Genomic DNA, 57,671 nt, shown 5'->3' with positions numbered 1-57,671 from the left:
CAAGTACAAATCAGCAGTGCTGGATTAGGCTTAAACTGGAGCAGTTTATGGAATATCCAAGCCAATGCCGAAGTTGCATTTCCAATAGGGAGCACACCTGAACAACTCAAGAATCGAGATAATCAACAATATTGGTTGAGTTTAAGAAAGACCTTTTAATTTGATTGGATAAATAAGGAGGCAAAAGCCTCCTTTGCCGATAAAGCTTGAATATCACACGATACATATAAAGTTTAAATCGCTTTTCATAGACGATGTCTCACTCTGGCATTGCAAACAAAGCAATGCTTTGTTTCTTGCTCATGTACCTCTGTAGCCCCTCATTGGACGGCATCCATGTTGCCACGCGATAGCAATGACATGTAAAAATCAGAATCTTCATTTAGACATAGATATTTTTATCATAATTATTTGTATAGGCTTGTATATACAAACAAGGTTGTGACCATATACAATGATTTAATATATTTTGTATGAGTTTTAGTCAATGTCAAGAGTGTCAAAGCACAAGGATTTAGACTTATCACTAGAAGAAGATAGTCCTGTTCCATTGTATTTGCGTGTGAAACAAATGATTTCACAAAAAATTTATGAAGGAACATGGACAGTCAATAAAAAAATTCCTTCTGAAAGTGAATTGGTTAATTTACTCGGTTGTAGCCGTATGACTGTGAACCGTGCCTTGCGTGAACTCACCAGCGAAGGTTTATTGGTACGTATACAAGGTGTTGGATCTTTTGTTGCTGAAGGTCAGGGACGTACTGCTTTATTTCATGTCAATAATATCGCCGAAGAAATTATTGCAAGAAATCATAAACACCATGCGGAGGTCTTGGTGCTCGAACAGATACAAGCCAATACAGAGCAAAGTCGTTTGATGCAAATTCGTGAGGGGCAAAAGTTATTCCACTCTATCATCGTACATTATGAAAATGACATCCCTGTGCAAATTGAAGATCGTTTGGTTGATCCTATTCTGATTCCTGATTATCTTGCACAAGACTTCAAAGCGATTACCCCGAATGCGTATTTAATGTCAAAAGCACCTGTTACAGAAGGTGAGCATGTGGTAACTGCGATTTTGGCATCTGCACAAGAATGTAAGTGGTTGAAAATTAATAAAACAGAACCATGTTTACTGATTCGTCGTAGAACATGGTCAAATAAACAGTTGATTTCAAGTGCCCGTTTAATCTATCCGGGAAGCCGTTATTATCTTGAGGGTAAATTTACTCAATGATCGAGCTGTTAGAAATACCGCACTATAAAAAAATGCGTTGGAAAAACGGTGAAGGTTATACGCTTGAAATTGCCCGTAGTTTAGGAGAAAGCTTGGATGAGTTTGAGTGGCGCATTTCGATGGCAGATATCAAAAGCGCTGGAAGCTTCTCTAAATTCAATGGAATGCAGCGGTTTTTAACAGTATTGGAAGGTCAAGGAATTTCGCTGAATATTGATAGTGAACTCAAATATTTGCATACGCTTCAAAGTGTTTCGTTTAATGGTGAAAGTGAGGTGTATTGTGAATTATTGGCGGGTCAAATTCGAGATTTTAATTTGATCTATGATCCCCAAAAAATATCGGCACAATATCAATGGATTTTTACTCAAGAACGCTTGGAAATTCCCATTTCTTCAGATTTTATTTTTGTTTTTAATCAGTCAATCAAACCATTAGAAGTCACGATTGATGAAAAGATTTTTTATTTACAGCATCAGAATTGTCTAAAAATACAACATGAAAATTTAGCAAAAATAATGATTTTGAATCCACAGTTTTTGCCTCAAACTTGTCTAATACAACTCACAAAAATTTAAATTTTATTGATGTTGTTTTAACGCATTCAACTTGAAGTTGTATGCGTTTTTATTTTTATTAAAAAATAATTTTGAATAAATTCAGTCAATTAAATCTTTTTTTGCAAAATATTTTAAAAATCATCTTTTCAAGTTTAGAGATTTGTGTAGTATATAGATGTATATACAAGTTGATACATTGCTATACAGTGAAAGTGATTTCATTCACTGTTTTAAACTCAAAGGAAGGAGTCCTATTGTGACAACAACGACAACAAAATTTCGTGATGTAGAGATTCGCGCGCCTCGTGGTACAAAGCTCAATACAAAAAGCTGGTTGACTGAAGCTCCACTTCGAATGTTGATGAACAATCTTGATCCTGATGTCGCAGAGAACCCGAAAGAATTGGTTGTGTATGGTGGTATTGGTCGTGCCGCGCGCAACTGGGAATGTTTTGACAAGATTGTTGAAACACTTAAAAATTTAGAAACTGATGAAACACTATTGGTACAGTCAGGTAAACCCGTTGGTGTATTTAAAACTCATCAAGATGCACCACGTGTATTGATTGCAAACTCAAACCTAGTTCCTCATTGGGCAAATTGGAAGCATTTCAATGAAATGGATGCCAAAGGTTTAGCAATGTATGGGCAAATGACGGCTGGTTCTTGGATTTATATTGGTAGTCAAGGCATTGTACAAGGTACATATGAGACTTTTGTTGAAGCTGGACGCCAACATTACAACGGCGATTTGAAAGGGCGTTGGGTACTGACTGCTGGTTTAGGCGGTATGGGCGGCGCACAACCTTTAGCTGCAACATTGGCAGGTGCGTGTTCACTGAATATCGAATGTCAACAAGCCAGCATCGATTTTCGTTTGCGCACACGTTATGTTGATGAGCAAGCGACCGACTTGGACGACGCTTTAGCTCGTATCCAAAAATACACGCAAGAAGGTAAGGCAATTTCAATTGCATTACATGGTAATGCGGCTGAAATTTTACCTGAATTGGTTCGTCGTGGTGTGCATCCTGACATGGTGACAGATCAAACCAGCGCACATGATCCATTAAATGGTTATTTACCGATTGGTTGGACATGGGAAGAGTATCGTCAACGTGCTCAGACTGAACCAGAGTTTGTCGTAAAAGCGGCAAAACAATCGATGGCGAAGCATGTGCAAGCAATGTTGGATTTCCAAAAAATGGGTGTTCCTACATTTGATTATGGCAACAATATTCGTCAAATGGCGCAAGATGAAGGTGTAGAAAATGCCTTCGATTTCCCTGGGTTTGTTCCAGCATATATCCGTCCGTTATTCTGTCGTGGTATTGGTCCTTTCCGCTGGGCTGCACTTTCAGGTGATCCAGAAGATATCTATAAAACAGATGCCAAAGTCAAAGAATTGATTCCAGATGATGAGCATTTACATCGTTGGTTAGATATGGCTCGTGAACGTATTAGCTTCCAAGGTTTGCCTGCACGTATTTGTTGGGTGGGTTTGGGCTTACGTGCAAAATTGGGTTTAGCATTTAACGAAATGGTACGTAGTGGAGAACTTTCTGCACCGATCGTGATTGGTCGTGATCACTTAGACTCAGGTTCAGTGTCTAGTCCTAACCGTGAAACTGAAGCCATGAAAGATGGTTCAGATGCGGTATCTGATTGGCCATTACTCAACGCATTGTTAAATACTGCGGGTGGGGCAACATGGGTGTCGTTGCATCATGGTGGTGGTGTCGGCATGGGGTTCTCTCAACATTCAGGTGTGGTGATTGTGTGTGACGGTACGGATGAAGCAGCAGCACGTATTGCTCGTGTACTGACCAATGACCCTGCAACAGGAGTGATGCGCCATGCAGATGCTGGTTACGACATTGCTATTGATTGTGCGAAAGAGCAAGGTTTGAACTTGCCAATGATTACGCAATAAAAAATACAAGGATACCGATTACGATGCTTTTTGCAATTGAGCAAAAGGCATTGTAAGCGAACAATATAGTGCAAAACAGGACGTCAATAATGGAACTTTTAATTCAACCTGGCAAACTTACGCTTGCAGATCTCCGTCAAGCTTATTTAAATCCAATCAAAGTTAAACTCGATGACAGTGCTTATGAAGGCATCAATGCGAGCGTTGCTTGTGTCGAAAAAATTGTCAATGAAGGGCGTACAGCTTACGGTATCAATACAGGCTTTGGCTTACTTGCTTCAACAAAAATTGCGCCTGAAGACTTAGAACAATTACAGCGTTCTTTAGTACTTTCTCATGCCGCTGGTGTTGGTGAAGCTTTAGATGATGCGATGGTGCGTTTAATCATGCTGTTGAAAGCCAATAGCTTGGCACGTGGTTTTTCAGGTATTCGTCCTAAGGTGATCGATGCAATTCTGGCTTTGATCAATGCTGAAGTATATCCACATATTCCGTTAAAAGGTTCGGTTGGCGCTTCAGGTGACTTGGCACCATTGGCACACATGTCTTTGGTTTTACTTGGTGAAAGTAAGGCACGTTACCAAGGAGAGTGGTTACCTGCGGTTGAAGCACTGAAAAAAGCAGGCTTAGAACCGATTTCTTTAGCAGCCAAAGAAGGTTTGGCGTTGTTAAATGGCACACAAGTTTCGACTGCTTATGCATTAAGAGGCTTATTTGAAGCAGAAGATCTATTTGCAGCAGCGACTGTATGTGGTGGTTTAAGTGTCGAAGCAATGTTGGGTTCACGGGCACCATTTGATGCGCGCATCCATGAAGTCCGTGGTCAACGTGGTCAAATTGATGTTGCCGCAGCTTATCGTGACTTATTAACTGATTCGAGTGAAATTGCCCATTCACATGAAGATTGTAGCAAGGTTCAAGACCCGTATTCATTACGTTGCCAACCGCAAGTTATGGGGGCTTGTTTAACTCAAATACGTCAAGCCGCAGAAGTACTCGAGATCGAAGCAAATGCTGTATCTGATAATCCTTTGGTATTTGCCGCAGAAGGTGATGTGATTTCGGGAGGCAATTTCCACGCTGAACCCGTTGCAATGGCGGCTGATAATTTAGCCCTTGCAATAGCTGAAATTGGTTCATTGTCTGAACGCCGCATTTCAATGATGATGGATCGTCATATGTCTCAACTACCACCATTTTTAGTTGCCAATGGTGGTGTTAACTCTGGCTTTATGATTGCACAAGTGACTGCCGCGGCATTGGCAAGTGACAACAAAGCACTTGCACATCCTGCAAGTGTTGATAGCTTACCGACCTCTGCCAATCAGGAAGACCATGTATCTATGGCACCAAATGCTGGTAAACGCTTGTGGTATATGGCGGACAATGTTCGCGGTATCTTAGCAGTTGAATGGTTAGGTGCATGTCAAGGACTTGATTTCCGTGAAGGATTAAAAAGTTCACCAAAACTTGAGCAAGCACGCAAAGTGCTACGTGATCAAGTGCCTTACTACAGTGAAGATCGTTTCTTTGCTCCAGATATCGAACAAGCGAGTGAATTGCTTGCCAGTGGTTGCTTAAACGAATTAATCATTCCAAAGCTATTACCGAGTTTGTCTAAAGTGTGATCAATAAAACGGCCACATGGAGTGGCCGCATCTATCTAAATTTCCTCAAGGATTGGAGATTATAATGTCACAGCACTCCACATTACAGCGGGGGTTAAACACCCGTCATATCCGTTTTTTAGCATTAGGTTCAGCCATTGGAACTGGATTGTTCTACGGGTCTGCAACAGCCATTAAAATGGCTGGTCCATCAGTACTGCTTGCATATATGGTTGCCGGGATTGCGATCTATATCGTGATGCGAGCATTGGGTGAGATGGCAGTACATAATCCAGTATCTGGTTCATTTAGTGAATATGCATCTAATTATATTGGTCCGCTTGCAGGGTTTACCACAGGTTGGACCTATGTCTTTGAGATGATCATTGTTGCTTTGGCAGATGTCACTGCATTTGGCATCTATATGGGATTTTGGTATCCCGATGTACCACGTTGGATCTGGATTCTGTCACTGATCATGTTTTTAGGTGCAATTAATCTGATACATGTCAAAGTTTTTGGTGAGCTTGAGTTTTGGTTATCCATCGTTAAAGTCAGTGCAATTGTTGCCATGATTCTTGGTGGTTTTGGTCTGATGTTCTATGGTTTTCATGCTGAACATAGCGGTTTTACCACAGGTATCCAAAATCTATGGATTCATGAGGGGTTTATGCCTAATGGCATCGCAGGATTAATCGCCTGTTTATCTGTAGTGGTGTTTGCATTTGGTGGTATTGAAATCATTGGAATTACGGCGGGTGAATCTGAAGATCCTAAAAAATCGATTCCACGTGCAATCAATGCTGTCCCAGTACGTATCTTATTATTTTATGTTTTAACTATTTTTGTATTGATGTCAATTTTCCCATGGAATCAAATTGGCAGCAAAGGCAGCCCATTTGTTCAAATCTTTGAAAATCTAGGGATTCAATCAGCAGCAACGATTTTAAATATAGTGGTGATTACTGCTGCGATTTCTGCAATCAACAGTGATGTGTTTGGTGCAGGTCGTATGCTGTTTGGCATGTCAAATCGTGGTCAAGCACCTCAGGTTTTTCAAAAAATTTCCAAAAATGGTGTGCCTTGGATGACGGTTGTGGTGATGGCAGGGGTATTACTTGTCGGTGTGGTACTGAACTATATGATTCCCGAAAATGTCTTCATCATCATTGCGTCGATTGCAACCTTTGCAACGGTTTGGGTGTGGTTGATGATCTTACTTTCTCAAGTTGCAATGCGTCGCAAGTTATCTAAAGCAGAAATTAAAGCTCTAGATTTTCCAGTGATTGGTTGGCCATATGCACCTGCATTTGCGATTGTATTCATGGTCTTCATTTTACTGATGATGGGGTATTTTCCAGACTCCAGACCCGCGATCTATGTCGGTGCAAGTTGGCTGTTGATTCTTTGGGTTGCTTACACGATCTGGGTAAAGCCAAAGCGAAATAATGCCAAAGAAAAATCAAACTTAGCACAAAACATTGAAATGGAAAGCTAATACTGAAACTGCTTATACATGGCATTGCATAGGCAGTATGAGGAAATGTGAATGAAAAAACTTTGGACGAACTGTCATATCGCTACCATGCAAAATGGGCATTATTCCATAATTGAAAATGCTGCAATCGTGACTTTAGGACCACATATTCACTGGATTGGTCCTCAAAAGAATGTTCCTGTAGATGATTATGCTGAGACAATTGATCTCAATGCTGCATGGGTAACCCCTGGTCTGATTGACTGCCATACACATAGTGTATTTGGGGGGAATCGCAGCGTTGAGTTTGAAAAACGTTTACAAGGGATAAGTTATGCAGAAATAGCCGCCAGCGGTGGTGGAATTGCCAGTACGGTTCGTGCCACGCGGGAAGCAAGTGAAGCAGAGCTTTTGAATGCAGCCTTGAAACGAGTTCTATGTTTGCTCAAAGATGGCGTAACCACGATTGAAATTAAATCAGGTTATGGTCTGGACTATCAAAATGAACGAAAAATGCTTCGCGTTATTCGTCAAATCGCGGATGCTTTGCCAATGACAGTACGTAGTACTTGTTTGGCTGCGCATGCCTTAGCTCCAGAGTATCAGGGGCGAAGTGATGCTTATATTGAGTATATTTGCAATGAGATGTTGCCGAAATTAGCGCAGGAAGGTTTGGTTGATGCCGTCGATGCCTTTTGTGAGCATTTGGCATTTTCACCTGCTCAAGTTGAGCGTGTTTTTAAAACTGCACAGCACTTAAATCTTCCTGTGAAATTACATGCTGAACAGCTTTCATCTTTGGGTGGTTCAAGCCTTGCTGCACGTTACCACGCACTTTCAGCTGATCATTTGGAGTTTATGACCGAAGATGATGCCAAAGCGATGGCCGCTTCGGGAACTGTTGCAGTGCTCTTGCCTGGCGCATTTTATTTTCTGAGAGAAACCCAGTATCCACCATTAGATAGCCTGCATAAACATGGTGTGCGTATTGCACTATCGAGTGATTTAAACCCAGGAACTTCTCCAACACTGTCCCTACGTTTAATGGTGAATATGGGCAGTACTTTATTTCGATTGACACCTGAACAAGCTTTGGCGGCAGTCACCATCAATGCCGCTTTTGCACTTGGCTTGCAAGACACACACGGCAGTTTGGAGCAAGGTAAGTTCGCCGATTTTATAGCTTGGGATATTGAGCATCCCTCTGAAATTGTTTACTGGCTGGGTGGTGATTTATCTAAGCGGATTATTCGACATGGCACAGAAGTTTCATTTTAGCCCTAAGCTCACTTTCACAGAGTTGTATTTATTATGAAGCATTCATTTATATGGCAAGGACGCAACGATGGTGAGGGTGAAGCACATTTGCGTATCCATCAAGTGATCAATACTCAAGCTCATGCATCTTATGCATTGATTGGCTTTAGTTCAGATGAAGGTGTGAAGCGCAATAAAGGTCGTTTGGGTGCGGCAGATGCGCCTGATGCAATACGTGCCCAATTGGCAAATTTACCCGTACATCAAGCGCTTTCAATCGCGGATTTGGGCACAGTAATGTGTGTAGATGGTGATCTTGAAAAGGCACAGGCGGAATTGGCTGATCAGGTTGAAGTTTGTCTTTCCTCTGGAAGCCAACCCATCGTTTTAGGTGGTGGGCATGAAGTGGCTTTTGGTAGTTTTTCTGGATTATTTCAATATCTACAGAAGCATCAACCCAATCAAACAATTGGCATTATCAACTTTGATGCACATTTTGATTTGCGTGAAGCTGAACATGTAAGCTCGGGAACACCTTTTTTAAATGCTGCCCATTTATTAGCGCAATATCAGCAAGAATTTCATTATTTATGTATTGGTGTTGCCAAACATGCAAATACTCAAGTGTTGTTTGAAACAGCAGATCGTTTGAATTGTCGCTATATTTATGATCAAGCATTACGAGAAAGCAATTTGGATGCAATCACACTGAAAATAAATCAATTTATTGAAAAGGTTGATGTGCTTTATGTCACGGTTGATTTAGATGTCTTTAGTGCCAGTATCGCACCAGGTGTGAGTGCTCCTGCGGTGAAAGGAATTGATTTATCAGTATTTGATTCTTTATTTCAAGCCATTAAAAATTCTGGGAAAATTAAAGTTTTTGATGTGGCTGAGTGTAATCCAAAATTTGATTTGGACAACAGAACTGCCAAATTAGCGGCTTATATTATTTTTAATTATCTTTTTGATTGATGCCTGAATATAAGGCATTAAAAGGACAAAAAATACATGTCGAATTTATCTTATATTGCTCAAAATCATGGTCCATGGTCGACTTATCTTGAACAAATCGAACGGGTGACGCCTTATTTAGAACATCTCAAGGGTTATATTGATACATTAAAACGTCCCAAACGCGCGTTGATTGTTGATGTACCAATCGTGATGGATGATGGAACGATTCAGCATTTTGAGGGGTACCGTGTACAACATAATTTGTCACGTGGACCGGGAAAAGGGGGGATTCGCTATCATCCAGATGTCGACTTAAATGAAGTTATGGCACTTTCAGCATGGATGACCATTAAAACTGCGGTGTTAAATCTACCTTTTGGTGGTGCTAAAGGTGGTGTTCGAGTCGACCCACGCCAACTTTCTCCGCGTGAGTTAGAACGTTTAACTCGACGTTATACCAGTGAGATCAGTCATATTATTGGTCCACAAAAAGATATTCCTGCACCTGATGTGGGTACTAACCCCAATGTAATGGGCTGGATTATGGATACCTATTCATCTGGACAGGGACATACTGTCACAGGCGTTGTGACAGGTAAGCCGATTCATTTGGGCGGATCTTTAGGTCGTATTAAAGCTACAGGTCGTGGTGTCTTTGTCACTGGTCGAGAGGTCGCTGAAAAAATTAAGCTGCCACTCAAAGGTGCAAAAGTTGCAGTACAAGGCTTTGGTAATGTGGGTAGTGAAGCAGCTTATCTTTTTGCAGAATCACAATCACTTATCGTGGCAATCCAAGATCATACTGGAACCATTTTTAACCCAGAAGGTATTGATTTAGAAAGTTTAAAAAAACATTTGGAAACTCACCAAGGGGTCGCAGATTTTACCGATAGCCAGTTAATTGCAGATGAGGACTTTTGGGATGTCGAGATGGACATTTTAATTCCTGCTGCATTGGAAGGACAAATCACAGTTGAGCGAGCACAGAAATTAACAGCAAAATTAGTTTTAGAAGGTGCAAATGGTCCAACTTATCCAGAAGCAGATGATATTTTAATTCAGCGTGGTGTGACGGTTGTACCTGATGTGATTTGTAATGCTGGTGGTGTCACCGTCAGTTATTTTGAATGGGTACAAGATATGTCGAGCTATTTTTGGTCTGAAGAAGAAATTAACCAACGTTTGGATAAGTTAATGGTTCAGGCGATTAATGATGTATGGCATACCTCAAATGAAAAAATATGTAGTTTAAGAACGGCAGCATTTATTTTGGGTTGTGAACGGATCTTAAAAGCACGTATCGAACGTGGTATTTTCCCTGGCTAATGATATTCACAATCAAAAAGAACTTTTATGTATTTACATGGAAGTTCTTTTTTTGAAGAAGATAAAGCCATCAGGAATAGTCTTAATGCCCCTAAATTATTGAACTGATGGGTTAGACACAATCGTATTTTTGAGGCAGCAAATTATCCAAATCATCGCAAAAAATATTGAGCTAAGATTTAATTTTTTAAATTTTGTTGAATGCTGATTGCCTCATTTATAGTTTCAATTTCACATGAATTAAAATTTAGCGTATAAATAAACCAATCTATGAACAATACATTTAAATGTCTTCAATAAAATTTTTAGATCAATGAGTGAATTGTATGAACAATATCTTTTCAAAATGGCTATATTTGGGGATTTGTGAGTTTATCTAGTGTTGCAACTGCACTATCGGCTACACCGACATTACAATATTCAAAAACATATGATGAATGTACGCATGCTGCTAAAACAGCAACCAACAAGCAAAAATGTATCAGTGTAGAGTACCAAGGTCAGAATCAAAGGTTAAAAAATGCTGAGCAAAAACTGTCGGTAACACTTACATCCAATGAACAAAAAAGATTGTTAGATGCACAAAAAGAGTGGCAAGCAATTCATAGCTTTAAAGATAATCAGTGTAATCAGACTGCATTTGATGATGAAAATGCGCCAACGACATCTAGTAAAAAAATGACTGGATTAGACTGTGATCAGCAATTTCTTGAACGAGTGACTGAACGAGCGATTGAGTTAGAGCAAGGTAAGGTGAGAGCTGAATATTATTTAGATCCATAAAATTGAGCTTCTGACTTTTAAATTCTATCTAAAACGAAGCAATATTTTGTGAAAAGTCATTGGATGATCTTGAATACAGATCAATAAGGTAAAGTCAAAAGCGAATAAAAGGAAATTCTTATGTGGATAAAACAACAAACGCTAAACCATGTTCCTCAACAGTTACTGAGTCGATTGAAACCCAATCTGATCGGTCTTTTGGCTGCATTGACATTGGGGTTGTCACTCAGTGGTTGTGTAACTACACCGAATCCAGTAAAACAAGCTGCTGATAAATTGGTTGGGCAACATGTAAACAAAGCGATTGATATTTTTGGTTCACCGACTTACCGAGTTCCTGCCAGCAAATTAGGCGGTTCAGCAATGTGGGAAAATTCTATTGTTTCTCAACATGTGGTACAACAGTTTGTGCAAACTGGCTCTGAATATGCAGGTCAGCGGGTTGTTGGACAAACTGGAGGGCAAGGTGTTGTGGGTGCGATTTATGAAAACCAATATCGACCTACTGGATACTATCAAAACGCTGTACAAGAGCGTGCTCAATATCTATGTAATATTACGGCATTAACTGGTCCAGGTGACATCATTACCAATATTATGGTGATTGGCTGTAAACAGACTAAAGATGGTTTATGAGCTTCAAATACTGACAGAGGACAGAGATCTGACAGCAACATTCAATGATGGTGCGCTGTCAGACTCGTATCAAGCAATGTCTAATTTGGACATGTTTTTTAATATTGCTATTCAGGAAGCCTTAGCAACGCCTCCGATAATTAAATCAATAATTGAATTTCCATAATTTTCTAAACCAATTAAGTCATCAGGATTGGCTAAAAAGCGTAAGGCACCATTCATGATCATACCGATGATGTTATGTCCTGTATTTTCACAATCTAGATTTTCTCTAAAAAAGCCTTGTTCCACACCATGTTCAAGATAATCAGCTGTAAGCATGCCAGCCATGTGCATTAAATTTTGAATAAACTGTGTCATTTCAGCATCAATCGATGTTGCTTCGAGCAATACTAGTTTTAAGGTGAGTGGGTTTTCTTGAGCAAAAGCTCTTAAACGTTCAGAAATACGCTGACACTGTTCCCGATATTCCTCAATATTTTTTACAGCTTGAGGCGCATTCTCACCAGTCAACAACGCCATGATTTTTTGCATCGTGTCTGAAATGACATGCTGGAGAATATCGCGCTTATTTTCAAAATGACGATAAAAGGTCCCATGTCCAATACCGAGCCGTTTGGCAATGTCTGAAATGGCTGTTTGATGATAGCCGCGTTCAGAAAATTCTAAAAAAGCTGCTTCTAAAATTTCTGCTTGTAACTGTAATCGTTGCCGTTCAGCACGGCTTAAACTGAATTGTTCACGCATAGGCAAAAACTACCAAATAATCTTTAATATTGTTAAACAATAGAAATTGACAAGCCATTCCGTTTTTGACATTTTATTCCAGTCGATCACATTCTAAGCGATTTTTAATATGGAACAAAAGAAAAATAATGCAAAGGATCAAATCTTTTATCGAGTGATTATCGTCGGTGGTGGTTTTGCGGGTCTGGGTGCAGCGATCAAATTGAAAGAAGCGGGCATTGAAGATTTTATCTTGTTGGAAAAAGCGGCAGAAATGGGCGGTGTATGGCGAGAAAACACTTATCCAGGCTGTGCTTGTGATGTTCCTTCGGCATTGTATTCTTATTCGTTTGAACAAAACCCTGCTTGGTCTCGAGTTTTTGCTCAACAAAAGGAAATTAAACAGTATTTGTTTGATGTCGTAGATAAATACAAGATCATGCCTCATGTACACTTAAATCGTGAGGCACTTGAAGCACAATGGTCGGATGCAGAAGATTGTTGGATCATCCAAACCAATCAAGGTGAATTGAGATCACAATTTGCTATTCTTGCTTGTGGTCCTATGCATGAACCTGTATTACCAAATGTCAAAGGGATTGAGCATTTTAAAGGCGAGATTTTCCATTCTTCACAGTGGCGTCACGATATTGATTTAACAGGAAAACGAGTTGCAGTAATTGGAACAGGGGCATCTGCACTACAGTTTGTACCGCAAATACAGCCGATGGTGCAACAATTAACGGTGTTTCAGCGTACAGCACAATGGGTATTGCCAAAATCTGATATGCCTTTACTGGCGCCTATTCGTGCCATGTTTAAGTTATTGCCGATGACGCAACAACTCATGCGTGGATCTGTGTATGGAATTTTTGAAACCATTAATGGTGGAATTCAAAGTCCAGCAGCCATGAAGCAATTTCAAAAACTAGCACGATGGCATTTGAACTATCATATTAAAAATCCGCAATTACGCCAGAAGCTCACTCCTAATTTTATCATTGGCTGTAAGCGTATTTTACAATCCAACAATTGGTATCCAGCATTGGCACAAGACAATGTAGAGGTCATTGCCAGTGGTTTAACTAAAATTAAAGGCAATACTTTAATTGCTTCAAATGGTGAAAGTTGTGAAGCAGATGTAATCATTCTTGGAACAGGCTTTGAAATTGCTGAACCACCGATTGCCAAACGGGTATATAACCGTTTTGGACAACGGATGTCAGATGTTTGGCAAGGTAGTCCAGAAGGTTATATGGGAACAATGGTAGAAAACTGCCCGAATGGTTTTTTAATGTTTGGACCGAATATCGCGGTGAGTTCTTCTGCTTTTATCATTATTGAAGCGCAATTGGGCTATATCATAGATGCTTTAAAGCAGGCGATCCGTTTGGGGATTCAAACCATCGAGCCTCATCCAGAAAAGACCAAAATGTTCAATGAGGAAGTTCAAGCTGCATTACAAACCACAGTCTGGAATAAAGGTGGATGTCAAAGCTATTTCATTGATCGAAATGGTCGTAACAGTACAGTCTGGCCATGGACCACATTTAAGCTGCGTGAAAAAATGAAACGTTTTAATCTCCGAGAATATCGTGTTGATTATAAACCAGAGACAAAATCAGCATCATGATTTTTTACAAGATCAAGATATAGCGTGCTAATTCACTAAAATAAGCAACTTAAATTGCTGATAAGATAAAGGATAAATCCATGTTTAAAAAACAACAATTAAAAGGCAAAGTGATTGCGATTACAGGTGCAGCACGTGGTATAGGTTTGGCTACAGCAGAAGCTTTGATCGCACTGGGTGCAAAAGTCAGTATTGGTGATCTTGATCTAGAGTTGGCCGAAAAAGAAGCAAAACGCATCGGCGCAAAAGCTTTTCAAGTCGATGTTAGAGATCGCACATCATTTGCCCAATTTATTGACAACACGATTCAACATTACGGTAGTCTTTATTCATTGGTGAATAATGCGGGCATTATGCCAATGGGGGCATTTATTGATGAAGATCCAGCATTGGCAGATGCGCAAATTGATATTAATTTTCGTGGTGTAGTCATTGGAATGCAATTGGCACTGCCTGAACTGATCAAACAACAACAAGGACATATTGTTAATATTGCGTCACTTGCAGGGCGTTTTGCCTTACCGGGTTCAGCTGTTTATTCTGGAACCAAATTTGCGGTGATTGGTTTGACTGAAGCAGTTGCAGGCGAGTTTCGTGATTCAAATATTCAATTTACTGCAATTCTTCCCAGTAAGGTGCTGACTGAACTGACCTTGGGAACTGAAAATGCGGCAAAAACGATCCCAGCCGTGAGCCCACAGCAAGTTGCCAATGCTGTCGTAAGTGCTTTAATTAAGCCACGTTTATTCATTGCAGTTCCTGATTATTTACAAACTGTGCATGGCGCTTATGGTTTATTACCACAATGGTTACAAAGAGGGGCACGCCGTGTTTTAGGTGACGATGGAATACTGACTAAACTTGACCATTCTGCACATTCGAGTTATGCCAAACGAATTCATAAGTTAGCCAAATAAGTGTATTAACTTAAGTGATTCATTTATTTTTGCAGTTTTGAATCATAGGTGGTCTTTGTATCTTGAGTTGACATGGATGTCGCCATCTTGAGCGTGAGTGTATGAGCCAAAACAAAACACTAATTTGTTTGTAGCGTAAGAGTGCGCTTAAATAAAACAGTGCTTGTACAAAGTGAGGTATTACTTACGCAAATCTATTTAAACTTTAGGTATAAAGTGTGTCAATGAAAGCTTTATATCATTAAGCAATAGCTTCATCGCATTGTATTTATTTGATCAAGAAAAATTATATTCTACCTTATAAGTTTTCAATAGCTTGACTCTAGTATCTTGTGACTATTTAACAGTTTTACTTTTTTGAGCTCAGGATGATTTGTGTGGCTAAGCCAAAAAATACAGTTCCCATAAACCATTTTTGTGCCTTTAACCAAAGAGCGTGACGATTTAGAAATTGTGTAAATGAACTTGCTGAGAAAATAAAAAAGGCATTGGTGAGTAAGCTTACAGTAATCTGTACAAAACCTAATTTCAAGGTCTGTACAAGTACAGCATCTTCATGCGGTTGGATAAATTGAGGAAGTAAAGCCAAATACATCATGGCAATTTTAGGATTCAGTATATTGGTTAGAAAACCCATTAAAAACAGTTTTGAATTGGAGTAAGACTGTACACTGTGTACTTCAAACGGCGATTGCGGTGAGCTAATGGCTTTCCAACCCAAATAAATCAGATAAAGTGCGCCTGCTATTTTCAATACATCATAAGCAAGTGGAATTGTCATCAATAGCGCAGTAATTCCAAACGCTGCACAAAACATATAGAACACAAAACCAAGGGCAGTACCTGCCAAGGAAACCAAACCTGCTGTACGGCCCTGACACAATGATCTTGAAATAAGATAAATCATATTTGGACCTGGCGTGAGTGCCATACCCAAAGCAATGAGTGAAAACGCAAATAATGAGGTATCCATATTCAAATCTCGATTTTAAAGATTAATCACTGGATGAAATAGTATTTTGTTGAATACATTCAGCAAGTTTGACTTTATCTTGCGGATGTAAGGTAATGAAATAAGCACCTACACGATACTGTTCATTTTCAACGGTTTCCGAATATGCAATTTGTGCTGTGGCAGCAATATGAAAGAAATTTTCAGGGTGACTTAAGGTCACATGAATATAACTGCCCTGTTTAAGATATTGCTGACTAATAAAACTAAAGCCACTTTCTGAAAAATTCACGTTTTGTGGCGTTGGTAACATGGTTTGTACAATAGAATCGTAAAGAGACCCTGTAATAAGGTTTAACTTTTGGTTGAATAAGGATAAGATTCGAGCAATTTGTTGATCTTTTTCATTTAATTGTTCTAATTCGTAGTGAAGTGCATGATCAAATTGATCTAATTCTGCAAGTAGTAGAAAATAGCGCGGTAATACAAAATTAGGATCATATGGATCGTTCAGCGCAACTTCTTCAGAAATGATTTGATAGTTGATTCTCAATGCAGCATCAATTCGAGACATGACACGACGTTCAATCATTTCATTTTGCTGCTGTAACGCTTCCATAAAACACCTCGGACTAGATGGTATGTTTAAACCAATCTCGCTGTATATAGGGTTGAGATACACTCGCGCGCGGCGTAGTAATCACTTTATTTCTTTTATCGCTCTGGTTTCCATGATCGGTCTAACCCTAGGGGTTGCTGTACTGATTACAGTTTTATCTGTTATGAATGGTTTTGACCGAGAGCTTAAGAACCGTGTCTTAGGTATGATACCTCAAGCTACTGTTTCTTCAACACAAATTTTAACAGACTGGCCAGTTCTTGCGAAAAAAATTGAAAAACATCAACACGTGACTGGTGTTGCGCCATTTACCCAATTACAAGGCATGCTCACTGCTCAGGGGCAAGTTGCAGGCATCATGGTGACTGGGATTGAACCTCAGTATGAGAAAAAGGTTTCAATTATTCAAAATCATATGGTGGAAGGCAGCATAGATCAACTGAAAAAAGGTGAATATGGCATTGTTTTAGGCAAACAAATGACAGATGCACTTGGTTTAAGTCTCAATGACAATGTCACCTTGGTTTTACCTGAAGCAACACCCTCTCCAGCAGGCGTTGTTCCGCGTTTTAAGCGTTTTAAAATTGTAGGAATTTTTAGTATTGGTGCAGAGGTTGATTCTAGCTTGGGTTACATCGCATTAAATGATGCTTCGACTTTGCTACGTCTTCCAGATGGTGCGCAAGGGATTCGAATGAAGCTTGATGATATTTTCCAAGCACCTCAAGTTGCCAATGAAATTGTGCGCGATTTGCCAAGTGGTTTTTATGCTTCTGACTGGACGTATACACATGGGAATTTGTTTAGTGCAATTCAAATGGAAAAGGCAATGGTCAGTTTATTGCTCTTTCTGATTGTCTTGGTGGCTGCATTCAATATCGTTTCTTCATTGGTGATGGTGGTGACTGATAAGAAATCTGATATTGCGATTCTCAGAACACTGGGGGCTTCACCAGCAACTATTACTCGAATTTTTATGGTTCAGGGAACAGTGATTGGTGTTGTTGGTACAGTTAGTGGAGCAATTTTAGGGGTAATCTCAGCTTTAGGTATTAGTAATTTTATCGGTTGGCTTAATACAGCATTTGGCTTACATCTTTTTGATGCTTACTTCATTAACTATTTACCATCATATTTAAGATGGCAAGATGTTGTGATTATTGTGACGCTATCACTGGGTCTAAGCTTTATTGCCACTATTTATCCAGCATTGCGTGCTGCCAAAATTCAACCTGCGGAGGCGCTTCGTTATGAATAGTGCAGTACAACCCGTGGTACTCGAAGCGGAAAATATTTATAGATCATTTACAGATGGAAAATCGCATGTAGATGTGATTAAAGACTTGTCCCTACAGGTCCATCAAGGTGAATTTGTTTCTATCGTTGGTTCAAGTGGTTCTGGTAAAAGTACCTTATTGCATATTTTAGGGGGCTTAGATCGTCCAACTCAGGGCATGGTCAACCTCAATGGCAAACGTTTTGACAACTTGGGTGAAGCCGAGCGTGGTTTCCTGCGCAACGAAAACTTAGGTTTTGTTTATCAATTTCATCATTTATTGCCAGAATTTACTGCGCTTGAAAATGTTGCGATGCCGTTGATGTTAAGAAAGGATGCCGAGTTTAAACAGGTCAAAGCTCGCGCTGAGTATTTGCTTGAAAGAGTTGGGCTATCACACCGATTAACGCATCAACCTGGGGAGCTATCCGGTGGTGAACGTCAACGTGTGGCTTTGGCGCGTGCCTTGGTGACCCAGCCGAAGTTGATGCTTGCGGACGAGCCAACAGGTAATCTTGATCGAAAAACAGCAAAATCTATTTTTGAGTTACTGCGTGATTTACGTGAGGAATTCAATATGGCAATGTTAATCGTGACCCATGATGAGCAATTGGCAAAATCAGCAGATCGTATTTTGCATATGCAAGATGGTATCTGGGTAGGTGAATAAAGCTTTTAGTCATTTTCATGATTGAATCTTAAGTGTATATTGATAATCCATGATTAAGTTCAAAAATTGGGCTTAATCAACACCAACATACTGAAAACAATAAAATCGAACAATTATATGTCTCTATATTGCCTCTTGATCGGATGGATATTGGGTGTTTCATTGATGGGATATCCGTTGCCGCAACATATTAATCTGTTACTTTGTTTAGGTATCGGAGCAAATCTTCTGCTGATTGTAAGTCATTATTTCAACTATAAAATCATTGCCTCTATATATTTTAAGCTTCTTCAAACAGCTTTAATCACTTTAGTCAGTGGTTTACTCGGCTGGCATTATGCAGATAGCGCATTGTCGCAGCGACTGACGTTAAGAGATACACCACACCATCAAATTGATCAAATTATCTATATTGCTCATATCAATAAAGTTAGACAGAAAACGTCGACATCTAGCGAAAAATTTTCAAATACTGCTACGATTCAACAAAAAGTTCAGCTTTTAGCACCTAAACAGACCACACAACTCATACTATATGCCAATCCATCCCAAGCAGATCTTTTACAACTAGGGCAGTACTATCGGGTGACTGGACAAATTAAGCCCATCCACGGCTATGCGGTAGACGGCACATTCGATAAAGAAAAATGGAGTATTCAAGAAAATATTTTGGGTATATTGCAACCCAAGTCAATTGATCTCATTGATACTGATGAGGTTAAACAGATGGGGTATGCTGCATTTGTTGACCATCAACACATATGGTGGAAACAAGCACAATTAAAAATAGAAAAATTAAGATTCGATTTTAGGAACTTAATTGCTCATTCATCTTTACAGCATAAAGGATTATTACTAGCACTATTAACAGGTGATGAAAGTTTATTACCCAGTGCGACCCAAGATTTATTTAAAAAAATGGGAATTTCCCATCTATTGGCAATCTCGGGTCCTCATGTATTGATTTTTGCGACACTTTTTTGCTTTTTATTCAATGTGGTCATCAAGCAACTTTTCCCCGCTATCTTTTTAAAAGTGCCACGACCGTATTTACTGGTTTACCCATTTTTAATCTGTGTGGTGTTTTATACCGCTTTTGTCGGTTTTGAAATTCCAGCACTTCGAACCATGCTGACGGTCATCATTTTAAGTTTGATCATTTTGTTAAAACAAAAAATTCAACCGCTTAAACATCTATTGTTGGCTGCCAGCATTTTATTATTGTTTGATCCTTTTAGCATTCTTTCAGCAGCATTTGTCTTGTCTTTTGGAACATGTTTTATTTTGATTCGAATTTATCAAACGATTCAGCAACAAGATCAACAACAGATTGATACATGGAAAACACAAAGCAAACGTTTTATTTATCTCTTGATCGAATCTCAATGGAAAATTTTTATTGCACTCATGCCATTGGTTTTATGGGTCTTTCAACAATTCTCTTGGCTTGCACCTCTGAGTAATTTGATTGCAATTCCAATGATGGCGTTGATTGTACCTGTTGAAATAATCGCAGCCTCTTTGAGTTTTTTTTCTGAGTCTCTTGGATTATGGATATTTCAGTTTTCTGATCTGCTTCTTTCGATTTTGGTCACAGTATTAGAACTATTCGATCAATCTTTTGGGGGAGAGTTGAGCTGGTGGGCATTGAGCCAACTCGAGATTTTATGTATCGCATTTGCCATATTTATTGTATTTCTTCCTCAAGGAACAGTTCCTAAATTTTGGGCTTTGTTATGCTTAAGCCCATTATTTTTACCTCAACAAAGCGCTTCAATTTTTCAGTTGAATGTTCTAGATGTTGGACAGGGACAGGCCGTGCTTATCAGATTACCCCAACATAACATGCTGATTGATACTGGCGGTGCATGGGATGAAACTCAATTGAGCATCGGGCAACAGGTGATGTTACCTTATCTGATGCGACAAGGGGTTAGCCAGCTTGATCAAGTGATTTTAACCCATCTAGATCAAGATCATAGTGGGGCATTTACACAGATTGCAAAGCAGATCAAGATTGATAAAGTTTTTTCCAATGAACAGCATGAAGGTTTTAAACCGTACTCATTTGAATATTGTCAGCAAGGACAAGTCTGGCAATATGGTGAGATTCGTATTTCGATATTATCGCCTGCGCAGAATAAACTCAGTCAGGTGGCATATGATAAAAATGAACAGTCCTGTGTGGTCTATATTCAAGTACCACAATCAAAGTCCTATCAAAACTTTTTGCTGATGGGTGATGCAGGTTGGGAAACTGAGTTTAATTTATTACAACAATACCCTGAGTTAAACGTAGATGTGCTTGTATTGGGACATCATGGTAGTCAGAACAGTTCCTCTTATGCCTTTTTAAAACAACTACAGCCTAAACTTGCTATCGTATCGGCAGGATACAACAATCGTTATGGGCACCCACATCCGATCGTATTAAAACGTCTGACTCATTTGAATATTCCACTAAAATCTACCAGTCAACAGGGCACTATTCAAATTGATCTTGATCGCAATGGAGAAATGAAAATAAACAGTTTTCGTGACAGACTAAAATGGCTGGGCAGGGCTGAAAGTTGAGCCATTGCGGATGAGCTTTGTCATTTCCATTGCTTCTTTATTTGGAACATTATAAATCTGTTTAAGCAGTGGATGGGCCTTAAAGCGTTTATAACTCCAATGATAATGTTCGGGATATCGGCAAATAAGCTGTTCCAATAATTGATAAATCATTCGTGTGCCTTGGTTGGCATCGACTTGATAGATTTCTTCATCAATAGGTTGAATGACCATGTCAAAACCTTGATTGTCATTTCTGATGGCATATAAGAACAGTGCTTTGGCTTTGGTTTTTTGAATCAATTTAGCACTTAAATTGCTTGAAGAAAGAGGAATACCAAAGTACTCAATCAGTTCACCTCCCTGATGAGGGGTATGATCAGGCAGAATTACGGTTGTTCCACCTTGTTTCAAGGCTCTAAAAATTTGACGCACACCTGATTCATCCGTGGGTACAAGGGTAGCATTTTCACGACTTCGTGCAGCACGTACAAAATTATCGGCACTGACATCTTTGATCGGTTCATACATGATGGTCATTTGAGTGTATTGTGCAAACCAAGCATTCATAACTTCCCAAGTTCCAAAATGCGGCACGATTAGTACTAAGCCTTTACCTGCTGCAATGGCATCATGAAAATAATGTTCACCTTGTATATGATGAATACGATCAATATTTTTTTGATTTGATCCACCCCAAACGGTAAAAAACTCCATATAAGACTGTAATTCATTGCGAATGGCGTGTTCTGTAATTCTTTCGCGTTGCGCTTTGTCTAATTCCGGAAAGCATATTTCGACATTGAGACGAATAGTTTCAGATGTCTTGGTGATACGTAACAAATTCACTAATCCAGCTAAAATTCGGGCAATAAAACGAGCCACAGGAATAGGAAGCTGGCTGAAGAAATTGAGCAATCGCGTGGTTATGGTTTTATGTTTATCAGTCATCTGGATCAAGAATTTATTACTGAGGTGAATAGGGTAAACTTGGTTTTAGCAGGCTTTTGCAAGCCACTACACTATATCAATAAGCCCTAATTTTAAGATTTAGCGAAATATTATAAGTTAAATCGTAATGATTAAATAGATTATACGGATTCCGTGTATATAATGAAGCATGAATAATTAATTTGGATGGTATAAATGTCCGATTGGCCACCTAAACCTCAAAATGACAATACAAATTTAAACTCGAATGTAGGTCAGCAACCTACAGGGCAGGAATGGAAGATCTTAGAAAAAGCAGTTCTTGCCTCTGTAGAGGAACAGCGCCGTAGTCGACGTTGGGGAATTTTCTTCAAAATTCTGACTTTTCTTTACATTCTCTTTGTTTTGGTTGCATTAGTAAAAAGTTGTTCTTTATCCAGTGCGGATGATGCTTCAATGACCTCTGAAAATCATTTAGGCGTGGTCAATATTGTGGGCACAATTGACTCAAGTAGTCAGGGTGTTAATAGTACTGATACGATCAAATCGTTAAAGAAAGCATTTGAAGCAAAATCAGCAAAAGCTGTGGTATTGAATGTGAACTCACCTGGTGGGTCTCCTGTTCAATCTGATGATATTTGGCAGGAAATTCAGTATCTTAAAAAGCAGAATCCTGATAAAAAAGTCTATGCGGTGATTGGTGATATGGGGGCTTCAGGTGCTTACTATATTGCTTCTGCTGCTGATGAGATTTGGGTAAATCCATCAAGTTTGGTTGGCTCTATTGGGGTCATTATGCCTAACTACGGGGTCAGTGGTTTAGCGCAGAAGTTAGGCGTTGAAGATCGTACGATGACGTCTGGTAATAATAAAGACATTCTGAGTATGACCAAGCCAATTAACCCTGAACAACGTGCACATATTCAAGCATTATTAGACAATGTCCATGATCATTTTATTGATGCTGTAAAACAAGGTCGTGGTGCCAAGTTAAAGTCGCAAGACCCTGCAATTTTTTCTGGCTTATTCTGGACAGGTGAGCAAGCAATCAAACTCGGCATCGCCGATAAAGCCGGCAATATTGAAAGTTTAAAACGTGAGTTAAAAGTCAAAAAAACAGTGAATTACACAGTTGAACGGAGTCCATTTGATTCGATTATCGGACGTATGGGTTCAGAAATGGGGCATGGTCTCGGTGAGGCAATCAACCAAAAACTGGGTACCAACCAAGATGTTAAAATGCAATAGTTTTAAACACTTGATATGTAAAGCGTGATCTATAATTGATCACGCTTTACAGCATGAAAACCATACTATAAAAAGCCAATTTTTCGTGTTTATACAAATTTAATGCGATCAGAGAAAAACCAACTATGTTTGATCAATAGTTAAAAATATACAAATACTGAATAGTCCCTCAATAATCAATACAGACAGTTAATGAAAGAAAAGTAAGCAAAATCAAAGTTTTTCTCTCTTCATTTATTATCAGTAGATTCAAACTGAATTCAAAAGAATAATCTAAACAGTCTAAAAAAAGTGTTTAACGCAAGCCAAGTTATCCTATACAGTGTTTTCAATTGCCTAGATTTTTGAATGTAAAAGGAACACATGACTCGCTTATCTCAGATGAAACCTGTTATTCACTTTGCCCATGCCAACGGTGTACCTTCAAAGGTATATACAAAACTGTTTGATTTGTTAAAAGATCAATATGATGTCATATATGTATCGTTACTGGGAACTGATCAACGTTATCCGATCGATAACAATTGGTCGAACTTTGCTGATCAAGTGATTGATAGCATTGTGCAACAATCCAATGGTCGTAAAGTCATTGGTCTAGGGCATTCTTTAGGCTCTGTTGCGACATTCTTAGCTTCGTTTAAGCGCCCCGATTTATTTGAGCAAGCGATTTTGCTAGATCCCCCTTTAATTATGGGGAAAGCTTCATTATTTTTTAATCTTGCAAAAACTTTTTTTCCAAAAAAAGTTGATCAAATTACCCCAGCGCATTTAAGCTTACGTCGACGAGATCATTGGGAATCACGTCAACAAGCAGCAGAGCTATTGAGACCCAAAGGTTTTTATCAGCATTTTGATGGAGATTGTTTTCAAGCATATATTGATCATGCCTTAACGGAAGATCATGTGCGAGGTGGAGTCACTTTAACCATTCCTAAAGATGTGGAAGTTGCAATTTTTAGAAGTGGTCCATCTTATTGGTGGTTGCCGCATCCACAACCGCAAATACCTGTAGATTTGGTGATTGGTTCAGACAGTCCATTTTTAAAACGTAAATTTCCTCAAATCGTGAAAAAGAAATTTAATATTCCTTTTACAGTCACATCAGGGGGACATATGTTTCCTTTGGAGCATCCAGTTGAAACAGTTGAACTCGTCAAGCAATTGATACGAAAAAAATAATTGCTTTAAGGGGATATAGATTTTTCTGTAGACAGGCTATTACATGCGTATTGAATTTGATTTGGAAATTTGTAATTTTGAATTGAATGATGTTGAGCAATAAAAAATGCATCCTAAGATGCATTTTTGGAGCATATTTCAACATAAAAGTTGTTTAAAACTGACAGAACTGAATTGGTTTTTCAAGCATTTGCCCTTTATATAACACTTGACCATTATCCAAATGTTGAAGGGTGCCATTACAGATCCACTCAACAGCTTGAGGATAAATTAAATGTTCAAGAACATGTACACGTGCTGCAAGAGATTGTACATTGTCATGCAAATCAACTTTTAAAATGCCTTGTGTTAACGCCTGACCTGCATCCAATTCAGCGGTGACATAATGCACAGTACAACCATGCCACACATCTCCAGTTTTTAAAACACGTTCATGGGTATGCATACCTTTGTAGTTTGGTAAGAGAGAAGGGTGGATATTCACCATTTTACCTTGCCAAGCATTTACAAATGGGGCACTCAAAATGCGCATAAAACCCGCGAGAATGATCAAATCAACATCCCAATCTTTTAATTGCTGATGCATAACATCATCAAATGTTTCACGATTAGGATAATTTTTATGTTCAATTACACGAGTCGCAATACCGGCTTTTGTCGCGCGCTCTAAAGCATATGCTTCAGGTTTATTGGAAATTACCCCGACAATTTGCCCTGAAAGATTGGCATCAATCAAGGCTTGTAGATTACTTCCACTGCCTGAAACAAGTACAGCAATTTTAATCATGCGAAAACTTAGGCAAAAATGACACGAATTTTTTCGTCAGCGCCTTCAACAGAAGCTGGATTTTCCTGAATATGACCAATTTTCCAAGCTTTTTCGCCTTGAGCGGTCAACACTTCAATGGTTTTATCTGCATCATTCGCATCAACGGCAATCACCATGCCCACGCCACAGTTGAAAGTGCGGTACATCTCAAATTGTTCAACACCACCTTCACGTTGTAAAAGTTTGAACAGTTCAGGCCATTCCCATGAAGACTCATTGATTACAGCCTGAGCACCATTTGGAAGTACACGTGGTAAGTTACCTGGTAAGCCACCACCGGTAATATGAGCCATGGCATGTACATCAACTTGCTTGCAAAGTTCAAGAACTGGCTTAACATAAATACGCGTTGGTTCCATTGCAACATCTGCAAGTGGGCGACCATCAATGATTTGTGTTAAATCAACGTTTTTCACATCCAGAATTTTACGAAGCAAAGAGTAACCATTTGAGTGCGCACCAGAAGATGCTAAACCAATCAAAACGTCACCCGCTTTAACTTTAGAGCCATCAATAATTTTGCTTGCTTCAACAACACCTACAGAAAAACCTGCAAGATCATAGTCTTCGCCTTCATACATTCCTGGCATTTCAGCAGTTTCACCGCCGACTAAAGCACAGCCTGCAAGTTCACAGCCTTGACCAATACCAGTCACTACATTTGCAGCAACATCGACATTGAGATGACCTGTTGCATAATAATCAAGGAAGAATAAAGGTTCTGCACCACACACTAAAAGGTCGTTTACACACATTGCAACCAAGTCTTGACCAATTGTGTCATGACGGTTTAAGTTTAATGCTAAACGTAGTTTTGTACCGACACCATCTGTACCTGATACAAGAACTGGTTCTTCATAACCTTTAGGAATTTTGCAAAGTGCACCGAAGCCGCCTAAACCACCCATTACTTCAGGGCGTGTTGTGCGTTTAGCGACTGATTTGATTCGATCGACAAGTGCGTCGCCCGCTTCAATATCGACACCAGCGTCTTTATAGCTTAAACCAGTGTTTGGGGTAGAAGTTGAGTTGCTCATAATTGAAGTCTCCGCATTCGCGCGAGGATTATACCTGAATATACGAAACTCTTATGTTATTTATGCGCCAAAATGTTATCTTTATTAAAATATTTTACTCTCAATAATGATTAAATTTGAAAAAGGCGTGATTCGATGCATGATCGGACTTTAAAACGAATTTTTATTCTTGCTGCAATCGCTTTTGTTCTATGGATTTTGTACTTACTGAAACCAGTCGTGATTCCATTTGTCGCTGCATTTCTGGTCGCTTATCTGTTTAGCCCAGTAGTTGAAAGGCTGACTAAATTTTTACCACGCTGGCTGTCTATTTCAGTGGTATTTATCGGAATAGGTGTATTGCTGACTTGGGCAATTTGGTTTGTGGTGCCTTTGGTTTGGAAACAATTAATCTATGCGCGCGACAGTATTCCTGCTGGAATTCATTGGGTGAATGCGACTTTTTTACCGTGGTTATCCAATAATTTTAATGTAGAGCACATGGAGCTTGATACAGACCAGATTTCTAAAGTAGTCATGGACTATGTACAAACCAACTATAGTGCAGACAGTATTCAATCGATGGCGTTAAAAATCGCGCAGTCTGGATTAAGTTTTATTTCGATTGGCGGTACGATTGTTTTAATTCCAATTATCGCATTTTATTTCTTGCTCGATTGGAACCGCATGTTAGAAAGCATGAAGGGATTTATTCCGCGCCAATATGAAAACAGCGTTCTAAACATCGTTGCTGAATGTCATAGTGTTTTGGGAGCTTTTGTCAAAGGTCAATTTTTAGTCATGGTCTTGTTGGGCATCGTATATGCCGTTGGCTTACAGTTGGTTGGATTGGAAGTCGGATTGATTATTGGGATGATTGCAGGTCTATGCAGCATTATTCCGTATTTGGGTTTTGGTGTAGGTATTATTGCCGCCATTATTGCCTGTTTCTTCCAATTTGGTCTTGATGTAAAACATTTATTGATGGTTTTAGCGGTATTTGGTGTTGGGCAATTGATCGAAGGATACATCCTGCAACCTTTCCTTCTTGGGGATAAAATTGGTTTATCACCAGTCGCTGTGGTTTTTGCGGTACTTGCTGGTGCGCAATTAGGCGGCTTTGTTGGGATGTTGATTGCGCTTCCTGTTGCTGCGGTGATCGTCGTTTTACTGAAACATCTCAAAGAGTTATATCAACGCAGTCAATTCTATAAGTCAGAAAGTACACTGGTCACCATACAAAATACTGGAAGTTCTGAGACAATTTCGGTTGAAAGCGATCAAGTTGATCTTGATATTGAAGTAAAAAACACGCAAGATACTGATGAATCGATTAAAACTGATCAAAATCCACTTTAGGAATGATTTGAATATATGCGTCAATTACAGTTGGATATAGAACCACAACTGGATGCCAGAATTAGTGATTTTTCTGGACCGGGTTGGGGACCTGTAATTGATGCTGTGCGTCAGCTTCATGCGGGCTTGATGAATCGTTTCTATATCTATGGTGGTGCTGGAACTGGAAAAAGCCATTTACTCTCTGCAATTTGTGATTCTTATTTAGAAATTGGTAAGTCTGCAATAAAAGTATCTTTACTGGAGTTGTTGGACGCTCCCATAGAAGCAATTACTTCCCTTGAAAGTTATGATCTGGTTGCCTTAGATGATATTGAGGCGATCAGTGGTGTGCCACATTGGCAAAAAGCAGTTTTCCATTTAATCAATAATAATAATGAAGATGGCGGGCAGTTGGTATTCTCATCGAGATTTGCGCCGATTGAATTAAAGCTCGAACTTCCTGATTTACAATCACGTTTAACCCAAGCAGTAAGTGTAAAAGTACCGAGTGGGCAGTCTTATGCAGATCGTCATGCATTATTACATTCTGTTCTGGAACGTCGGGGTGTACATTTTGACCCGCAAATAACGGAATATTTGCTATTACATGGACCACATCAAACGAGTACACTACTGCAATCTGTTGATCAACTAGAAAAATTATTGAAGGGTGAGAAAACTAAATTATCTCATGCGACACTAAGGCAACTCTATGCATTGATTGATGAGTATAGACAATAATTATTTGTATTTTATAGTGATTTTTGATCTATCTTTAATCTGATATGTGATCGACAGCGTATAAATAAAAATTCTTGAGAATTTTTATTAGCTGTGACAAAGTACGCAAAAAGGACTGATAGCAAAGCATTATGCTGGCTAATAAGAAATAATTAAAAGAAATCAAGGAGACTATAATGCTCAAACGGGGCATAGGCTTAGGATTATTATGTATTACTGGTCATGCATTCAGTGCAAATATTACTGTCACTACAACAGATGATATTGTAAAAGCAGACGATCAGTGTTCATTAAGGGAAGCAGTTGAATACGTCAATCAGGGCATGCCTGAAGCTGGCTATAACGGATGTGGTGGTAAAGATGCAACAGCAAAAATCATGTTGCAGGCAAATAAAGAATATTCACTGAATAGCCAAATACATATTTTAAAAGATGTGGCATTTGGCTCCGATTATCAAACCAATGTTAATGATACTGAGTCTATTGTTGGACGAAGAAATGCCATCATTAAAATGGTAGGTAAAGACCGTTTATTTCGAATTGAAAAAGCAATTGATCCAAACGCAACCACTCCTCCTGCAATGCTTAGTGTTGCTTTTGATGAGATCACTTTAAAAGGATGCGGGCAGTCGAATTGTGCGGATCAAGGTGGTTTGATTTATAACAAAGAATCGTTGGGTATCAGTAACGGTCAGCTTTTAGATGGTTCTGCCCGACAAGGTGGCGCAATTTATAATGCGGGTATATATAGCGCAAATACCGCGCTCAGTTCTGTGGTATTGTCAAAAACTTTAATTAAAGGCAATAAGGCAGCAGAGGGAGGCGTCATTTATACTGAGCTGCCATCATTTGTTATTTCTCAATCATTGATTCGAGACAATGAAACAAGCAACAGTAGCAGTTCAAATTTTGAAACACAAAATCAATTTTCAGAAGATGCATTAAAAGCGATAGGTGCTTCTGTTTTGTTTGGAGTCGTAAACAGCACGATTTTTAACAATAAAGGCTATGTGATTAAAATTTATGATGCGATGCAAGTTAATAACATCACCATGATTTTAAATAGTATGGGTTTGATTGTGAATGCACCGCAGAAGAAGGGTTATGTTGCCAATAGTATTATTGCGCAAAATGGTGCACAAGATTGTACTGTGGTGGCTGGTGGAGAAGCTGAGCAAATCAGTAATAACCTCTACTCATCAGGCTGTGCTGGGTTTAAATCGACTGCAATGGGGAATGCTCAACTGATTGCAGGCGCAACAACTGAAGGTAAATGTGACTATAGTAGCAATGGTATTTTATGTCCTTTTGCAGAGTCTCCTACGATTGCCTTAGGATATTTTTTACCAAGAATTTTACCGAGCTATAATTCAGCAGAAGACTCGTTGATTATTAATCATGGACCTGCAGCACAAGATAAAATATTGTCATGCTCAGCAACTGACCAGCGTGGCAAGAATAGAGACATAAATGCTGAATTGTGTGATCGTGGTTCAGTTGAATTGGTGATTGACACGAGTAATATCTCTCTCGTTGGACAAGACATTCTGTATGGTGAAAAAGCTAAATTTTCCATTGCTGATCAGTTGCAAGATGGGGAGTTGGTGAGCCCTGAAAAATGTAAACAGATCTTCAATCGAGATGTGGATGACAATGGTAAACCATGGCAAATCGGTTGTCTTAAAACAGTGCAAACCAATACACCGTCTAAGGGTAGCTTAGTGATTGATCAAGCGGGTGATCTGGTTTATACCCCGAATGGGAATTGGCAAGGTTCAGATGAATTTAAAATTAGTGTAGTGACATCCACAACAAGTTTTAATAAATCAGATAACCCTTATATCACGATACCTGCACGAGTCGTACAAAGAAAACCTGATGATTTTAAAGATTATAAAGTCAAAACATCTGGCGGGAGTTTAGGGTTTTTCTCTATCGTAGGTCTTATTGGATTAGCTGGTTATAGACGTTTAAAAAATAAGTAAGGGATTAACGATGAAAAACTATAAAAAAGGATTTCTGACACTTGTTATATTGTCGACCATGTCATTAATGGCGGCAGAAGATAAAACGATTTATGTCACGACTTTTGATGATGAAGATGGGACAAATCCTGACAAGTGTTCTTTGAGAGAAGCATTACACGCAGCTGCCATACACAAAGCTTATGGTGGCTGTAGTGCTGGGCAAATATATTCAACAGTGCCGAACGTGATTCAGTTAGAAGCAGGTGAGTATAAGTTAAATAAAGAGTTAAGACCAAATTCTGATGTCTCTATCGTTGGGAAAGAACCAGGAGACTACAGTCGCCCTGATGTACTCACCAACCAATTTCCTGCGGCAACGCCAATCAAAACCACAATTTCTGGTCAAGGCAATTCACGTATTTTTAATACCATCTATGAAAATAAACCAGGCTTAGTGCTCAATGATTTAATTTTAAAAGATGGTTCAAGTTTAGGTGACAGTAATTACAGCGTTGGTGGGGCAATTTATGCAGGTGGAGCACTGACTTTAAATAATGTCACTGTCCTGAATTCCAAGGCAAAAGTTGGTGGTGCGATTTATTTAAATGATGTGACCAGTTCACTCAATATAAATTATGGCGTTTTTGATGGGAATAGTGCGGATCAAGGCAGTGTACTTGGGATGACCTGCTCAGATAATTTAGAATTTACGACACGTACCATTGGAATTAACTATGCAAGCTTTTTGAGAAATGGATCTGAAAATAGCTTAAGTATGTTTAGCTTTTGTGGACAACCTTCGGTTACATTTACCGCCAATACCATTACTGATAATATTGCAAATTCAAATCAAGGTAGCATTATTCAATTTACGCAGAAGACACCTCAAGGAAAGGTGAATTTGAGTAATAATTCCGCGTTAAGTTTAGTGAGCAATACCATTGTTAAAAATACCGCATGGTCGACATTGTTATATGGTTTTAATGGTGTAAAAGCATTAAGTAATAATATTTTGGCCTACAATACTGGCAAGTCTTGTCGTTATGCAGATGGTGATGTCAGCAAGGTCGAAAAATCACGTGTTGTACTGACCTATAACGCTTTGACAATGTCCACGGGAAATGATCAATGCGAAGTTGCAGAAGAAGTTAGGAAAGATGGCAAAGACAATACCTTTGACGTCAGCAATATTAACTTCTCAACACTTTTAAATGAACTTGAGCCACCTACTGAATCTACTGGTTTTATGCCGATGTATTTTCCTAAAAACTTGGGGACAGACAAAGATTTGGTGGATATCGGTTATACAGGCTGTAGTGGTAAAGATCAGCGTGGTGTAACTCGTGTCATTGCAGAAAATTCGAATGGCATAAATGATGTTGCCAACTCTTGTGATATCGGCTCAACTGAGGTTTTACGCTTAACAGCGAATAATCTTAGCGCAACCAATAGTTCTGTCGTACAAATGTTGAACTCGTATCAAACTGTACTGGATAATTATAATAAGTTATTGGAAGATCCAGCGACCAATAAAGATTATATACCTTTCTATAAAATACAAGTTGAAACCTATAGTAATTTAATCAAATACACCAAATCTGATCAGAAATATCGGACAATATTTGTTGATCCTTTTGCCGCGAATCTTCCTGCTGAGATTGTAACGAAAAATGCAAGTGGTCAAGATACACGTGTAGTAAAACATTTAAATACGGATAACTATACAGTAACTGTAAAAGCGCTTGGTGTGGGCACATTGAATGATAAAAAGGTATTTGTAGGCAAAGAAGATCCAAACTTTAAATGTGAATGGAATCCAAACCTGAAGAGAATCATGTTATGGCGTATCAATGATAATGTTACACCATCAGGTGATAATGAATTCTGTAGTTATCAGTTGCAATTAATTGCAGATCCAAGCATAAAATCTTCAGCGTATATCATTGGAAGTTTTACCAATATTGCACCGATTACAAAAGATGTGACTTTGAATATTGAATATGGTTCAACCAAACCATTGGATGTTGATTTACTACAATATGCCAATGATGACGGTGATGGAAATGTTGCAGCCTTAACAGCAAAACCGAATAAACCAAAATTCTATGTCAATCCAGAAGGGATTGAGCTACCTATTCGAATTGCAAATACCATTGACCCTGTGGTGATTACAGCAGATCGTAGTGGACCATGTCCTGGCGATGACGGTAAATATACCTGCTATGGTGGTAAGATTCATATTCAGCTCAGGAGCACACTTGACCCATTCAGTTATAAATTTACTTACTATGTGTATGATGCTGATGGAAAAATTTCTAATTCAGCAACGGCTGATACGAGTGGTAACAGTGCATCAACTGTTATTTTGCAAAACTCTGGAACAGCACCAGGCAGTCCACGTGTCAGTGGTGGTGGGGCGTTTGGATGGGTGAGTTTATTTAGTTTGTTTGGATTGGTCGGGTATCGTCGCTATCAGATGCATAAACAAGCGAAATAACAATTGAGGTTTATAAAACCAGCTTTTCGAAGCTGGTTTTTTTATATCTGTATATTTTTTGCTATTTAGTTAGGCTTTAAGCTGAATTTGTATTATAAGTTTTAATTAGACAGGGTGAGTCTGATGATTGCCCTTAAATCATTGAAAAATTATTCATTTTGAACTGATATGAAACAATTTACTGTACTGACTCCACTTGAACAGATTTCTTGTAATGCTGATGAATTGCTTTCAATTAAACGTAATGACCTCGTTCCATTGTTGGATAATCAAACTCGGCTCAATTTGTATGCGGATCAATTAATCCAAGCACAGTCGGTACTGTTAAAAAGTATTGATCCGAGTTTGACACAAAAGTTAAGTCAAATTATTGCGCAAATTATTGAACAGTTATCAGCATCAAAGAAAAAGTTGAACCAAAGAAAATTCAATGCCATACAAAAATGGTTGGGCTTAGATTTAGAGTTTAGTGTTGGTCAAGTAAAGTATTTAAGAGATTTAGAGAGCTCAATTGATGAAGCCAAACAATTAAGCCAACGATTGCAAGTTGAAATTCAAAAGTCAGAATCTCGTTTTCAACAAGCCAATGGTCTAAGAGAGCAAATGGCAAAATATATTCGTGCAGCACAGGAATTTTTAGATGAATATCCTGTGTTTGTGCAACAACGTCATCCTTTGGATAATTTTTCCGAGCGTTTGTCAAAAAAGATCAACACTTTACAGACTTTACAAGCCAGTAATGATATTGCATTGGCACAGATGCAGTTAACGCAACAACTTTCCTTAACATTATTGGATCGTTTTAATGAAGCGCAACACGTCTTAATTCCTGCATGGCAGTATCATGTGAAACAGAGCAGTGCACAAAATTCTTTGGTGGCGACTGGAGAACTTGATAAAAGTCGTGATAAATTAATTCAATCTTTAAAGAAATCATTAGAAAATAAATAGGGTAGATCTATGAGCGATTCGAATCAGCAACCATTAACAACACAAGCAGATTCTATGACAGCAAAAACAACAGAATCAAATTCTCCACTAGAAATCCAAAAATTTGAACAATTGAATCTCAAAGAGATTGGTTTAAATACAGAGGATTTTAATGAGGTTGTTAATGCCCATAAAGACTTGGCAAATATTAACCATGCAGCAGTTGCTGAGTATGGAAAAAATATTGCAAGCAAGACCTCCTCTTATACTGATGAATTATTGAATCTGGTTAAAAATAAAGACCTCGATGTGACTGGGCAAAAGTTGAATGAAGTGGTACAAGTTGCACAACAGCTCAACACATCGAGTATTTTGAACCAATCAAAAAGTTCAGGATTTATTGGCAGTCTTTTAAATAAGTTTAAAGGCGCAAAACAAAGTTTTGACCAACATTTTAATACCACCAAAGAACAAATTGATTCACTGGTTAAAGAAATTGAAACTTCGCAAACGGGTTTAAAAGCGCGTGTAGATACCTTGGACCGTATGTTTAACGGTGTACAGGAAGAATATCGTCAATTGGGGATTTACATTGCCGCTGGGCGGATTAAGCAACAAGAGGTACAACAAGAGATTGCCTCTTTATCTGCTCAAGAACAAGATCAAAAAACCAATCAACGTGTTTATGACCTCAATCATTTAGCCAATAATTTAGAAAAAAGAGTCAGTGATTTGCAAGTTTTGCAACAATCTGCGATGCAAACTTTGCCAATGATTCGAATCATTCAGTCAAATAATATGATGTTGGTTGATAAATTCTATGCCATTAAAAACATCACATTACCAGCATGGAAAAACCAAATTAGTTTAGCGATTTCTTTAAATGAACAACGCAACAGCGTACAACTTGCCAATACGATTGATGACGCGACCAATGAGCTGTTAAAACGCAATGCCGATTTGCTCCATCAAAATTCAGTAGATACAGCCAAAGCCAATCAACGTTCAGTGATTGATATTGAAACACTTGAACATGTTCAAAATACCCTCATTAAAACAGTGAATGATGTGATTCAGATCCAAAAAGAGGGCATGCAAAAGCGTGAAGAGGCTTCAACCCGAATCAAAGCTTTGCAGTCGAACTTACAGCAGTTGGTCTTGGACAATACTGCGCAGCAATCTTGAAATCAATCTTAAATGTGCTCATTGATGTCTTGAATAAAGGTGTAATACTTGACTGAAAAAAATCAACATGCTGTAGATATTCAGCAAATAGAACATGGATTAAAAATGTTGCAACGCCGTAAGTGGAATCTCACGGCAGCAGCAGTGGTACTGTCCGCTGTTGGTGTAGCAAGTTTGATTTCTTTATTTTTTCAGCAGGAATGGGTCTTTAACATGTTTGGGGTGGCTCAACATGTGCATCAATTGCATCTGCCTTATATGGTGGATCAGCAATTAAGAGACGCAATTTATCAACCTGATTATTTGATGAACGCTTTTTCATGGTTGGGTTGGTTAATTTTAAAATTGATCGTTTCTTTTATTGGGGCATTTTTTGTTATTAAATTACTTAAAAAGTTACGATTTTTCTTGGTTCGTTTTCAGTCATTTATACTCAAATTTGTTGCATGGCTCATCGCTTTTATTGTCATATGGTCAGGTTTGACCTATGTACAATATGATCTAAAAGATGAGGGCGATAAAGAACTCAAAGCTTTTGTTCGTTATGATCAAAATATTCAACACAGTAATATTTATCAATATCTCAGTAAATCTGAATTGCCAGAGCCTGTGCAAAATTATTTATTGGCACAGACCGCATTAATGCACAAACCTGTAGATCAAGTGGTTGCAACAGTCTATGCAGAAAAGCTCATCAAAGCAGAGCAAGGCGATCCTCAATTCTTAGAATATGGATTTAAGCCAGAACAGTTATGGACGATTCAACATCAAGTATTTGATCAAGCGGTTTCATCACTTGCCAAAGGCGTTGAAGTTCAAATAAATCGTGCAAATTTTTGGTCTAATATTGTCGAAAAGATATTATGGGGAATTGGGGCAATTGGCTTAGTGTTAGGGTTATTCTTCTATTTGATTGCTTATCGGATGAGCAAACGTTTACAGCGGATCGGTCATCGGATGAGTTAATGTTGTAACTGTGATAGCCCGGATTTCAAGCGAATAAAAAGCACTTTTCACTTTGATGAAAAAGTGCTTTTTATGGTGTGATTGGAATTAACTAAGCTACATCTTTTGCTCGTTGGGTAATGAGTTCCTTGAGTTCAAGTGTATCGAAAGTTTTATCCCAAATTTCACCATCAACTAAATAGTAAGGGGTTGGGTGCTTACCAAAGCTCTGTACATAATGGGTAATTTCAGCCTGTTTATCCGCAACTTCTTTATGCTGAATTGAACGTAGTACCTTATTGCCATCCAGCCCCATACCTTCAATGACTTGTTTCAACACTTCAGGATTAGCAATGTCTTTACCATGCGCAAATATAGCGTGAAATAAAGCTTGGGTTAAAGCGAATTGATCAAAGACATTATCTAAAGCTAAAATTGCCTGATGCGCCAAGCGACTATTGGGCATACGTTTCATATGCTCAATATCAACGGTTAAGTCTTGACTATATGCAGCAAATTTTGCCATATCGAGTTTACGATTTGCCTCTTTAGTTCCGTATTTTTCAGTCAAATATTGGTAAATATCGAGGCCTTGTTCCGGAATTTCTGGTAAAACTTGCACAGGTAATAATTCGATTTTTTTCGCCGTAGGCTGATTCCAATGCTGTTTAAGTTTTTCAAACGCAACATAGCTCATTGGATAGACGATATCGAATACGAACTCTATTTTCATTGTTTTACCTCATCACTGATGTATTTAGAAATTGTGATTAAGTACACGTTGTTGTACTTAATAGGAGAAACGACAACATCAATTTAGCTTAAAACTTTGTGCAATCGTCGCGCACGTTTTTTTGTAGAAAGATGGTCGAAGAAATATTATTTTTATTGAAAATTAATTTAATTTTAAGTTTCGAGGTTGCAATGATTTCGATTGATTTTATCGACAATGCCCCGATATAGAAAAGCAATTTAAAAATTTAAGTATGATAAGGGGGAAGCAATGATGCATATTAAACAGATAAAGGTTAAACTAAAAAACCGATTGATTTAATGAAAACAAACTGTTTTATCTATTTTTTAAATAGACGTAATATACATTCAACGAAAGAAATTTACTCCCTTGGAGATTGTTAGCATGTTAGATACAAATACTTCTGCTCAATTAAAAACTTTGTTAGAGCGTCTTGAAAGCCCAATTGAAATCGTTGCTTCTTTAAATGGTTCTGAGAAATCAGATAAAATTAAAGAGTTGGTAACTGAAATTGCGGCACTTTCAGATCAAGTCACAGCTCGTTTTGATGGTCAAAATGAGCGTAAACCTAGCTTTGGTATCGCAAAAGTAGGTGAGCAACCACGTGTATTCTTCGCTGGTTTGCCAATGGGACATGAGTTCACTTCACTGATCTTGGCTTTGTTACAAGTTTCTGGTTATGCACCAAAAGTTTCTGATGAAGTTTTGGCGCAAGTGAAAGGCTTGAACCTTACAGCAAACTTTGATGTGTTTGTTTCTTTAAGTTGCCATAACTGTCCAGATGTTGTTCAAGCATTGAACTTAATTGCGATTAATAACCCTGGTACGACTGCAACCATGATTGATGGTGCATTCTTCCAAGATGAAGTTGAAGAACGCAAAATTTTAGCTGTCCCGATGGTTTTCCAAAATGGCGAACATATTGGTCAAGGTCGTATGACTTTGGAAGAAATCGTTGCGAAATTAGACAGCGGTGCTGCGGCTAAAGATGCTGAAAAGCTGAATGCTAAAGACGCGTTTGATGTATTGGTGATTGGTGGTGGACCTGCTGGTGCAACATCTGCGGTATATGCCGCACGTAAAGGGATTCGTACAGGTATTGTTTCTGAGCGCTTTGGTGGTCAGGTTATGGATACCATGGATATTGAAAACTTTATCTCTGTACAGAAAACTCAAGGTCCAAAGTTTGGTTCTGATATGGAAGCACATGTACGTGAGTACGGTGTGGATATTATGAACTTACAAAAAGTAAAAAACATTGTAGGTGCGGATCAAACAACCAATGGTTTGGTTGAAGTTGAACTGGAAAATGGTGCAAAACTTGAATCAAAAACAGTCATCTTGTCAACAGGTGCACGTTGGAGAGAAATGAATGTACCTGGCGAGAAAGAGTATAAAACACGTGGTGTTGCATACTGCCCACATTGTGATGGTCCATTATTCAAAGGTAAAAAAGTTGCTGTGATTGGTGGTGGTAACTCTGGTGTGGAAGCAGCGATTGACCTTGCGGGTATTGTTGAGCATGTTACCTTGATCGAGTTTGATACTAAACTACGTGCTGACCAAGTACTTCAAGATAAGCTCAATAGCTTGCCAAATACTACAGTGATCATGAATGCACTTTCTACGGAGGTGATTGGTGATGGTTCTGTCGTGACAGGCTTGAAATATAAAGATCGTGCCACTGATGAACTTCATACCCTTGAACTCGCAGGAATCTTCGTACAAATTGGCTTATTGCCAAATACAGATTTCCTAAAAGAAACTGCTGTAGAACTTTCTAATCGAAATGAAATTGTGGTGAATGATCGCAATGAAACCAATGTGAAAGGTGTCTTTGCTGCAGGTGACTGTACAACCGTACCTTATAAACAAATCATCATTGCCGCTGGTGAAGGTGCAAAAGCTTCTTTATCTGCATTTGATTATATTATTCGTTCAGGTCAATAATGACTTGAACACTGTTGAAGTGTAAAGTCAGCATAGTCTCGATGATACTGACTTTAGCACTGTTCAACTGATGGCTTTACCCTTGATAGGAATTGAGTTGCTAACAGCTCAATTCCTTTTTTTGTCATAAATTTTGAATGACTTTATGGGGTTGTTTTTGTCTGTAGATTTCTAACAAGTGTTCGGGTTTTTTCTTCAGCAGCAAGGATAGAGTTTTCTAGCAACGTGCCGCCAGTTTCCTGATGTTCAATGGCGATTTCATGAATTTTTTTGATCCCGATAAAATTAAATGCAGTTTTTATAGCAGGCTCTACATGGTTGGCAAAAGGCGCATCAGCTGAATCAAAATCATGTCCACCACGAGCAGAAAGAAGTACCAGATTTTTTTGATCATCGATCAGACCTGAATATGGCTGTGCTTGGGTGATATCAAAAGAATAGGTTTTATTCATACGCACAAGATGATCAATATAGGCTTTTAGATGAGCAGGAGGTCCAAAGTTATACATGGGTACGCCCAGTACAATTACATCCGCCCATTGTATTTCTTGAATCAGTTCATCACTGAGTTTTAAGCGTTGTTGTGCTTTTTCTTCGGATTCTGCATAGCCGAATTCTGAAATGATCCATTCTTCATCAATATAAGGTATGGGATTTTGTCCTAAATCACGATACTTAACATCAATAGATGAATCATTTTCACGCCATTGTTGAATAAATAATTCCGTCAAACGTCTGCTTAAAGAACCATGTGGGTGTGTTCCAGAAATACCACTTCTTAAACTGGTGTCTATTTTAAGTATATTCGTCATATTAATACGCTGTTGTTGATGTATTCATTATGATTTTTATTTAATTTGAAAAAAACGACAAACGATAAAAATACATGTTATAAATGAATTTAATTCATCCATGCATGTGATTTCATGGCTTTACACAATACACTCGAACAATTGTTGGCTTTTCAATATGTCGCAGAAGAACTGAGCTTTAAGAAAGCAGCAGATCAGCTCTTTTTAACGCCAACGGCTTTAAGCCATCGCATCAAAAAGCTAGAACAGCAATTGAATTTACAATTGTTTGAACGACGTACAAGATCAATTACGCTGACACCTGAAGGGGCTTATTTGTTGAAGCATGTGCGGTCTGGATTTGAACAGATTCAATTTGCTTTACATCAACTTGAACAGCATAAACAACGACTTTTCACCATCACAACGACACCATCTTTTGCAAGTGAGTGGATCATTCCGCATTTGCCCGAATTGCAACAGCGTTTCCCCAATATTATGTTTCGGGTGCATGCAAGTTATGATTTGGTCAATATGGCTTCTGGTTTATATGATTTAGCGATTCGTTATGGTTCTGGAGGCTATCAACATGTTAATGCTGAATTTCTTGCAACGGATGAATATGTTGCTGTTGGGTATGCTTCTTTAGATATAGAATCAATGGATTGGTCAAGCGTACCATTGATTCACTTCACTTGGGGAGATGAATATTGCCCCAATCGTGTTAATTGGCAAAAATGGTTTGAAAAACAAGGTATGCATATACATGCAGGACAACCACAAGTGTTTTATACGCAGGAAAGCCATGCAATTCAGGCGGTATTGTCAGGGCAGGGTGTGGCATTATTAAGTCGTACCGCAATTGCCAATGACTTAAAGCACGGACGTATGAAAATCGTTTCTGAACATATTGAAACAGCATGGAACTATTATTTATTGACATTGCCTAACGCAGATTTTGTTGTTGAAGAGGTCAAAAGATGGTGCAGAGAGAAATTTTCACAGGGTTATTTGGACTAATTCAATAAGAAAAAGCCAAAGTGTTCCCCAAATACACTTTGGCTTCTCCTTAATTTTATTGTTTTACCCTGTTAATGAGCTGCGCTGCCACTGCCCAATTCCATGTTGTTTATTGTTGTTGTTATTTGCTGATATATTAATAAAGCAAAATACGTTCCAAGATCAGCACTTGTTAAAAAAACTTTCTATCCAAAGAAACTTAGATAATGAAAACGATTTAACAATTGCGCTTGGCTTTCAATGTGCTCAGGATTTTGAACGATGCATTCAATAGGACAAACATCTACACAAGTTTGGCGATCATAAAATCCAACGCATTCTGTACAACGTTCGCTATCGATTTCATAAATATCCTGACCCTCAAAAATTGCTTGATTGGGGCATTCTGCAACGCACATATCACAATTGATGCATTTATCAGTAATCATTAAAGCCATTTTGATATCCTATACTGCTTGGTAAGCCAATGATGACGCTGAAATATCAGCAGTTGAATTAGGTAAGTTTCTAATTAATAAAGCATATTGCATATCAACATCCGCAGGGATTGGGATTTCGACAATATGCCCAGATCCTTTTGCATCCACAATAGGCTGTCTCTTTTTGTCCAATATCTGATTAAGCGTAAAGGTGATATTGCCCGATGTTGTCATCAGCTCCAGCGAGTCTCCGACTACAAAGCGATTTTTTACATCAATTTTGATGTAATCCTCATTTCTTTCTAGCACTTCGCCCACAAATTGTTGATGGTCAAAACGAGATGAGCCCGTTTCATAATTTTGATATTCAGCATGCACATGTCTGCGTAAAAAACCTTCGGTATAACCACGATTTGCTAAACCTTCGAGTTGTGTCATCAACGCCCAGTCAAACGGTTTACCCAGTTGTGCATCATCAATTGCTTTACGATAGATTTGCGCCGTTCTTGCGCAATAAAAGTAAGATTTGGTGCGTCCTTCAATTTTTAAAGAATGGATGCCCATCTTGGTTAAGCGATCTACATGTTGAACGGCACGTAAGTCTTTAGAATTCATGAAGTAGGTGCCATGCTGATCTTCTTCAGCAGCAAACATATCTTCTTCATGACGTTGTAATAAAACCGGCTCGCCAAATTGATGTTGTTGTATGGCGTGTTGCTCGTCGGCATCTTTATTGTTGCAACATACTGATGCTGTCTCCAGTGATTGGACTGGAATGACATCCCCAGATGCATCTTCTGCTGCTTCGTGAATATTGTACTCCCAGCGACATGCATTGGTGCAAGCGCCTTGATTTGCATCACGTTTATTCATATAGCCTGAAAGTAAGCAACGACCGGAATAAGCCATACAGAGTGCACCATGTACGAAAACTTCAATTTCCATATCGGGTACATTCTGCTTAATTTCCTCAATTTCTTCGATAGATAACTCACGTGACAAAATTACACGAGTGAGTCCCATATTTTTCCAAAACTTCACTGTTGCCCAATTGACTGCATTTGCTTGTACAGATAGATGAATCGGCATCTGTGGAAAGTTCTCTCGAACCATCATAATCAAGCCTGGATCCGACATGATGAGCGCGTCAGGTTGCATTTCAATGACAGGTGTAAGGTCGCGAATGAAGTTTTTTAATTTAGCATTATGCGGTTGGATATTGACCACAACATAAAATTTTTTACCCAACGCATGTGCTTCGGAAATTCCAATTTTTAAATTGGCATGATCAAATTCATTATTACGAACTCTTAAACTATAGCGAGGTTGACCTGCATATACAGCATCTGCACCGTAGGCAAATGCATAACGCATATTTTTCAGTGAACCTGCTGGAGAGAGAAGTTCTGTAATGTGAGAGATGCGCATAAAAATCTAAAGGCATACTAAAAATATGGTTTTATTGTAAGGGTTTAAAAATAAGATTCAACCTAGTAAAACACTCAGGATTATTAGGTTGATTTACAGTTAAAAATAAATTAATTCAATCATTTATGTTTAATTTATATTTCTTTTATGCAGGTCGATAAGAATTATTTCACTCTTTTTAATGCTTGATTGATAATAATTTCACCATCTTCTTTAGAAAATGGATGTAATTGTGGGGCAGATAATATATCTAAAACCATTTCAGAAGGACGGCATAAACGAACACCTAATTCAGTGACGACGAAAGGACGATTAATCAGAATAGGGTGTTGCAGCATGAGCTCGATGAGCTGATCATCATTGTATTGTTGCCGTTCTAAATTTAAAACTGTGTAAACTTCAACATTTTTACGTAGTACATCTTTGATAGATAAACCCGATCGTTGGATGAGCTGAATCAACTGTTGTTTGCTGGGTGGATGATTTAAATACTCTATGATTTCTGGCTCTATTCCCGCATTGCGAATCAGTGCAAGAGTATTGCGGGAAGTCCCACAGTCAGGATTGTGATAAATTTTAATTTGAGATGACATAGATTTTATGGCGCCATAGTGATTTGTGATCTTGTATTTATATATGGATATGCGTATATTCGCAATACTGAATATGGTAAATGAATAAATTGAGCAATCGTTATGCATCAAACAGATTTCTTTAAATGCTTATCTGACCCGACACGTCTAGATATTTTAAAAATGTTGGTGGCAAAAGACAGTGTTTGTGTATGTGAAATGACAGAGGTCTTGAATTTAAGTCAACCTAAGATTTCTAGACACTTGGCTTTGTTGAGAAATCTATCAATTGTATTGGATCAACGAAAAGGGCAATGGGTGTATTACCGATTGAATCCTGAACTTCCTGATTGGGCGAATGAAATATTAAATATTATCACCTTGGCAAATCACAACCTGATAGAAAAACATTCAGGTCTGATGAATATTAGTCATTGCTGTGAGTAAATCATGATGCGTTTCACCCAGCAGACTTCGAAAATGTCTTTTCTTGATCGACATCTGACATTATGGATTTTTATGGCTATGGCATTCGGAATTGCTATTGGCATATTTTTCCCGCAGATATCGACAAATTTAAATCATTTAAGTTTAGATTCAGTCAATATTCCGATTGCGATGGGTCTCATTTTAATGATGTACCCACCACTTGCCAAAGTGGATTATAAAACGCTACCACAGGTATTTAAGGACAAGCGAACACTGCTTTTATCTTTATTGCAAAATTGGTTGATTGCACCGTGTTTGATGTTTGTTTTAGCCATTATTTTTTTACATCAGTATCCTGAATATATGACGGGTTTGATCCTGATTGGACTGGCGCGCTGTATTGCTATGGTGTTGGTATGGAATAATTTGGCTGGCGGTGACAATCAGTACGTTGCGGCTTTGGTTGCTTTCAATAGCATTTTTCAAATTCTCTTTTTTAGTAGCTATGCTTGGTTGTTTCTTGGTATTTTACCTCCGTATTTTGGTGTAGAAGCTAAATTCATTGACGTCGGTTTTTGGACCATTACCCATGCTGTTTTAGTCTATTTGGGCATTCCATTTCTTTTGGGTTTTTTGAGCCGTGTGATACTGGTCAAAATGAAGGGGGTAGATTGGTATACAAATATTTTCATCCCTAAAATCAGCCCAATGAGTTTACTGGCATTGTTGTTTACCATTGTGGCAATGTTCAGCTTAAAAGGGGCTGATGTGATTAGTCTTCCTTTAGATGTATTGCGGATTGCGATTCCATTGGTTCTGTATTTTGTACTGATGTTTTTCATAAGCTTTTTTATGAGTAAATGGATAGGAAATGATTATGCCAAAACAACGGCTATTTCATTTACGGCTGCAGGCAATAATTTTGAATTAGCGCTAGCGGTTGCGATTGCCACCTTTGGTTTGGCATCGCCTGTTGCCTTTACAACGATCATTGGTCCATTGGTAGAAGTTCCAGTTCTGATTTTATTGGTGGGGGTATCGTTGAAATTACATAAAACAGTATTTCAAAAAATTCAATAAACCAGAACTCAGTGAAACATAGGACTGAGCGAATAATCGGAGTAAATCAATTATTCTGAGGCTTCCAGTTTTTTGATGATTTGACAGTGATCAATGGTGGTATTTAATGAGCAGGACTGACGTAATTGTTGTAATTGAGATTTAAAATTTTGCAATTCATGAATACGCGTTTCGACATGTTGAATATGTTCTTCGATCAACTGATCGATCACTTTACAATCCTGTTCAGGATGCTGAATTTGTTCTAAAAGTTGGGTAATTTCATGTAAGGTCATGTCCAATGAACGACAGCGTTTGATAAAAATCAGTCGTTTTAAGCAATCTTCATCATAGTATTTATAATTGTTTTCTGCGCGATAGCTGGACTGAATGAGCTGTTTTTTTTCATAAAAACGTACAGTATCAGTTGAAAGTTGAGTTTTTTTTGCAAGATCACTGATTAAATACTGCTGCATGATTATTCCTCTATTTTTTGCTTGACCTTGGACTTACTCCATAGTTTTAAATAGCAGTATAGCTTAATTTGATTATTGTCTATACCGCTTGCAATTGCATTAAAAAAAATCATGAGGTTGCTTGTGCAAAGACAAATCAACAACTGATATTTCACTCAGGAGATATGTCATGGCATGTACATGCAGTCATGAACCTGCACCACAAAAACCGAATAGTAAGTTTAGAACGGCTTTGTGGATTGCTTTATTTATTAATCTAGCCATGTTTTTTGTCGAGCTGATTGGTGGTGCTTATGCACACTCTTCAGCACTATGGGCTGATTCACTCGACTTCTTTGGTGATGCTGTCAATTATGCAGTTTCTTTGGCTGTTTTAGGGGCAAGTTTGTATTGGCGAGCAACGGTTGCATTATTTAAAGGCGCAATCATGGCAATTTTTGGACTTGTGGTAATTGCAAAAACTGTTTATGCATATATACAGGGAATTCCGCCCGAAGCAATCACAATGGGCGTTATTGGTGTCCTTGCTCTTATTGCCAATGTGATTTCAGCAGTTGTACTTTATGCATTTAGAGATGGAGACTCGAACATGCAATCTGTTTGGTTGTGTAGCCGCAATGATGCGATTGGGAATGTCGCGGTAATTTTTGCTGCAATCGGTGTATTTGGTACGGGAAGTATGTTCCCTGATTTGATTGTCGCAGTGATTATGGCAACTTTAGGGTTAACGGGTGGATATCAGGTGATTAAAAAAGCGAATCAAGAACGTAAACAAAATACTGCCTCACAACCAGCTTTAGAGTCGCGTTAAATTAAAGTATAGAGGTAGGGGATAAGAACTTCGGCTCGGATATGTATGAAAAACGCATCTTGATTGAGAAAAGTGGGGTGAAGCGAAAAATATTGATGATTTTTGTTTTTGGTTGAGTTCGTATCCAGAGGGAATATCGACTGAGCGATTTTCACTCAATCGTAATAGTGCAAGTTTTGCTAATAAAGCCTCACTTTGATTTTACTGCTGTCGTTTTAAAGAAATATCATGCTCCACCCTTAATATCGTTGGTATTCATGGCGCCATACCGCAAAATATGATCGCAGTGCCAGCAAATGATGCCAACTAAACATGTTAGATAAAATTTGGCTGATGAAAAAACATTAAATTGTTGCAGTACAAATTTTCATTTTGCTCCAAAAATTATTCCACAGAGCTAAATATTCAGACTGAATTTGCTGTAGATGTTGTTGATTTTCTGATGAGTAGCATTGTGCAAGCAATGTCCAAATATCATCTTGATGATTGTCATCATTGGCGAGTGTTGAAGCCTCCTGGTCAGCCAGACCATGACATGCATAGTAGCCCTCGATATAGATGCTATTATAAATCGCCATATTGTTTCGCAATGCTTCACTAAATTTGATCACCTGTAGTTCTGTGCACGCCAAAATCAGCAGAAGGTCAGCATAAGAGGACAAATGTTTTTGTATATACTCGGCGAGTGCATATGCTTCGATTTGAGTTTTACTTTGATCCAATGGTTCTAGGTCTAACTGCTGCATTAATTTTAAGAAATACACCAGATGAGATTTAGCAGCTGAACTCTGTTCAAGTTGATGGGTATTGAAACCCAATTCATCAATTAAATTGAGCGACAGCAAGTAACGTGCATAAATTTTTGATGCGATTCTATTTTCTTCTAAGATATTTGAGTTTTGTTCCAACTTGTACGCTTGGTAGATTACCATGCTTAAAGCATCAGTAAAATTTTTAACGATAGCAGTAAAATAATTGATATGGATAAATTTTAATTGATCCAAACTAAATTGGCATTGATGAAGTTGCTCTAATATTGGATGTTTAAATAGAGGATGTTGTTGTGTCAGTCGCTTGAGATGATTTACAGCTTGAGTATTTTGTTGCCATATTTCAGGTTTTAAAGAATTTTGGATGAACTGCAGCAACTCAAGACGAGTATGTTCTGATTGCGTAAAAGAGAATATGTTCATATGCTGCATTGAAATTTTAATTTTACCGTTTTTATCATAGTCAAAAATAAATTAATTTGCTAGCATTAACTCAATTTTAATATTTTATATTTCAGACACTTGTCCTTTGTTCAAGATTGTTTTGTGCAAAAAATCTATGTTGTTGCAAATTTAAGATATAATTCCTATCATATCGTGAAGTAACGCCTATATATGTGCTGCTCTTATAAGCTAATGCCTTAATTTTAATCTTAAATTTTTATACGTTGGGTAAAAATAAATGTCAAAAAAAGAGGACATCATTAATACAGCGCTGAAACTCTTTAATTCTTATAGCTATAATTCTATTGGTATAGACCGGATTATTAGTGAGTCAGGCGTTGCAAAAATGACGTTTTATAAGTATTTCCCATCTAAAGCGAAATTGATTGAAGAGTGTTTAGTGACTAGAAATCATAATTTGCAACAATCACTAGGTGCTGCTATAGCCGAGTGTGATCCTGACGATTATTTATCTCATATCAAAGCTATTTTTGTGTGGTACAACGCTTGGTTTCATTCAGCAGATTTTAATGGTTGTATGTTCCAAAAAGCGGTTGAAGAAATTTCAAAAATATATCCTTCATCATTGCAACCAGCAATTGATTATAAGGAATGGTTAAAAGGGCATTTGAGTCATGCTCTACGTCATTTAGGTATAAAACAAGATGTTCAAATGGCAGGTTTTTTGTCGAGTATCCTTGATGGAATGACGATTCAAGCTCAGATTGATCCCAAGCAAGTGAATTTAGATGATTACTGGAAAAGAGTAGAAACCTTGATCCAAATGGAATTGGCAGTCACTTCTTAATATTGAAATTCGCAGGACAGTTTATGTCGAATTGAAGCTTATGCATAAATTTATGTCCAAGCTTCACTGTTGAATATTAAAATAAAAAAGCGCGATAACTTTATGCTATCGCGCTTTGCTGATAAGTTTCTTATGTACTTAACGCTTATTGCATTCACAATCAACGTTAAGATGATGAGATGCTTAAGCGTCTTCTTATATTTATTTCTTTTACCCTCTGAATGCACATGTCATTCGGTTTTATTTCAGCTAAATAGACAGACTTGTCTGTTTGAGTGAATTATAAAGAATCTGTTGTTTTTTACAACAGGTACTTTGTGAATTTGTTTAAACTTTTACCAAATGGCTCAGGTTTGGTGAAAATATATCCGATTTCAATCAGTTTTGTCTCTGATTTTATGCTTCTTCAAAAATTATTTACTGACTTTAATCCATATTGAAACAAATATTTATCTTTAATGGATAGAAACGTATTTAATTTTTTGCCAAAGCAAAGTATCCAAAGCGTTGTAATTAATTGTTGCAAATAGCATGAATCCAAATTTTCAATAAAACTGAGATGAGTTGCGGTTGTTATGTAGATTTCATCATTCAATCTAGATGGCTAGTCATATATTCAATCTGTTAAGAAATTCATAGGGTAAAATATATTTCTCTTAATCAATAGAATCAATGCGATGAATTTATTGTTTAATCATATAAAAACTTTCATTGCCACCCTTTACGTCTATAGTTTAAATCGTTTTACGTAGGCGATGCTTTACTTTGCTCAAGCAATTTTTGTTCAACGGCAGTCTTGTGCTACAACCAAAGTGGTGCTTGGTTTTTGCTCATATACACCCGCTTAACATGACAACATCCATTTCATCTCATGATAGAAAGATCATCGACTATTCAAAAGTAAAAAATAAATGAATCTCTAAAAGCTTCTAATAATTTGTATAAAAGCATAAAGCGCTCGGATATGTATGATTGAAATCGAATCACGTGTATGAATAATCAGGCGGTTTGACTGTAAATATAGTCAATCTTTTAACTGATGCTTTGTTTTTAGCAAAAGTTAAGTATTTACATGATGACATTATTGCGCTTTCGCCTGTTTACTCAACTGATATAAGTTTTCGATCATTTCTTCAATATTGTGCTGATTTTCGATAAAGCTATTCTCCTTGATATATTGTTTGAGATGATCCAAGGTGTTTTTTCCATATTCGAGCAATTGTATTTGTTGGTGAATCAAAGCTTGTTTTTCATCAATGAGTTGGTTGGAAAGTATATTGCAGTTTTCAGATGCAGGCTGTTGACTTAACTCAAGGATATGTTTGATTTCTATTAAGCTAAAACCAATGCTTTTTAGCGCAATAATAGATTTGATCTGCTGTTCATGATGCGCTTGATAGTTTCTATAACCATTTTTCAAACGATCTGGGACAAGTATTTTTAATTCTTCGTAGAAGCGTAGCGTATCTGGAGATACGCCATGCTTTTTTGAAAATTGACTAATATTCATTTTATTTTTTCTCGTTAAAAGTGTCGGAACATGGATTTGAATCTAAGTTATAAGTTTCAACATAAGTCTTAAATGATACATTCATTTTTCTGAAATTGAGTAATGTTGGTTGAATGACCGCTCGATTTAAAAATGGAATAAGTAGCCCTTTGAAATCTTCAGCTTGAATAAGTTCAGTTGTATTCTCATCCAATGACTGAAAAATGAATTGATGACGACCATTAAACAATCCATTGACATACAATTTTCCTTCCCATTCAAGATGATAGTTTTCTAAGCTGAGCACAACGGGTTGCATTTGAATTTTTACTTTTCCATTCTCATCGTATAAATCAACCTTGATCTGTTCTCCAACTTGTGTTGGGAATTTTTCTATATTGAATAAAGTATTCCATTTTGAATAAGCATCAACACATTTAAATTGTGCCCACACCTGTTCAATAGGCTTATGGATCACGATTTTGGTTTCTATACGAACATGTTTAGTGGGCATGATGGAAGTCGTGATTAACAGCGCCAATAAAATAAAACTTATGCTTAATCGCATGTACCCTTTGCTATATAGAATCTGCATAAAACAACCTCTTTGTTGATTGAGTTAAATTTGATTCTAAGATTGGAGTTGACTCGAAGCTCAAGTGTTAAATTTAAATTGGTTTATTTGAGCCAGCCACGTTTTGAAAAATATATTAAATTGGGGGGCATCTGGATTGCTATGTGTAAAGCTCAATTTTTGGTGGAGTTTTTATAGAATTTTGCCAGCCACAAAAAACTAAATTTTCACTGAGAACGAAAATTTAGTTTTTTATCAGACCTATCACTTACAAGAACACGATCAAAGTTATGGTTTATGATAAAGTTCAATCAAAAATTTTATGTATCGCTTGGAACGGTAAAGTGACGACATCAAAAGCGACTGCGAATGGGAAAAGCACCAATTTATCTGCTGTTTTACTTCCTGCTTTTGAGTAATCTGTTACCTGTTCAGTTGTATAAATACTGACTTGATAGGGTTTGCTTAATGCTTTTAGGGATGCAATGTTTGAAGCAGGTGGATAAATACGACCTGACAAGGCAATATTAAAGCAGAAACGTTGTGCTTTTAATCGTTGGTCACTTGAGGTTGTACATTCTTCCGCACCATTTTCAATGAAAAACTCACGGTCTTGCTTGGTCACATCTTCAGAAAGTTTGATATAGCGCAACGGAAGCGTTCCTGCAAACTCACCATCATTCTTTGCTGAATAAAAGGTAAGTTCTCTATCAATTTGGATCAGTTTTGGGTCAAGCCCTGTAATGACTTTGGCAAATCGTGTACCACCTTGAGTTAATACATAATTATTTTTTTGCCCAGCAATGACGATACTGTCAGCAGGGAGATCTGAAAGACCAGAAGCGGGTTTACCAAAGGCGACTACATTGTCCGAAGTTAAAACATGTTTGACACTGTGCGTCCGAACTCCATTATCTTTTTTTAGAAGGGTAGAGGTCGCACAACCTGTCATTACAAATGCAGAAAATAGGCAAATTGACAATGTAAACTTATTATTGAATTTATTCATACTTTACTCTTTTCTTACGATGCTTCTGTTTATAGCATTTAAGAAAATCAGTGTTAAGATTTTAAGCTACCAAAAAATAAGCTAAAAATTATTTTTTTAATGATTTTACTGTATTTGAGACAAATAGATTGGCAAAAAGTATCTTGACGCATGATTGCTTTAAAGAATTTCAGATGATTTTTGCATAATTGTACGATTTATTATTGTTTCTTTAGAATAATCGAATAAATCAGATAATTTTGATTGTATTTTTAGTCCAAGATTCTTAGAATTGCCTGCTTGTTTGCGTGATCATTGGAACTGAACTTTGAGTAATTTTCTAACCGAACACCTGATACATCGTGATGATGATTTTATGGTGATTGATAAGCCAGCAGGCATACTCACTGTTCCTGGAAAAACAGCAGATTTACAAGATTGTGTGATCAATAGATTATTAGAAATCGAAGCCAAGACTTTACTCATTCATCGTTTAGATCGTGATACTTCTGGTATTTTAGTTTTTGGGTTAAGCAAATGGGGACAGAAAACCATTTCGCGGCAGTTTCAAGAGCGCCAAACCGCTAAAATTTATCAAGCCGTTGTTGCAGGAACCTTAGCAGGTGAGGGTACTGTAGATGTTCCTGTGGTGTATGATCCCGAACATCCTCCTTTACATATTGTAGATCCAGCACATAACAAGCCAGCTTTAACACACTGGAAAGTAATCGAGCATTTTCATATTCAAGAACAGGCTGTAACTCGGGTGCAATTAACACCGATTACAGGACGGTCACATCAGTTACGTGTACATATGCAATATTTAGGTCATCCCATTATTGGTGATACTTTATATGCAACTGTAGAACAGCAGCAGCTTATGCCAAGATTATGTCTACATGCACAACAACTCAGTTTTCATCATCCTAAAACAGAGGAGCTTGTACAATTTGATTGTCCAGTTCCGTTTTAGTCAAAATTTTTAAGTTGAAATTAAGTCGCTCAAAATTTAATGAGCTTTATGTCAAAAAGTATTGCGTAATGGGTGTAAACTTTGTTCAAATATTCTCCTGATTTGAGCAACCATGTTTCAGCCCTAACATGAGATAAAGGTGGAAAAATTGCAACAATTTGCTATAGGTCAACGTTGGTTATCGGACACAGAAACTGAGTTAGGTTTAGGTGTATTGATTGATGTCGATGAACGTTCAATCAGTATTCTTTTTCCGAAAAGTGACGAAACTCGTGTCTATGCACGTAATAATGCACCTCTATCTCGTATTGTTTTCAATGTTAATGATGAAGTTCAAGATCAAGAAGGGATTAAATGGATTGTCGAATCCTTTGATGACCGCAATGGTGTGATTCGTTATAACGTGATTCGTACCTTGGACAATGGTGAGCAAGAGAAAAAGGCATTGAATGAAACGCGTATTGGTGCGCAAATTCAACTATCAAAACCTTTAGAGCGCTTACTCGCAAGCCAAATTGATTATAAGGAATGGTATGACTTGCGTATTGAGGCAATGCAGATGCAAGCCAATATGCAAACCTCTCCTTTACGTGGCTTGGTTGGCGCACGAGTTGGATTGATTCCTCACCAACTCTATATTGCACATGAAGTGGGTAAACGCTTTGCCCCACGTGTGTTATTGGCTGATGAAGTTGGTCTAGGAAAAACTATTGAAGCGGGATTGATCATTCATCAACAGCTTAAAACAGGTCGTTCTGAACGTATTTTGATTTTGGTGCCAGATTCACTGCAATATCAGTGGATGATTGAGATGCGTCGCCGTTTCAATTTAAATTTCTCACTGTTTGATTTGACTCGTACAGCTTCGATCAAAGAACACGATCCTGAACTCAATCCATTCTTGACTGAACAATGTATTATTGCTTCTGTAGACTTGATGATCGACCATGATGACTTGCGTGAACAAGCGATTGAAGCAGGTTTTGATTTGCTGGTTGTCGATGAAGCTCATCACTTGATGTGGAGTGAGGAAGAGGGTGGCAACGATCGTTACGATTTGGTTGAAGAGCTTGCTGAAAAGACAGAAGGTGTATTGCTTCTTACTGCAACACCTGAGCAGTTGGGTGTAGAAAGCCATTTTGCGCGTTTACGTTTACTTGATCCACAACGTTTTAGTTCACTTGATCGCTTCTTGGATGAAGAAGAGCAATATCATCATACTGCGAAAATCGCTGAAGTATTGATGTCGGATTTACCTCTTGAAGCCGAGCATTTGGCAGCAGTTGAAAAACTATTGGGTCATCCAATTGAAGATCAACCTGAACACCGTTTCCGTGCCATTCATGAACTTTTAGATCGTCATGGTACAGGTCGTATTTTATTCCGTAATACACGAGAAGCGATTCAAGGTTTCCCAGGACGTGATTGCCAGCCAGCAGCTTTGCCAGCACCAGAGAACTGGTCTAAAGATGGTAAATTACGTGAGCAAATGTGGCCGGAAGAAGGACAGCTTGATGGCGCATGGATGGAAACTGATCCACGTGTGACATGGCTCATGGAGCGTTTGCGTTCAGATTTAAAGCATAAAAAAGTGTTGTTGATTGCACGTAGTGGTCCAGTCGTTGAAGCGCTTGAAAATGCGTTACGTATCCATGCAGGGATTCGTACAGCAATGTTCCATGAAGGTATGAGCTTGTTGGAACGTGACCAAGCTGCGGCTTACTTTGCTGAAGATTCTTATGGTGCACAGATTTTACTGTGTTCTGAAATTGGTTCGGAAGGACGTAATTTCCAGTTTGCTTCGGATCTGGTACTTTTCGACTTGCCTGCAAATCCTGATGTATTAGAGCAGCGTATTGGACGTTTGGATCGTATTGGACAAGAAAATCGTATTCAGATTCATGTGCCTTATCTGATTGGTACTGCACAAGAGCGTATGTTCCGTTGGTATAATGAAGCACTCAATATTTTCAGTAATATTTCTCCAACAGCGCAAACGCTGCAAGAAAACTTTATTGTTGATTTAAAAGAATGTTTATTGGCAGATAAAGGACAGGCTTTCGAAGACTTGCTTGAAGCGGTCAATGTACAGCGTCAAGCGCTTGAAGCAGAGTTGCAAGATGGTCGTGACCGTCTGTTAGAGTACAATTCATGCCGTCCGATCGTGGCGCAGGAGATTGTCACTGCATTAGAAGACTATGATGACAACACTTTATTGCCGATGTTCATGAAGCGTTTTATGGCATCGACCAATATTGATTTCGATGAGCAAAGTAACGGTACTGTCATCATTAAACCGACAGACCAGATGCAAGTGCAAGGTTTGGATATTGATGAAGAAGGCATTACTGCGACATTCTATCGTGATCAGGCACAGATTCGTGAAGATGCACAATATTTAACACTTGAGCATCCTTTCACTGAAAGTGTGATGGAAATCATTCGTACTCAATCTTTTGGCAGTACCAATGTTGCAATTCTTAAAACCAATGCGCTTAAACAAGGGACGATCTTGTTAGAGGTTTGGTTTAAAGTAGATGTGATTGCACCAAAAGCTTTGAATCTTCCATCAAGTTTACCGACGCAATTGATTCGTGTTCTATTGACTGAAACAGGTCAGGACATTACCGCGAAGCTTGATCCAGAAATCATTAAGCCGTATTTGCATCATTTAGATAGTAATAGCTGTCGCCAAGTGGTTAAAGCTCGTCGTGAAGTGATTGAGCAGCGTTATGCTCAAGCGCTTGATATTGCAAAAGGTGCATTACCGCAACTTAAAGAACAAGCGAAAGAGATTTACGGTAGTAAATGGCAATATGAAATTGATCGCTTGAGCTATTTAAAACAATTTAATCCAAGTATTCGTACTGATGAAATTCAACGTTTACAGAAATTTCAGAAAGAAGGTTTAGCTTTATTGGATGGCTTGTCCGTAACACCAGAAGCCATTCAAGTATTGGTTGTGGTTAAACCTTAATTCGATTTCTAATTGTTGTATTAAAAAAGCTCCTTCGGGAGCTTTTTTGTATCTATTCATGGAGATTTATAGGATCAATGCATTGATGAATTGTTTGCTGGCGAATAAGTTTTAAGTAAATACATTCTGTTTTTCTTTTGAGTGATACCATTAAAGAAAACTTGCATAATATAGCGAGTCTATTAAAAAATCATACAGTAAATATAATTTTTAGACCGATAAAATCAATATATTGCTTGATGATATAAAGTTTGCAATGCCACGCTTTACATCTAAAGTTTAAATTGATTCGCGTAGGCGATACTTTACTTTTCAGAGATGAAAAGTAACAAAAATCTTTCGTCAGTCAAAGGGGATATCCATATCGCCCTTGACCGACGGCGACATCCATGTCGCCAACCGCGATAGCGACGATAAGTAAAATTGGCTGATAGAAAAAGCAAAGCTTATTTGATTTATATTAAGTGAATCATATTGATTGGTATGATTGTGACCAAAAATTAAAACACAATGTGCTAGCTTAATTGTAGCACCTGATATTTTATCAGTGAGATATCATGTTTGAGTAAGGGGCTATGATTGAGCCAGTATCAACCGTAAATAATTAGCGAATTTATATATACATCTCAATTCATTTTATGCTATTAAAATAAAGTGCTTTCCGTTTCAAGGATTGAATATGGATTGAAGTTTGTTTGTACATTGTCACTTTTTCATCCAATATTTTTTTCACATATTCATCAATCACATTTAAAGCTGAAAGCCTCTACCAGAGATAAAAATTTACAATAAATGGAAGAAACGATATGGAAAACAAGGATTTTGTTGAGTTTCATGATACCCATGTGCATTATTTACTTCACTGGGAAAAACATCTACCGCAAAAACAGGCATTTGTTCAGCCGCTTGCCAATGGGGAGGTGGTGTCTTATACATGGTCTGAAGTTGCATCACAAGTTCGACGAATGGCTGCTTACCTGCAATCCTTGGGATTACCTGAACAAAGTGCGATTGCGATTTATGGAAAAAATAGCGCAAATTGGATCATGGCAGATTTAGCGATTTGGATGGCTGGCTATGTCTCTGTACCACTTTATCCGACATTAAATGCTGAAGGTGCGACCTATGTACTTAATCACAGCGAAGCAAAATTATTGTTTATTGGAAAGCTTGACGGCAAAGCAGACAGTTGGAATGAAGTCAAACCCGTCATTCCACAAGACTTGCCATGTATCACTCTAAATTTATCACCTGAGTATGATGCACCCTCATGGAATGATATTGTTCAGACGACTGAACCGCTGCAAGACCCAGCTTTGCCAGATAAAAATACATTGGCAACCATCGTCTATACCTCGGGAAGTACCGGTGCACCCAAGGGGGTAATGCAAAGCTTTGGAACGATTTTGGCAGGTGCACGGGAACTTAAAACCATCTATCAAGTTAATGAGAATGACCGAGCATTATCTTATTTACCACTGGCTCATGTGGCTGAACGTATTTTTATTGAAACCTCGCTGATGGTGTGTGGATTCACTGTTTATTTTGCAAATTCGCTAGAAACGTTTATAGAAGATTTAAATCGTGCTAAACCTACCTTATTCTTTTCAGTTCCACGGCTTTGGACAAAATTTTATTTAGGAATTAATGAAAAAATTCCTCTACATGTCCAAAAAGTTTTGTTCAAAATTCCGCTTGTAGGCAATTTACTCAAAAAGAAATTATTAACTAAATTGGGATTAAATCACGTGCGTTATGCTTTTACAGCAGCAGCACCTTTACCGATTGATATCTTAATGTGGTACAGGAATTTAGGCTTGGAATTGCTCGAAGTCTATGGAATGACTGAAAACTGTGGCTATTCGCATGTCACACGAGTAGGACAGTTTGCCATGGGCTATGTTGGGCATGTGCAACCGAAGGTAGAATGTAAAATCGATGAAAATGGCGAAATTTTAGTAAAAAGCCCAGGAACCATGTTGGGGTATTATAAAAATCCAGAAAAGACAGCAGAAGATATCACTGCAGATGGATTTTTACGTACTGGTGATCTAGGTGAAATTGATCAACAAGGGCGTTTAAAAATCACAGGACGGATTAAAGACATTTTTAAAACCTCTAAAGGAAAATATGTCATGCCTGTTCCGACAGAACAGAAATTGGGGAACAATGCTTTAATTGAGTCTGTATGTGTGGGTGGTTCGAGCCAACCACAGCCTGTTGCTTTTATCATGTTGGCAGAGGATATACGGCTTCATTTAAAGCAGAATGGACAAAAAGATGATATTGAAAATACATTAAAAACTTTAAGGACGACAATCAACGAAGAGCTTGAGCCACATGAAAAGCTGAGTTTCTTTGTGATTGTCAATGAGCCATGGACTATGGAAAATGATTTGCTCACACCTACAATGAAGATTAAACGTAATAAGATTGAAAGCCGTTATGCACCATTTCTGGATAATTGGGCGCAACAAAAGCAAGAGATTGTTTGGGAATAATTGCTTGAAAACGACCAAATCAAACCTGTAAAAAAGACGCTTTAAAGCGTCTTTTGAATGAATGAGGTTTTACTTTGCATTCCACTTAAATCATTTCAGCTTGTTTAAGCTCAAGTTTGAGATAAGCATAGAAAACAGGTGCAATAATTAAGCCTGCAAGTCCGAAAAGAGATTCAAAAACCAGCATTGCCAATAATACTTCCCACGATGCTGCATGGATTTTGGTTCCAATAATTTTTGCATTGATAAAATATTCAAGTTTATGAATAAAGATCAAATAGAGCAGTGCAATACCGGCTGTAGATACTGAAATGGTCAAGCCTGCAATCACAATAATCGTATTGGAGAGTAAGTTCCCAACGATTGGAATAAGCCCAAAAATAAATGTCAGAATCACTAAGGTATTGGCAAAGGGCAACTGTACACCAAAAGCAGGGAGCAGTAGGTGTGAGAACAGCAAAAATAAGAAAGTATTAATCAATGAGATTTTAAATTGAGCAAAAACCAC

The 57,671-nt window shown here is 38.1% G+C and carries 51 protein-coding genes (2 of these 51 cut by a window edge); 34 read left to right on the top strand and 17 right to left on the bottom strand.

The features are described from left to right. The 11 genes from ACINWC743_RS07060 to ACINWC743_RS07010 form a co-directional block, all read left to right on the top strand. On the top strand, positions 1–159 hold part of the coding region annotated (locus tag ACINWC743_RS07060) for a ShlB/FhaC/HecB family hemolysin secretion/activation protein (protein WP_009584844.1) (this coding region is incomplete at its 5' end). 539 nt of the annotated region lie to the left of the window's left edge; 159 of 698 annotated nt are visible. A gap of 328 nt (positions 160–487) precedes the next feature. Then, on the top strand, positions 488–1,240 hold the full coding sequence (hutC, locus tag ACINWC743_RS07055) for a histidine utilization repressor (protein WP_005030007.1): 753 nt from the start codon (positions 488–490) through the stop codon (positions 1,238–1,240). Next, complete coding sequence (locus ACINWC743_RS07050) at positions 1,237–1,818, top strand: HutD family protein (RefSeq protein ID WP_009584861.1); 582 nt, start codon at positions 1,237–1,239, stop codon at positions 1,816–1,818. The genes hutC and ACINWC743_RS07050 overlap by 4 nt, the downstream gene beginning before the upstream one ends. A 238-nt stretch (positions 1,819–2,056) precedes the next feature. Further along, positions 2,057–3,733, top strand: coding sequence for a urocanate hydratase (gene hutU / locus ACINWC743_RS07045; RefSeq protein WP_009584870.1), 1,677 nt, complete (start codon positions 2,057–2,059; stop codon positions 3,731–3,733). 89 nt (positions 3,734–3,822) lie between these two features. Beyond that, the gene (hutH, locus tag ACINWC743_RS07040; protein ID WP_009584903.1) at positions 3,823–5,361 is read left to right on the top strand and encodes a histidine ammonia-lyase; all 1,539 of its coding nucleotides are present in this window, start codon (positions 3,823–3,825) and stop codon (positions 5,359–5,361) included. Between the two features lie 64 nt (positions 5,362–5,425). Next, positions 5,426–6,838, top strand: a complete 1,413-nt coding sequence (locus ACINWC743_RS07035) for an amino acid permease (RefSeq protein WP_009584892.1) — start codon at positions 5,426–5,428, stop codon at positions 6,836–6,838. A 51-nt stretch (positions 6,839–6,889) separates the two neighbouring features. Then, positions 6,890–8,095 (top strand): imidazolonepropionase, encoded by a 1,206-nt coding sequence (hutI, locus tag ACINWC743_RS07030; protein ID WP_009584848.1) that lies wholly within the window; start codon positions 6,890–6,892, stop codon positions 8,093–8,095. A gap of 33 nt (positions 8,096–8,128) precedes the next feature. Next, on the top strand, positions 8,129–9,049 hold the full coding sequence (hutG, locus tag ACINWC743_RS07025) for a formimidoylglutamase (protein WP_009584849.1): 921 nt from the start codon (positions 8,129–8,131) through the stop codon (positions 9,047–9,049). 36 nt (positions 9,050–9,085) lie between these two features. Then, a complete protein-coding gene (locus ACINWC743_RS07020) occupies positions 9,086–10,357 on the top strand; it encodes a Glu/Leu/Phe/Val family dehydrogenase (RefSeq protein WP_009584842.1) in 1,272 nt (423 codons plus the stop codon). A gap of 366 nt (positions 10,358–10,723) precedes the next feature. Then, positions 10,724–11,140, top strand: a complete 417-nt coding sequence (locus ACINWC743_RS07015; protein ID WP_009584875.1) for a lysozyme inhibitor LprI family protein — start codon at positions 10,724–10,726, stop codon at positions 11,138–11,140. A 120-nt stretch (positions 11,141–11,260) separates the two neighbouring features. Continuing rightward, complete coding sequence (locus tag ACINWC743_RS07010) at positions 11,261–11,776, top strand: hypothetical protein (protein WP_009584909.1); 516 nt, start codon at positions 11,261–11,263, stop codon at positions 11,774–11,776. Positions 11,777–11,887: 111 nt separating this feature from the next. On the opposite strand, the gene ACINWC743_RS07005 is transcribed toward ACINWC743_RS07010, so the two are convergent. Beyond that, positions 11,888–12,523, bottom strand: a complete 636-nt coding sequence (locus ACINWC743_RS07005; RefSeq protein WP_009584837.1) for a TetR/AcrR family transcriptional regulator — start codon at positions 12,521–12,523, stop codon at positions 11,888–11,890. 109 nt (positions 12,524–12,632) lie between these two features. Here ACINWC743_RS07005 and ACINWC743_RS07000 point away from each other — a divergent pair, with 109 nt between their 5' ends. Both ACINWC743_RS07000 and ACINWC743_RS06995 read left to right on the top strand, forming a co-directional pair. Further along, positions 12,633–14,135: a flavin-containing monooxygenase gene (locus tag ACINWC743_RS07000; RefSeq protein WP_009584893.1), complete on the top strand. Its 1,503-nt coding sequence runs from the start codon at positions 12,633–12,635 to the stop codon at positions 14,133–14,135. 80 nt (positions 14,136–14,215) lie between these two features. Continuing rightward, a complete protein-coding gene (locus ACINWC743_RS06995) occupies positions 14,216–15,052 on the top strand; it encodes an SDR family oxidoreductase (RefSeq protein ID WP_009584836.1) in 837 nt (278 codons plus the stop codon). 349 nt (positions 15,053–15,401) lie between these two features. Here ACINWC743_RS06995 and ACINWC743_RS06990 read toward each other — a convergent pair whose 3' ends face one another. Both ACINWC743_RS06990 and ACINWC743_RS06985 read right to left on the bottom strand, forming a co-directional pair. Further along, positions 15,402–16,025 carry a LysE family translocator gene (locus ACINWC743_RS06990; protein WP_009584896.1) on the bottom strand — a complete coding sequence of 208 codons (624 nt, stop codon included), beginning with the start codon at positions 16,023–16,025 and terminating at the stop codon, positions 15,402–15,404. Positions 16,026–16,047: 22 nt separating this feature from the next. Next, positions 16,048–16,623 carry a PilZ domain-containing protein gene (locus tag ACINWC743_RS06985; RefSeq protein ID WP_005029975.1) on the bottom strand — a complete coding sequence of 192 codons (576 nt, stop codon included), beginning with the start codon at positions 16,621–16,623 and terminating at the stop codon, positions 16,048–16,050. A gap of 22 nt (positions 16,624–16,645) precedes the next feature. On the opposite strand from ACINWC743_RS06985, the gene ACINWC743_RS06980 reads away from it, so the two are divergent. The 3 genes from ACINWC743_RS06980 to ACINWC743_RS06970 all read left to right on the top strand — a co-directional run bounded on the left by ACINWC743_RS06980 (position 16,646) and on the right by ACINWC743_RS06970 (position 21,143). Beyond that, the gene (locus ACINWC743_RS06980) at positions 16,646–17,881 is read left to right on the top strand and encodes a lipoprotein-releasing ABC transporter permease subunit (RefSeq protein WP_035300544.1); all 1,236 of its coding nucleotides are present in this window, start codon (positions 16,646–16,648) and stop codon (positions 17,879–17,881) included. Continuing rightward, positions 17,874–18,569: a lipoprotein-releasing ABC transporter ATP-binding protein LolD gene (gene lolD, locus ACINWC743_RS06975; RefSeq protein ID WP_004831464.1), complete on the top strand. Its 696-nt coding sequence runs from the start codon at positions 17,874–17,876 to the stop codon at positions 18,567–18,569. The genes ACINWC743_RS06980 and lolD overlap by 8 nt, the downstream gene beginning before the upstream one ends. A gap of 117 nt (positions 18,570–18,686) precedes the next feature. Continuing rightward, on the top strand, positions 18,687–21,143 hold the full coding sequence (locus tag ACINWC743_RS06970; protein WP_035300542.1) for a DNA internalization-related competence protein ComEC/Rec2: 2,457 nt from the start codon (positions 18,687–18,689) through the stop codon (positions 21,141–21,143). Here ACINWC743_RS06970 and ACINWC743_RS06965 read toward each other — a convergent pair. Beyond that, entirely contained in the window at positions 21,114–22,073 is a 960-nt protein-coding gene (locus ACINWC743_RS06965) for a lysophospholipid acyltransferase family protein (protein WP_009584883.1), read from the bottom strand. The genes ACINWC743_RS06970 and ACINWC743_RS06965 overlap by 30 nt on opposite strands. Positions 22,074–22,268: 195 nt before the next feature. Here ACINWC743_RS06965 and sppA point away from each other — a divergent pair, with 195 nt between their 5' ends. Together sppA and ACINWC743_RS06955 are read left to right on the top strand one after the other, a co-directional pair. Beyond that, the gene (gene sppA / locus ACINWC743_RS06960; RefSeq protein WP_004831461.1) at positions 22,269–23,300 is read left to right on the top strand and encodes a signal peptide peptidase SppA; all 1,032 of its coding nucleotides are present in this window, start codon (positions 22,269–22,271) and stop codon (positions 23,298–23,300) included. Between the two features lie 381 nt (positions 23,301–23,681). Then, positions 23,682–24,479 (top strand): alpha/beta hydrolase, encoded by a 798-nt coding sequence (locus tag ACINWC743_RS06955; protein ID WP_035300548.1) that lies wholly within the window; start codon positions 23,682–23,684, stop codon positions 24,477–24,479. Positions 24,480–24,633: 154 nt separating this feature from the next. Here ACINWC743_RS06955 and purN read toward each other — a convergent pair whose 3' ends face one another. Further along, entirely contained in the window at positions 24,634–25,266 is a 633-nt protein-coding gene (gene purN / locus ACINWC743_RS06950) for a phosphoribosylglycinamide formyltransferase (RefSeq protein WP_009584845.1), read from the bottom strand. A gap of 8 nt (positions 25,267–25,274) precedes the next feature. Then, complete coding sequence (purM, locus tag ACINWC743_RS06945; protein ID WP_004831458.1) at positions 25,275–26,345, bottom strand: phosphoribosylformylglycinamidine cyclo-ligase; 1,071 nt, start codon at positions 26,343–26,345, stop codon at positions 25,275–25,277. 135 nt (positions 26,346–26,480) lie between these two features. On the opposite strand from purM, the gene cxpE reads away from it, so the two are divergent. From cxpE to ACINWC743_RS06910, 7 genes are all read left to right on the top strand, one after another. After that, on the top strand, positions 26,481–27,683 hold the full coding sequence (cxpE, locus tag ACINWC743_RS06940) for a chloramphenicol efflux transporter CxpE (RefSeq protein ID WP_009584859.1): 1,203 nt from the start codon (positions 26,481–26,483) through the stop codon (positions 27,681–27,683). 15 nt (positions 27,684–27,698) lie between these two features. Continuing rightward, positions 27,699–28,406, top strand: coding sequence for a DnaA regulatory inactivator Hda (hda, locus tag ACINWC743_RS06935; protein ID WP_004831456.1), 708 nt, complete (start codon positions 27,699–27,701; stop codon positions 28,404–28,406). Positions 28,407–28,582: 176 nt separating this feature from the next. Next, positions 28,583–30,391: a rhombotarget A gene (gene rbtA, locus ACINWC743_RS06930; RefSeq protein ID WP_009584874.1), complete on the top strand. Its 1,809-nt coding sequence runs from the start codon at positions 28,583–28,585 to the stop codon at positions 30,389–30,391. Positions 30,392–30,401: 10 nt separating this feature from the next. Beyond that, the gene (locus ACINWC743_RS06925) at positions 30,402–32,870 is read left to right on the top strand and encodes a CSLREA domain-containing protein (protein ID WP_009584850.1); all 2,469 of its coding nucleotides are present in this window, start codon (positions 30,402–30,404) and stop codon (positions 32,868–32,870) included. Positions 32,871–33,038: 168 nt separating this feature from the next. Continuing rightward, positions 33,039–33,821, top strand: coding sequence for a hypothetical protein (locus ACINWC743_RS06920; RefSeq protein ID WP_009584838.1), 783 nt, complete (start codon positions 33,039–33,041; stop codon positions 33,819–33,821). Positions 33,822–33,875: 54 nt separating this feature from the next. Further along, positions 33,876–34,985, top strand: a complete 1,110-nt coding sequence (locus tag ACINWC743_RS06915) for a toxic anion resistance protein (RefSeq protein ID WP_085944247.1) — start codon at positions 33,876–33,878, stop codon at positions 34,983–34,985. Positions 34,986–35,033: 48 nt separating this feature from the next. Beyond that, the gene (locus ACINWC743_RS06910; RefSeq protein ID WP_009584856.1) at positions 35,034–35,951 is read left to right on the top strand and encodes a hypothetical protein; all 918 of its coding nucleotides are present in this window, start codon (positions 35,034–35,036) and stop codon (positions 35,949–35,951) included. A gap of 91 nt (positions 35,952–36,042) precedes the next feature. On the opposite strand, the gene ACINWC743_RS06905 is transcribed toward ACINWC743_RS06910, so the two are convergent. Further along, positions 36,043–36,663, bottom strand: a complete 621-nt coding sequence (locus ACINWC743_RS06905; protein WP_004831448.1) for a DsbA family oxidoreductase — start codon at positions 36,661–36,663, stop codon at positions 36,043–36,045. A gap of 405 nt (positions 36,664–37,068) precedes the next feature. Between ACINWC743_RS06905 and ahpF the strand changes: the two genes are divergently transcribed. Then, the gene (gene ahpF / locus ACINWC743_RS06900; protein ID WP_009584885.1) at positions 37,069–38,634 is read left to right on the top strand and encodes an alkyl hydroperoxide reductase subunit F; all 1,566 of its coding nucleotides are present in this window, start codon (positions 37,069–37,071) and stop codon (positions 38,632–38,634) included. Positions 38,635–38,777: 143 nt separating this feature from the next. Here ahpF and ACINWC743_RS06895 read toward each other — a convergent pair whose 3' ends face one another. Beyond that, positions 38,778–39,446 carry an FMN-dependent NADH-azoreductase gene (locus ACINWC743_RS06895; RefSeq protein WP_009584890.1) on the bottom strand — a complete coding sequence of 223 codons (669 nt, stop codon included), beginning with the start codon at positions 39,444–39,446 and terminating at the stop codon, positions 38,778–38,780. 114 nt (positions 39,447–39,560) lie between these two features. Here ACINWC743_RS06895 and ACINWC743_RS06890 point away from each other — a divergent pair, with 114 nt between their 5' ends. Beyond that, entirely contained in the window at positions 39,561–40,445 is an 885-nt protein-coding gene (locus ACINWC743_RS06890; RefSeq protein WP_009584867.1) for a LysR substrate-binding domain-containing protein, read from the top strand. Positions 40,446–40,630: 185 nt separating this feature from the next. Here the strand turns inward: ACINWC743_RS06890 and ACINWC743_RS06885 are convergent, their stop codons facing one another. From ACINWC743_RS06885 to arsC, 3 genes are all read right to left on the bottom strand, one after another. Beyond that, complete coding sequence (locus ACINWC743_RS06885; protein WP_004831442.1) at positions 40,631–40,882, bottom strand: YfhL family 4Fe-4S dicluster ferredoxin; 252 nt, start codon at positions 40,880–40,882, stop codon at positions 40,631–40,633. 9 nt (positions 40,883–40,891) lie between these two features. Further along, the gene (gene yegQ / locus ACINWC743_RS06880) at positions 40,892–42,292 is read right to left on the bottom strand and encodes a tRNA 5-hydroxyuridine modification protein YegQ (protein WP_004831441.1); all 1,401 of its coding nucleotides are present in this window, start codon (positions 42,290–42,292) and stop codon (positions 40,892–40,894) included. Positions 42,293–42,456: 164 nt separating this feature from the next. Further along, positions 42,457–42,885 carry an arsenate reductase (glutaredoxin) gene (gene arsC / locus ACINWC743_RS06875; protein ID WP_004831440.1) on the bottom strand — a complete coding sequence of 143 codons (429 nt, stop codon included), beginning with the start codon at positions 42,883–42,885 and terminating at the stop codon, positions 42,457–42,459. Between the two features lie 102 nt (positions 42,886–42,987). Between arsC and ACINWC743_RS06870 the strand changes: the two genes are divergently transcribed. Both ACINWC743_RS06870 and arsB read left to right on the top strand, forming a co-directional pair. After that, complete coding sequence (locus tag ACINWC743_RS06870; RefSeq protein ID WP_009584831.1) at positions 42,988–43,311, top strand: ArsR/SmtB family transcription factor; 324 nt, start codon at positions 42,988–42,990, stop codon at positions 43,309–43,311. A 33-nt stretch (positions 43,312–43,344) separates the two neighbouring features. After that, positions 43,345–44,373 (top strand): ACR3 family arsenite efflux transporter, encoded by a 1,029-nt coding sequence (gene arsB / locus ACINWC743_RS06865; RefSeq protein ID WP_373867882.1) that lies wholly within the window; start codon positions 43,345–43,347, stop codon positions 44,371–44,373. A gap of 50 nt (positions 44,374–44,423) precedes the next feature. Here arsB and ACINWC743_RS06860 read toward each other — a convergent pair whose 3' ends face one another. Continuing rightward, a complete protein-coding gene (locus tag ACINWC743_RS06860; protein ID WP_004831437.1) occupies positions 44,424–44,828 on the bottom strand; it encodes a Cd(II)/Pb(II)-responsive transcriptional regulator in 405 nt (134 codons plus the stop codon). A 169-nt stretch (positions 44,829–44,997) separates the two neighbouring features. Here ACINWC743_RS06860 and ACINWC743_RS06855 point away from each other — a divergent pair, with 169 nt between their 5' ends. Then, the gene (locus tag ACINWC743_RS06855) at positions 44,998–45,639 is read left to right on the top strand and encodes a cation transporter (protein WP_009584866.1); all 642 of its coding nucleotides are present in this window, start codon (positions 44,998–45,000) and stop codon (positions 45,637–45,639) included. A gap of 344 nt (positions 45,640–45,983) precedes the next feature. Here the strand turns inward: ACINWC743_RS06855 and ACINWC743_RS06850 are convergent, their stop codons facing one another. Next, complete coding sequence (locus ACINWC743_RS06850) at positions 45,984–46,832, bottom strand: hypothetical protein (RefSeq protein ID WP_005029939.1); 849 nt, start codon at positions 46,830–46,832, stop codon at positions 45,984–45,986. A gap of 259 nt (positions 46,833–47,091) precedes the next feature. On the opposite strand from ACINWC743_RS06850, the gene ACINWC743_RS06845 reads away from it, so the two are divergent. Then, positions 47,092–47,661, top strand: coding sequence for a TetR/AcrR family transcriptional regulator (locus tag ACINWC743_RS06845; RefSeq protein WP_035300537.1), 570 nt, complete (start codon positions 47,092–47,094; stop codon positions 47,659–47,661). A gap of 1,081 nt (positions 47,662–48,742) precedes the next feature. On the opposite strand, the gene ACINWC743_RS06840 is transcribed toward ACINWC743_RS06845, so the two are convergent. The 3 genes from ACINWC743_RS06840 to ACINWC743_RS06830 form a co-directional block, all read right to left on the bottom strand. Continuing rightward, positions 48,743–49,171 (bottom strand): MerR family transcriptional regulator, encoded by a 429-nt coding sequence (locus ACINWC743_RS06840; protein WP_004831433.1) that lies wholly within the window; start codon positions 49,169–49,171, stop codon positions 48,743–48,745. A 1-nt stretch (position 49,172) separates the two neighbouring features. After that, positions 49,173–49,745: an SRPBCC domain-containing protein gene (locus ACINWC743_RS06835; protein WP_009584833.1), complete on the bottom strand. Its 573-nt coding sequence runs from the start codon at positions 49,743–49,745 to the stop codon at positions 49,173–49,175. A 286-nt stretch (positions 49,746–50,031) separates the two neighbouring features. Continuing rightward, positions 50,032–50,733: a hypothetical protein gene (locus tag ACINWC743_RS06830; protein WP_005029934.1), complete on the bottom strand. Its 702-nt coding sequence runs from the start codon at positions 50,731–50,733 to the stop codon at positions 50,032–50,034. A gap of 307 nt (positions 50,734–51,040) precedes the next feature. Between ACINWC743_RS06830 and ACINWC743_RS06825 the strand changes: the two genes are divergently transcribed. The 3 genes from ACINWC743_RS06825 to ACINWC743_RS06815 all read left to right on the top strand — a co-directional run bounded on the left by ACINWC743_RS06825 (position 51,041) and on the right by ACINWC743_RS06815 (position 57,163). Continuing rightward, positions 51,041–51,685, top strand: a complete 645-nt coding sequence (locus tag ACINWC743_RS06825) for an RluA family pseudouridine synthase (RefSeq protein ID WP_035300534.1) — start codon at positions 51,041–51,043, stop codon at positions 51,683–51,685. A gap of 139 nt (positions 51,686–51,824) precedes the next feature. Beyond that, complete coding sequence (gene rapA / locus ACINWC743_RS06820) at positions 51,825–54,662, top strand: RNA polymerase-associated protein RapA (RefSeq protein WP_009584839.1); 2,838 nt, start codon at positions 51,825–51,827, stop codon at positions 54,660–54,662. 806 nt (positions 54,663–55,468) lie between these two features. Further along, positions 55,469–57,163, top strand: coding sequence for an AMP-binding protein (locus tag ACINWC743_RS06815; protein ID WP_009584879.1), 1,695 nt, complete (start codon positions 55,469–55,471; stop codon positions 57,161–57,163). A gap of 85 nt (positions 57,164–57,248) precedes the next feature. Here ACINWC743_RS06815 and ACINWC743_RS06810 read toward each other — a convergent pair whose 3' ends face one another. Then, a protein-coding gene (locus ACINWC743_RS06810) for an AI-2E family transporter (RefSeq protein ID WP_004831423.1) crosses the window boundary here: on the bottom strand, positions 57,249–57,671 show its 3' end. Its footprint extends 594 nt past the window's final position; the window shows 423 of its 1,017 coding nt (coding positions 595–1,017); its start codon lies off the right edge, out of view; the stop codon is at positions 57,249–57,251.

It is taken from the genome of Acinetobacter sp. WC-743, assembly GCF_000335555.1.
Lineage (GTDB): Bacteria > Pseudomonadota > Gammaproteobacteria > Pseudomonadales > Moraxellaceae > Acinetobacter > Acinetobacter bereziniae.
This window is presented reverse-complemented; position numbering and strand designations above follow the sequence as displayed.

Coding starts and splice junctions, on each gene's coding strand:
- hutC (WP_005030007.1), top strand. CDS start 488: ATGTCAAGAGTGTCAAAGCACAAGGATTTAGACTTATCACTAGAAGAA.
- ACINWC743_RS07050 (WP_009584861.1), top strand. CDS start 1,237: ATGATCGAGCTGTTAGAAATACCGCACTATAAAAAAATGCGTTGGAAA.
- hutH (WP_009584903.1), top strand. CDS start 3,823: ATGGAACTTTTAATTCAACCTGGCAAACTTACGCTTGCAGATCTCCGT.
- ACINWC743_RS07035 (WP_009584892.1), top strand. CDS start 5,426: ATGTCACAGCACTCCACATTACAGCGGGGGTTAAACACCCGTCATATC.
- hutI (WP_009584848.1), top strand. CDS start 6,890: ATGAAAAAACTTTGGACGAACTGTCATATCGCTACCATGCAAAATGGG.
- hutG (WP_009584849.1), top strand. CDS start 8,129: ATGAAGCATTCATTTATATGGCAAGGACGCAACGATGGTGAGGGTGAA.
- ACINWC743_RS07020 (WP_009584842.1), top strand. CDS start 9,086: ATGTCGAATTTATCTTATATTGCTCAAAATCATGGTCCATGGTCGACT.
- ACINWC743_RS07010 (WP_009584909.1), top strand. CDS start 11,261: ATGTGGATAAAACAACAAACGCTAAACCATGTTCCTCAACAGTTACTG.
- ACINWC743_RS07005 (WP_009584837.1), bottom strand. CDS start 12,523: ATGCGTGAACAATTCAGTTTAAGCCGTGCTGAACGGCAACGATTACAG.
- ACINWC743_RS07000 (WP_009584893.1), top strand. CDS start 12,633: ATGGAACAAAAGAAAAATAATGCAAAGGATCAAATCTTTTATCGAGTG.
- ACINWC743_RS06995 (WP_009584836.1), top strand. CDS start 14,216: ATGTTTAAAAAACAACAATTAAAAGGCAAAGTGATTGCGATTACAGGT.
- ACINWC743_RS06990 (WP_009584896.1), bottom strand. CDS start 16,025: ATGGATACCTCATTATTTGCGTTTTCACTCATTGCTTTGGGTATGGCA.
- ACINWC743_RS06985 (WP_005029975.1), bottom strand. CDS start 16,623: ATGGAAGCGTTACAGCAGCAAAATGAAATGATTGAACGTCGTGTCATG.
- ACINWC743_RS06980 (WP_035300544.1), top strand. CDS start 16,646: ATGTTTAAACCAATCTCGCTGTATATAGGGTTGAGATACACTCGCGCG.
- lolD (WP_004831464.1), top strand. CDS start 17,874: ATGAATAGTGCAGTACAACCCGTGGTACTCGAAGCGGAAAATATTTAT.
- ACINWC743_RS06970 (WP_035300542.1), top strand. CDS start 18,687: ATGTCTCTATATTGCCTCTTGATCGGATGGATATTGGGTGTTTCATTG.
- ACINWC743_RS06965 (WP_009584883.1), bottom strand. CDS start 22,073: ATGACTGATAAACATAAAACCATAACCACGCGATTGCTCAATTTCTTC.
- sppA (WP_004831461.1), top strand. CDS start 22,269: ATGTCCGATTGGCCACCTAAACCTCAAAATGACAATACAAATTTAAAC.
- ACINWC743_RS06955 (WP_035300548.1), top strand. CDS start 23,682: ATGAAACCTGTTATTCACTTTGCCCATGCCAACGGTGTACCTTCAAAG.
- purN (WP_009584845.1), bottom strand. CDS start 25,266: ATGATTAAAATTGCTGTACTTGTTTCAGGCAGTGGAAGTAATCTACAA.
- purM (WP_004831458.1), bottom strand. CDS start 26,345: ATGAGCAACTCAACTTCTACCCCAAACACTGGTTTAAGCTATAAAGAC.
- cxpE (WP_009584859.1), top strand. CDS start 26,481: ATGCATGATCGGACTTTAAAACGAATTTTTATTCTTGCTGCAATCGCT.
- hda (WP_004831456.1), top strand. CDS start 27,699: ATGCGTCAATTACAGTTGGATATAGAACCACAACTGGATGCCAGAATT.
- rbtA (WP_009584874.1), top strand. CDS start 28,583: ATGCTCAAACGGGGCATAGGCTTAGGATTATTATGTATTACTGGTCAT.
- ACINWC743_RS06925 (WP_009584850.1), top strand. CDS start 30,402: ATGAAAAACTATAAAAAAGGATTTCTGACACTTGTTATATTGTCGACC.
- ACINWC743_RS06920 (WP_009584838.1), top strand. CDS start 33,039: ATGAAACAATTTACTGTACTGACTCCACTTGAACAGATTTCTTGTAAT.
- ACINWC743_RS06915 (WP_085944247.1), top strand. CDS start 33,876: ATGACAGCAAAAACAACAGAATCAAATTCTCCACTAGAAATCCAAAAA.
- ACINWC743_RS06905 (WP_004831448.1), bottom strand. CDS start 36,663: ATGAAAATAGAGTTCGTATTCGATATCGTCTATCCAATGAGCTATGTT.
- ahpF (WP_009584885.1), top strand. CDS start 37,069: ATGTTAGATACAAATACTTCTGCTCAATTAAAAACTTTGTTAGAGCGT.
- ACINWC743_RS06895 (WP_009584890.1), bottom strand. CDS start 39,446: ATGACGAATATACTTAAAATAGACACCAGTTTAAGAAGTGGTATTTCT.
- ACINWC743_RS06890 (WP_009584867.1), top strand. CDS start 39,561: ATGGCTTTACACAATACACTCGAACAATTGTTGGCTTTTCAATATGTC.
- ACINWC743_RS06885 (WP_004831442.1), bottom strand. CDS start 40,882: ATGGCTTTAATGATTACTGATAAATGCATCAATTGTGATATGTGCGTT.
- yegQ (WP_004831441.1), bottom strand. CDS start 42,292: ATGCGCATCTCTCACATTACAGAACTTCTCTCTCCAGCAGGTTCACTG.
- arsC (WP_004831440.1), bottom strand. CDS start 42,885: ATGTCATCTCAAATTAAAATTTATCACAATCCTGACTGTGGGACTTCC.
- ACINWC743_RS06870 (WP_009584831.1), top strand. CDS start 42,988: ATGCATCAAACAGATTTCTTTAAATGCTTATCTGACCCGACACGTCTA.
- arsB (WP_373867882.1), top strand. CDS start 43,345: ATGTCTTTTCTTGATCGACATCTGACATTATGGATTTTTATGGCTATG.
- ACINWC743_RS06860 (WP_004831437.1), bottom strand. CDS start 44,828: ATGCAGCAGTATTTAATCAGTGATCTTGCAAAAAAAACTCAACTTTCA.
- ACINWC743_RS06855 (WP_009584866.1), top strand. CDS start 44,998: ATGGCATGTACATGCAGTCATGAACCTGCACCACAAAAACCGAATAGT.
- ACINWC743_RS06850 (WP_005029939.1), bottom strand. CDS start 46,832: ATGAACATATTCTCTTTTACGCAATCAGAACATACTCGTCTTGAGTTG.
- ACINWC743_RS06845 (WP_035300537.1), top strand. CDS start 47,092: ATGTCAAAAAAAGAGGACATCATTAATACAGCGCTGAAACTCTTTAAT.
- ACINWC743_RS06840 (WP_004831433.1), bottom strand. CDS start 49,171: ATGAATATTAGTCAATTTTCAAAAAAGCATGGCGTATCTCCAGATACG.
- ACINWC743_RS06835 (WP_009584833.1), bottom strand. CDS start 49,745: ATGCAGATTCTATATAGCAAAGGGTACATGCGATTAAGCATAAGTTTT.
- ACINWC743_RS06830 (WP_005029934.1), bottom strand. CDS start 50,733: ATGAATAAATTCAATAATAAGTTTACATTGTCAATTTGCCTATTTTCT.
- ACINWC743_RS06815 (WP_009584879.1), top strand. CDS start 55,469: ATGGAAAACAAGGATTTTGTTGAGTTTCATGATACCCATGTGCATTAT.